The 57,158-nt window shown below is 69.5% G+C and carries 49 protein-coding genes and 1 riboswitch (2 of these 50 cut by a window edge); of the genes, 18 read left to right on the top strand and 31 right to left on the bottom strand.

Annotated elements, in window-relative coordinates:
- From EV685_RS05050 to EV685_RS05020, 7 genes are all read right to left on the bottom strand, one after another.
- Positions 1-1,004: the 5' portion of a hypothetical protein gene (locus tag EV685_RS05050; RefSeq protein ID WP_130480836.1), read on the bottom strand. It extends 337 nt beyond the left edge of the window; 1,004 of the gene's 1,341 nt are visible here — the first part of the coding sequence; the start codon lies at positions 1,002-1,004; its stop codon lies beyond the left edge, outside the window.
- An 18-nt stretch (positions 1,005-1,022) separates the two neighbouring features.
- The gene (locus EV685_RS20560; RefSeq protein ID WP_165396712.1) at positions 1,023-1,772 is read right to left on the bottom strand and encodes a hypothetical protein; all 750 of its coding nucleotides are present in this window, start codon (positions 1,770-1,772) and stop codon (positions 1,023-1,025) included.
- A gap of 26 nt (positions 1,773-1,798) precedes the next feature.
- On the bottom strand, positions 1,799-2,257 hold the full coding sequence (locus tag EV685_RS05040) for a type IV pilin protein (RefSeq protein WP_165396711.1): 459 nt from the start codon (positions 2,255-2,257) through the stop codon (positions 1,799-1,801).
- Between the two features lie 17 nt (positions 2,258-2,274).
- Positions 2,275-2,868, bottom strand: coding sequence for a prepilin-type N-terminal cleavage/methylation domain-containing protein (locus tag EV685_RS05035; RefSeq protein ID WP_130480833.1), 594 nt, complete (start codon positions 2,866-2,868; stop codon positions 2,275-2,277).
- 120 nt (positions 2,869-2,988) lie between these two features.
- Positions 2,989-3,432 (bottom strand): transcriptional regulator NrdR, encoded by a 444-nt coding sequence (gene nrdR, locus EV685_RS05030; protein ID WP_130480832.1) that lies wholly within the window; start codon positions 3,430-3,432, stop codon positions 2,989-2,991.
- Between the two features lie 36 nt (positions 3,433-3,468).
- A complete protein-coding gene (gene glyA / locus EV685_RS05025) occupies positions 3,469-4,719 on the bottom strand; it encodes a serine hydroxymethyltransferase (RefSeq protein ID WP_130480831.1) in 1,251 nt (416 codons plus the stop codon).
- A gap of 101 nt (positions 4,720-4,820) precedes the next feature.
- A riboswitch (ZMP/ZTP riboswitch) is annotated at positions 4,821-4,951 on the bottom strand.
- Between the two features lie 94 nt (positions 4,952-5,045).
- Positions 5,046-6,011, bottom strand: a complete 966-nt coding sequence (locus EV685_RS05020; protein WP_130480830.1) for a transglycosylase SLT domain-containing protein — start codon at positions 6,009-6,011, stop codon at positions 5,046-5,048.
- Between the two features lie 258 nt (positions 6,012-6,269).
- Between EV685_RS05020 and EV685_RS05015 the strand changes: the two genes are divergently transcribed.
- Positions 6,270-7,847, top strand: coding sequence for a UbiD family decarboxylase domain-containing protein (locus tag EV685_RS05015; RefSeq protein WP_130480829.1), 1,578 nt, complete (start codon positions 6,270-6,272; stop codon positions 7,845-7,847).
- A gap of 287 nt (positions 7,848-8,134) precedes the next feature.
- On the opposite strand, the gene EV685_RS05010 is transcribed toward EV685_RS05015, so the two are convergent.
- Positions 8,135-8,932 (bottom strand): YdcF family protein, encoded by a 798-nt coding sequence (locus EV685_RS05010; RefSeq protein WP_130480828.1) that lies wholly within the window; start codon positions 8,930-8,932, stop codon positions 8,135-8,137.
- Between the two features lie 154 nt (positions 8,933-9,086).
- On the opposite strand from EV685_RS05010, the gene msrA reads away from it, so the two are divergent.
- Complete coding sequence (gene msrA / locus EV685_RS05005; protein WP_130480827.1) at positions 9,087-9,668, top strand: peptide-methionine (S)-S-oxide reductase MsrA; 582 nt, start codon at positions 9,087-9,089, stop codon at positions 9,666-9,668.
- A 3-nt stretch (positions 9,669-9,671) separates the two neighbouring features.
- Here msrA and pdxH read toward each other — a convergent pair whose 3' ends face one another.
- Positions 9,672-10,322, bottom strand: coding sequence for a pyridoxamine 5'-phosphate oxidase (gene pdxH / locus EV685_RS05000; protein ID WP_130480826.1), 651 nt, complete (start codon positions 10,320-10,322; stop codon positions 9,672-9,674).
- A gap of 344 nt (positions 10,323-10,666) precedes the next feature.
- Between pdxH and EV685_RS04995 the strand changes: the two genes are divergently transcribed.
- On the top strand, positions 10,667-11,293 hold the full coding sequence (locus tag EV685_RS04995) for a nucleotidyltransferase family protein (protein ID WP_130480825.1): 627 nt from the start codon (positions 10,667-10,669) through the stop codon (positions 11,291-11,293).
- A gap of 19 nt (positions 11,294-11,312) precedes the next feature.
- On the opposite strand, the gene EV685_RS04990 is transcribed toward EV685_RS04995, so the two are convergent.
- Complete coding sequence (locus EV685_RS04990; RefSeq protein WP_242615424.1) at positions 11,313-11,909, bottom strand: gamma-glutamylcyclotransferase; 597 nt, start codon at positions 11,907-11,909, stop codon at positions 11,313-11,315.
- A 176-nt stretch (positions 11,910-12,085) separates the two neighbouring features.
- Here EV685_RS04990 and edd point away from each other — a divergent pair, with 176 nt between their 5' ends.
- Both edd and EV685_RS04980 read left to right on the top strand, forming a co-directional pair.
- Entirely contained in the window at positions 12,086-13,915 is a 1,830-nt protein-coding gene (edd, locus tag EV685_RS04985) for a phosphogluconate dehydratase (protein ID WP_130480824.1), read from the top strand.
- Between the two features lie 99 nt (positions 13,916-14,014).
- A complete protein-coding gene (locus tag EV685_RS04980; protein WP_130480823.1) occupies positions 14,015-14,638 on the top strand; it encodes a bifunctional 4-hydroxy-2-oxoglutarate aldolase/2-dehydro-3-deoxy-phosphogluconate aldolase in 624 nt (207 codons plus the stop codon).
- 77 nt (positions 14,639-14,715) lie between these two features.
- Here the strand turns inward: EV685_RS04980 and msbA are convergent, their stop codons facing one another.
- From msbA to EV685_RS04960, 4 genes are read right to left on the bottom strand one after another with little or no spacing between them, the layout of a single operon-like run.
- Complete coding sequence (gene msbA / locus EV685_RS04975; RefSeq protein WP_130480822.1) at positions 14,716-16,452, bottom strand: lipid A export permease/ATP-binding protein MsbA; 1,737 nt, start codon at positions 16,450-16,452, stop codon at positions 14,716-14,718.
- Positions 16,453-16,505: 53 nt separating this feature from the next.
- Positions 16,506-18,581: a transglutaminase TgpA family protein gene (locus EV685_RS04970; RefSeq protein ID WP_130480821.1), complete on the bottom strand. Its 2,076-nt coding sequence runs from the start codon at positions 18,579-18,581 to the stop codon at positions 16,506-16,508.
- The gene (locus EV685_RS04965) at positions 18,578-19,852 is read right to left on the bottom strand and encodes a DUF58 domain-containing protein (RefSeq protein ID WP_130480820.1); all 1,275 of its coding nucleotides are present in this window, start codon (positions 19,850-19,852) and stop codon (positions 18,578-18,580) included. The genes EV685_RS04970 and EV685_RS04965 overlap by 4 nt, the downstream gene beginning before the upstream one ends.
- Positions 19,852-20,811, bottom strand: coding sequence for an AAA family ATPase (locus EV685_RS04960; RefSeq protein ID WP_130480996.1), 960 nt, complete (start codon positions 20,809-20,811; stop codon positions 19,852-19,854). The genes EV685_RS04965 and EV685_RS04960 overlap by 1 nt, the downstream gene beginning before the upstream one ends.
- Before the next feature lie 123 nt (positions 20,812-20,934).
- On the opposite strand from EV685_RS04960, the gene EV685_RS04955 reads away from it, so the two are divergent.
- On the top strand, positions 20,935-21,870 hold the full coding sequence (locus tag EV685_RS04955) for a histone deacetylase family protein (protein ID WP_130480819.1): 936 nt from the start codon (positions 20,935-20,937) through the stop codon (positions 21,868-21,870).
- On the opposite strand, the gene EV685_RS04950 is transcribed toward EV685_RS04955, so the two are convergent.
- The 10 genes from EV685_RS04950 to EV685_RS04905 all read right to left on the bottom strand — a co-directional run bounded on the left by EV685_RS04950 (position 21,871) and on the right by EV685_RS04905 (position 35,896).
- On the bottom strand, positions 21,871-22,545 hold the full coding sequence (locus tag EV685_RS04950; RefSeq protein WP_130480818.1) for an energy transducer TonB: 675 nt from the start codon (positions 22,543-22,545) through the stop codon (positions 21,871-21,873).
- A 26-nt stretch (positions 22,546-22,571) separates the two neighbouring features.
- A complete protein-coding gene (locus tag EV685_RS04945; RefSeq protein ID WP_242615423.1) occupies positions 22,572-26,462 on the bottom strand; it encodes a pilus assembly protein in 3,891 nt (1,296 codons plus the stop codon).
- A gap of 11 nt (positions 26,463-26,473) precedes the next feature.
- Positions 26,474-27,139 carry a pilus assembly PilX family protein gene (locus tag EV685_RS04940; RefSeq protein WP_130480816.1) on the bottom strand — a complete coding sequence of 222 codons (666 nt, stop codon included), beginning with the start codon at positions 27,137-27,139 and terminating at the stop codon, positions 26,474-26,476.
- A 23-nt stretch (positions 27,140-27,162) separates the two neighbouring features.
- Positions 27,163-28,308 carry a PilW family protein gene (locus tag EV685_RS04935; protein ID WP_130480815.1) on the bottom strand — a complete coding sequence of 382 codons (1,146 nt, stop codon included), beginning with the start codon at positions 28,306-28,308 and terminating at the stop codon, positions 27,163-27,165.
- Positions 28,308-28,751, bottom strand: a complete 444-nt coding sequence (locus EV685_RS04930) for a type IV pilus modification PilV family protein (RefSeq protein WP_130480814.1) — start codon at positions 28,749-28,751, stop codon at positions 28,308-28,310. The genes EV685_RS04935 and EV685_RS04930 overlap by 1 nt, the downstream gene beginning before the upstream one ends.
- Positions 28,752-28,786: 35 nt before the next feature.
- On the bottom strand, positions 28,787-29,413 hold the full coding sequence (locus tag EV685_RS04925; protein ID WP_130480813.1) for a GspH/FimT family pseudopilin: 627 nt from the start codon (positions 29,411-29,413) through the stop codon (positions 28,787-28,789).
- 17 nt (positions 29,414-29,430) lie between these two features.
- Positions 29,431-29,934, bottom strand: a complete 504-nt coding sequence (locus EV685_RS04920; RefSeq protein ID WP_420820803.1) for a type IV pilin protein — start codon at positions 29,932-29,934, stop codon at positions 29,431-29,433.
- A gap of 141 nt (positions 29,935-30,075) precedes the next feature.
- A complete protein-coding gene (locus tag EV685_RS04915; protein ID WP_130480812.1) occupies positions 30,076-33,408 on the bottom strand; it encodes an error-prone DNA polymerase in 3,333 nt (1,110 codons plus the stop codon).
- Between the two features lie 17 nt (positions 33,409-33,425).
- On the bottom strand, positions 33,426-34,985 hold the full coding sequence (locus EV685_RS04910) for a Y-family DNA polymerase (RefSeq protein WP_130480811.1): 1,560 nt from the start codon (positions 34,983-34,985) through the stop codon (positions 33,426-33,428).
- 53 nt (positions 34,986-35,038) lie between these two features.
- Complete coding sequence (locus EV685_RS04905) at positions 35,039-35,896, bottom strand: hypothetical protein (protein ID WP_130480810.1); 858 nt, start codon at positions 35,894-35,896, stop codon at positions 35,039-35,041.
- Positions 35,897-36,135: 239 nt separating this feature from the next.
- Between EV685_RS04905 and EV685_RS04900 the strand changes: the two genes are divergently transcribed.
- From EV685_RS04900 to EV685_RS04890, 3 genes are all read left to right on the top strand, one after another.
- Positions 36,136-37,212, top strand: a complete 1,077-nt coding sequence (locus EV685_RS04900) for a glycosyltransferase family 9 protein (protein ID WP_130480809.1) — start codon at positions 36,136-36,138, stop codon at positions 37,210-37,212.
- Positions 37,213-37,323: 111 nt separating this feature from the next.
- Positions 37,324-38,988, top strand: coding sequence for an energy-dependent translational throttle protein EttA (gene ettA, locus EV685_RS04895; protein WP_130480808.1), 1,665 nt, complete (start codon positions 37,324-37,326; stop codon positions 38,986-38,988).
- A gap of 69 nt (positions 38,989-39,057) precedes the next feature.
- On the top strand, positions 39,058-39,396 hold the full coding sequence (locus EV685_RS04890; protein ID WP_130480807.1) for a P-II family nitrogen regulator: 339 nt from the start codon (positions 39,058-39,060) through the stop codon (positions 39,394-39,396).
- A gap of 99 nt (positions 39,397-39,495) precedes the next feature.
- Here EV685_RS04890 and EV685_RS04885 read toward each other — a convergent pair whose 3' ends face one another.
- The 6 genes from EV685_RS04885 to EV685_RS04860 are packed head-to-tail and all read right to left on the bottom strand — an operon-like array spanning position 39,496 to position 42,927.
- On the bottom strand, positions 39,496-40,083 hold the full coding sequence (locus EV685_RS04885; protein ID WP_130480806.1) for an LOG family protein: 588 nt from the start codon (positions 40,081-40,083) through the stop codon (positions 39,496-39,498).
- Between the two features lie 10 nt (positions 40,084-40,093).
- Positions 40,094-40,474 (bottom strand): diacylglycerol kinase, encoded by a 381-nt coding sequence (locus EV685_RS04880; RefSeq protein WP_130480805.1) that lies wholly within the window; start codon positions 40,472-40,474, stop codon positions 40,094-40,096.
- A gap of 14 nt (positions 40,475-40,488) precedes the next feature.
- Complete coding sequence (locus tag EV685_RS04875) at positions 40,489-41,040, bottom strand: RDD family protein (RefSeq protein ID WP_130480804.1); 552 nt, start codon at positions 41,038-41,040, stop codon at positions 40,489-40,491.
- Positions 41,037-41,792: a DUF3106 domain-containing protein gene (locus tag EV685_RS04870; RefSeq protein WP_165396709.1), complete on the bottom strand. Its 756-nt coding sequence runs from the start codon at positions 41,790-41,792 to the stop codon at positions 41,037-41,039. Before EV685_RS04870 ends, EV685_RS04875 begins: the two co-directional genes overlap by 4 nt.
- Positions 41,793-41,824: 32 nt before the next feature.
- On the bottom strand, positions 41,825-42,364 hold the full coding sequence (locus EV685_RS04865; RefSeq protein ID WP_242615422.1) for a DUF3619 family protein: 540 nt from the start codon (positions 42,362-42,364) through the stop codon (positions 41,825-41,827).
- Positions 42,361-42,927, bottom strand: a complete 567-nt coding sequence (locus EV685_RS04860; protein WP_130480802.1) for an RNA polymerase sigma factor — start codon at positions 42,925-42,927, stop codon at positions 42,361-42,363. The genes EV685_RS04865 and EV685_RS04860 overlap by 4 nt, the downstream gene beginning before the upstream one ends.
- Before the next feature lie 289 nt (positions 42,928-43,216).
- Here EV685_RS04860 and EV685_RS04855 point away from each other — a divergent pair, with 289 nt between their 5' ends.
- From EV685_RS04855 to pbpG, 7 genes are all read left to right on the top strand, one after another.
- Positions 43,217-44,998, top strand: a complete 1,782-nt coding sequence (locus EV685_RS04855) for an acetolactate synthase 3 catalytic subunit (RefSeq protein WP_130480801.1) — start codon at positions 43,217-43,219, stop codon at positions 44,996-44,998.
- Between the two features lie 154 nt (positions 44,999-45,152).
- Positions 45,153-45,644, top strand: a complete 492-nt coding sequence (gene ilvN / locus EV685_RS04850; RefSeq protein WP_130480800.1) for an acetolactate synthase small subunit — start codon at positions 45,153-45,155, stop codon at positions 45,642-45,644.
- A 157-nt stretch (positions 45,645-45,801) separates the two neighbouring features.
- Positions 45,802-46,818: a ketol-acid reductoisomerase gene (ilvC, locus tag EV685_RS04845; protein ID WP_130480799.1), complete on the top strand. Its 1,017-nt coding sequence runs from the start codon at positions 45,802-45,804 to the stop codon at positions 46,816-46,818.
- Between the two features lie 73 nt (positions 46,819-46,891).
- Positions 46,892-47,740 carry a CDP-diacylglycerol--serine O-phosphatidyltransferase gene (gene pssA / locus EV685_RS04840; protein ID WP_130480798.1) on the top strand — a complete coding sequence of 283 codons (849 nt, stop codon included), beginning with the start codon at positions 46,892-46,894 and terminating at the stop codon, positions 47,738-47,740.
- A 264-nt stretch (positions 47,741-48,004) separates the two neighbouring features.
- Entirely contained in the window at positions 48,005-49,711 is a 1,707-nt protein-coding gene (leuA, locus tag EV685_RS04835) for a 2-isopropylmalate synthase (RefSeq protein ID WP_130480993.1), read from the top strand.
- 25 nt (positions 49,712-49,736) lie between these two features.
- On the top strand, positions 49,737-51,278 hold the full coding sequence (locus EV685_RS04830; RefSeq protein ID WP_130480797.1) for a 2-isopropylmalate synthase: 1,542 nt from the start codon (positions 49,737-49,739) through the stop codon (positions 51,276-51,278).
- Positions 51,279-51,574: 296 nt separating this feature from the next.
- The gene (gene pbpG / locus EV685_RS04825; RefSeq protein WP_420820808.1) at positions 51,575-52,558 is read left to right on the top strand and encodes a D-alanyl-D-alanine endopeptidase; all 984 of its coding nucleotides are present in this window, start codon (positions 51,575-51,577) and stop codon (positions 52,556-52,558) included.
- A gap of 39 nt (positions 52,559-52,597) precedes the next feature.
- Here the strand turns inward: pbpG and EV685_RS04820 are convergent, their stop codons facing one another.
- Complete coding sequence (locus tag EV685_RS04820; RefSeq protein ID WP_130480795.1) at positions 52,598-53,368, bottom strand: IclR family transcriptional regulator; 771 nt, start codon at positions 53,366-53,368, stop codon at positions 52,598-52,600.
- Positions 53,369-53,378: 10 nt separating this feature from the next.
- On the opposite strand from EV685_RS04820, the gene EV685_RS04815 reads away from it, so the two are divergent.
- Together EV685_RS04815 and EV685_RS04810 are read left to right on the top strand one after the other, a co-directional pair.
- Complete coding sequence (locus tag EV685_RS04815; protein ID WP_242615421.1) at positions 53,379-54,500, top strand: TIGR03790 family protein; 1,122 nt, start codon at positions 53,379-53,381, stop codon at positions 54,498-54,500.
- 232 nt (positions 54,501-54,732) lie between these two features.
- A protein-coding gene (locus tag EV685_RS04810; RefSeq protein WP_130480794.1) for a 2-oxoglutarate dehydrogenase E1 component crosses the window boundary here: on the top strand, positions 54,733-57,158 show its 5' portion. Its footprint extends 433 nt past the window's final position; 2,426 of the gene's 2,859 nt are visible here — the first part of the coding sequence; its start codon is at positions 54,733-54,735; its stop codon lies beyond the right edge, outside the window.

The raw sequence follows: 57,158 nt of genomic DNA, 5'->3' as shown, positions 1-57,158 counted from the left end.
CCGTCGACCAGGGCCTGCGCCAGTTCGGCCGCGCCGCAACCCCCGTCCGGGCAGGCGACATGGCGCAGGCTGGGCAGGCGCCGCATCAGGCTGGCCGAGGCGCGAAAGTGGCGCCACCAGCGCGGGGCAGGATCCTGCAACCCGGCCTGTGTGTGGCGCACGGCGTCGTCGTGGTGACGGCCGGGCGCTGTGATCACGCGACTGTCCGGCGACAGGTTGACGTTGCCGCCCGCCTCGATCGCCATCGCACCTGATCCAGGTTCGCCTTGCACCACCCGGCTGCCGGGGCCCAGGCTGACCTGGGCCCCGGCCGAAAGTGCGGCGTCGGGCGGGAGCACCAGATCACCGAGCAGGGCCAAGGTCAGGCGCAGGTGCCGACGGGCGTCCGGCGTGACTGCGGCTTCGGCCCACTCTTCCCGGGCCATGCCACAGGCCGATGTCGCATGGCTGCAGCCGGTGACCTTGAGCGTCAAGGTGTTTCGGTGCGGCGGCAGCGTCTCCGCCAAGGGGCCGGGCACCAGCTGCATCAGCCAGGCGGGCCGTGAGCGGGGCGAGTCGGCCGACGCGGAAGGCTCCGGCGGGGCGGCGGCCTGGGTCTCGTTGACCGACCAGTGGCAGGCCCAGCCGCCCGGCGTGTCGTCGTCCTGCGTGCAGGCCACGGCGGCCGCGGCGTGGCGGGGCAGGACGCTGCTGGCGCCACCATCGCGGTCGGGCCAGACCAGCAGACGGTCCCTGGCGCGGCCTTGCGGGTCACCGGGGCGGTTGAGCTGGGCCAGCGTCCAGGCCAGACCGGCTTCGGCGGCCTCGAAGGCGGCTGCACCTTGCGCCAGGCGAGCGACGCTGCGGGTCTGTGCGATCAAGGCCTGATGGCTGTGCAGCAAGTAGAGCAATAAGCCGAGCAGGATCAACAGCAGTACCGGCAGGCTGCCGGCCCCCCGCTGGACCGCCGGCAAGGCGGCGGTCGGATGGGCGTGCCAGGCGGAAGGCGGGCCAGCGTGCGGCATGGTGGCGGTCCGGTGTGCTCAGGGTGGGCAATGGCCACGCAACTCGTCGTTGCGCACGCGGACCTGCCGGCTCAGCTGCCGGGTCCTGGCCGGCTCGGTCGGGTCGGTTGGGTCTTGGCCAGCCAGATCCAGTTGCAGCAGGCGGATCACACGTTGGGGCGGACACTGCGGGTCGCCGCTGGGGCAACGGGTCGTCGGACAGGTGGCCAGCAGGTCGATCACATGGTCGCGGCGCGTGACCCGCCAGCTCGACAGGCGCAGGCGTTGCGGATCGCTCAGTGCCTGCCAGTTGTCGCCGCTGCCGGGGAGCAACTGGGGGCCGGACTGGCGCAGGTCGATCGCGTGGGTCGAACCATTGAGACGAAGCGCGCCGGTCTCGTCGTGATCTCGGGCATGGTCTTCACGCAGGTCGGGGTGGTCGGTGCTGGCGCGGCCGTAGCTCCAGGCGGGCAGGGCAGTGGTCGTGACGGCCTCGGAGGAGGCTGGCGCGGGCGGCAGCAGGGCGGCGTGCGGGTTGGCGGGGCGCGTGGCGTCCGGTTCGTCGTGGGCGGGCCAGGCGTCATCGGCCCGGCCCCAGTGGCCGGATCGGCGCAGCTCGCGCACGGCCAGGTCGGCGACGACGTGCAGGGCCAGCGTCAGCCGCGCATCGGCCAGGCGCTGGCGCTGCTGGTCGAGCTGCGCCAGCAGCAGCGAGGCCGCACCGCCAACGATCAGCAGGCCGACCGCCAGTGCGACCAGCAGTTCGACCAGCGTAAGCCCCCCGGCCATTTGGCGCAGGCGCTGCGAAGGCCGTGTCACCAGCGGCCCCAGCAGCGCCGGTTGTCGCTGGCGTCATTGGCCAATGACCCGTCCGGTCCGGACCGACGGCGCAGCCGGCCCTGGTCGAGTTCAACGGCCAGGTGACGGCAGGCCCGGTCGTCCGCTTGCCGACCCACCGCGATCGCCTCGATGCGGTAGCCGGCTGCGGCGCTGGCGGCATCGGTGCCGACCGCCAGCCGGTAGTGGCCGGCCTCGCTGGTCGATGGCAAGGCCAGGCCGTCGTCGTCCAGCCCGGCGGCGTAGACGGCGGCACGGCTGCGGTGATGCTCCTGGGCTTGCTGCAGGCGCGCCAGTGCCGCCACGCCATCGGCCCGGCGCAGGCGCTGAAGCTGGGACTCGTAGCCCGGCCAGGCCAGGGTGGACAGGATGCCGGCCAGTGCCAGACCCACCATCAGCTCGACCAGGCCCCAGCCCGTCACCGGTGCGGGACACATGGCTGGGGTGCGGCGCGTCAGCATGTCGACAGCCCGCGCCAGCCCGGCAAGGTCGGATCGCTGACCACGCTGCACAGCCGTACACGTCCGAGCAGGTTGACGACATGGCGCAGCGGCTGCAGGCCGGCCGCGCGCAGCTCGATGCTGCCGCTGGGGCTGACGCCCCCTTGGCGCGGATCGGCCCTGAGACTGGTGATGTTGGCCCTCAGGACCAGGTCATCGGCCCGCCAGACTCGCGCCAGCAGCAGGTGGGCACCGTCCGTGCATCGGGGGATCAGCTCGCCTTGGCCATCGGGCTGGCAATCACAAAGGGCGGCATCGCCGTTGTGCATCAAATAGCAGCTGCCTTCGGCGCTGTGGCGGAAGGTCATGCGCAGGCCGGTGTCGCGGGCCACGGCGGTGTGGCGCAGCTCGGCCAGGTCGGCTTGCAACTGCGAGGAAGCGGCCTCGACCCGACGACGCGCCAGGTATTCGGTCCAACCGGGCAACACGGCTGACAGCAGGACGCCGATCAGCACCAGCACGACCAGCGCCTCCAGCAGCGTGTGGCCGTTTCGTGGCGACAGGCCGGGCGGGCAGGTCGGGTGTCGAAAACAGGGCAGGGCGGACATGGCAGGCTGGGCGCTCGGTGGAGAACCGGGCCAGTCTCTGTCTGCCTGCAGCGAACCTGTGTCCCCTGCGCGGGGGAGGGCACACCGGACGTCCCCCCCGTCGGAGGGGCGTCCGGGGGATCAGATTTCCTTGATCAGCTTACTGAACGCGTCGATGTCCTCGAACTCGCGGTAGACCGAGGCGAAGCGCACGTAGGCCACCTTGTCCAGGCGCTTGAGCTCGCGCATCACCAGCTCGCCGATGCGCGCGGTGGTGACCTCGCTGGAGCCGCTGGTGAACAGCTTCTCCTCGATGCGCGAGATCGCCGCATCGATCAGGTCGACGCTCACGTTGCGCTTGCGCAGCGCCAGGCTCATCGACGCGCGCAGCTTCTCTCGGTCGAACTCGCGTCGGTCGCCATTCTTCTTGGCGACGGCCGGCATCGCGAGTTCGGCGCGTTCGTAGGTCGTGAAACGCTTGTCGCAGGCACTGCAGCGGCGGCGTCGCCGCACGGCGTCACCTTCGTCGGACTCGCGGGTCTCGACGACGGTGGTTTCCTCGTGGGCGCAGTAGGGGCAACGCATGCTGGAACTACTCGCGCCGCTGCCGTGCCTGGGGCATCACTTGTAGACCGGGAAATCGCGCGTCAGCTGCGCGACCTCGCCCTTGACGCGCTCAATGACGGCCGCGTCGTTCGGCGCTTCCAGCACGTCGGCGATCAGGTTGGCGACCTGGCGGGCCTGGTCTTCCTTGAAGCCGCGGGTGGTCATGGCCGGCGAGCCGAGGCGGATGCCGCTGGTGACCATCGGCTTTTGCGGGTCGTTGGGGATGCCGTTCTTGTTGCAGGTCATGTGGGCGCGGCCCAGCAGCGCCTCGGCTTCCTTGCCAGTCAGACCCTTCGGACGCAGATCGACCAGCATCACATGGCTCTCGGTACGGCCCGAGACGATGCGCAAGCCGCGCTGGGTCAGCGTCTCGGCCATCACGGCGGCGTTCTTGACGACCTGTTCCTGGTAGACCTTGAACTCCGGCTGCAGGGCTTCCTGGAAGGCCACTGCCTTGCCGGCGATGACGTGCATGAGCGGTCCGCCCTGGATGCCCGGGAAGATCGCGCTGTTGATCTTCTTGGCGATCTCGTCGCCGCGCATCAGGATCAGGCCACCGCGCGGACCGCGCAGGGTCTTGTGGGTGGTGGTCGTGACGACATCGGCGTGCGGCACCGGGTTGGGGTAGACGCCCGCAGCGATCAGGCCGGCGTAGTGGGCCATGTCGACCATGAAGTACGCCCCGACGGCCTTGGCCACGGCAGCAAAGCGCTCGAAGTCGATGCGCAGCGCGAAGGCCGATGCGCCGGCGATGATGAGCTTGGGCTTGTGCTCGTGGGCCAGACGCTCCATCGCGTCGTAGTCGATGTCTTCCTGGGCGTTCAGGCCGTAGCTGACGACCTTGAACCACTTGCCCGACATGTTCAGCGGCATGCCGTGGGTCAGGTGTCCGCCTTCGGCCAGGCTCAGGCCCATGATGGTGTCGCCGGGCTGCAGCAGGCCGAAGAACACGGCCTGGTTGGCCTGCGAGCCGGAGTTGGGCTGGACGTTGGCGTGGTCGGCACCGAACAGCTTCTTGGCGCGGTCGATCGCGAGCTGCTCGACCACGTCGACATGTTCGCAGCCACCGTAGTAGCGGCGACCGGGATAGCCCTCGGCGTACTTGTTGGTCAGCTGCGAACCCTGCGCAGCCATCACGGCCGGCGAGGTGTAGTTCTCGGAGGCGATCAGCTCGATGTGCTCTTCCTGCCGGACGACTTCGGCGTCCATCGCGGCGGTGAGTTCAGGATCGATGGCGGCCAGGGTGTGGGTGGCGCGGTCAAACATGTGGGGCGGTCCGATGTCTAGGGTTGCAGGCCCTCGACCGGCGGCAACGTCCATCGGCTCGACCGATGGCGGTGCATCGGTGTCGACGGAGCTGACGTGGTGGAGGTTGCCCAGGCGCACGGCGGAAACCGGCAGGTCTCAAGAGCTTGAGTCGCTGCGGTCCACGCTCCCTGGTGGTGACCCACCTCGAACCGCGTTGCGCGGCCCTTGAACGCCAGTTGCGTGGCGGGCGGAGTGTAGCGGAAGGAGGCGTTTTCCCGACCCTGCACGGGCCCTGGGCGGGCGCCGCGCGCCGGACGCGAGCTGCGCGTCCGGCGCGGGTGTGGTCACTGGGCCAGGGCCAGCTTCGTGGCGGCGTCGTGGCCGGCGATCTTGGCGGGCTTGGCCGGCTTGCTCGGCGCAGCCGGTTTGACGGCGGCCTTGCCGGCCGGGACGCGGACGTCGGCGGTGGGCGAGGTGGGCGCGGCCGCGTCGACCGTCACGCCGTTCTGGGCGGTCGCCACCGGCGGCACCGGCAGGCGAGCCGTTGGCGGCACCGAGCGGCCTTGCAGCAGCTGCGTCATGAAGCCCTGTTCGGACATCACCTTGAAGGCATAACCGCCGTCATCGGTCAGGTTGGCGGCGCCGACGTAGTGACGCAAGCCCCCTTCGATCGAGCCGGCCGTGGCGATGCAGTCCTTGAGCACCTGCACGCCCACGCGCAGGTTGGTCAGCGGGTCGAATGCAGCGTGGTTGCCGCCGAAGGCCTCGTACTTGTCGTCATGGACGCGGGTCATCACCTGCATCAGGCCCTGAGCGCCCACCGAACTCTGCGCGAAGGGGTTGAAGCTGGACTCGATCGCGACGATGGCCAGGATCAGCGTCGGGTCGACGCCCACGCGCCGTCCCAGGCTCCAGGATTCCTGCACCAGCCGCGCCACCGGTTCCGGGGCGACCCGATAGCGGCGCGACAGCCATTGCGCGACCACCGCCTGCTGACGGCTCAGCTCGGATGGGTCGACCGCCGTGGCGCGGTCGACCGCCGACAGGTCACCCTGGTCGAACAGGTCGCCCGCATCGGTCGTGCGGGACTCCTGGCGTTGCAGCAGCCAGTCGAGCGCCTGCGCTTCAAGGGTGCCGCGGACATCGGCACGACCGCCGACCACAAAGGCCGCGCTGAGCACCGCCAGACCGAGCACGGCCAGGCTGTTGTGACCCACGGCGAGCAAGCCGTGGCCCAGATCGGCCAGAAAAACACGCGTCGATGCCAGGAAGGCGTCGCGCACCTGTGCCCAGGATTGGAATGTGGACATGACACTCCTTTCACTTCTCAGGCGAGGTGTTCAGCGACTCACGGCCGAAGGGCTGGCCGGGCTGACACCTCGATAATCCCGCCGCTTCGGACTGCTGTGGCTGAGCCGGCGATGCGCACAAGGCTCAGCTGCGGAGGGGTCGAATGGCTCGGGTTGATGGATTGGTACAAACCCGAAGCCGGTGGATCGGGGCGGATTCTATGCACCGTCCAAATAACCGGTCAACTATGAGAGCTTGCTCTCTTATCCCGAAATGTGATGAAGTACCCAGACCTGCGCGGCTTTCTCGACCTGCTCAAAAAGCGTGAAAAACTGCTCGAAGTGACGGATTCCGTCTCGACGCACCTGGAAATGACGGCCTTGTCGGACCAGGTCTTGCGTGCCGGCGGACCGGCCCTGCTGTTTCGAACGCCATGTAAGGGTCACAAACGCTTTCAGACCCCTGTGCTGACCAACCTGTTCGGCACGCCCGAGCGGGTGGCGCTCGGCATGGGGGCCGATGACGTCGCTTCACTCAGGGATATCGGCCATTTGCTGGCCAGCCTGAAGGAGCCCGAGCCGCCGCGTGGCCTGAAGGACGCCGGCCGACTGCTCCAGATGGCCAAGACGGTCTGGGACATGAAGCCCGCGCTGGTGCGCAACCCGGTCTGCCAGCAGGTCGTCGTCGAAGGCGATGACGTCGACCTGGGCGATCTCCCGGTCCAGCACTGCTGGCCCGGCGACGTCGCGCCGCTGATCACCTGGGGGCTGGTGATCACGCGCGGGCCGCAGTCGGTGCCTCGCCCGCGGCTGCGCCAGAACCTCGGCATCTACCGCCAGCAGGTGATCGGGCGGCGCGAGGTGATCATGCGCTGGCTGGCCCACCGTGGCGGCGCGCTGGACTTCCGCGACTTCGCCCGTGCCAACCCGGGCCGTCCCTTCCCGATCGCGGTGGCGCTGGGGGCCGATCCGGCGACCACGCTGGGCGCCGTCACCCCCGTGCCCGACAGCCTGTCCGAGTACCAGTTTGCCGGCCTGCTGCGCGGCGCGCGGACCGAACTGGCGGCGTCCTCGGTCGGTGAAGGCGATCTCAAGCTGCAGGTGCCGGCGACCGCCGAGATGGTCCTCGAAGGCCACATCCCGTGTGCCGAGCCGGGCTGGACCGGCCTCAGCGACGCGGGCGTGCCGCTGGCCGAGCGTGGCGGCTACCTGCATGCCCTCGAAGGCCCCTACGGCGACCACACCGGCTACTACAACGAGCAGGACTGGTTCCCCGTCTTCCGCGTCGACCGCCTGACGATGCGCGAGCACGCCATCTACCACTCGACCTACACCGGCAAGCCGCCCGACGAGCCGGCGGTGCTGGGCGTGGCGCTCAACGAGGTCTTCGTGCCGATCCTGCAGAAGCAGTTTCCGGAGATCGTCGACTTCTACCTGCCGCCCGAGGGCTGCAGCTACCGCATGGCCGTCATCAGCATCCGCAAGAGCTACCCCGGCCACGCCAAGCGGCTGATGTTCGGGCTGTGGAGCTTCCTGCGCCAGTTCATGTACACCAAGTTCATCGTCGTGGTCGACGACGACGTCGACGTGCGGTCCTGGCAGGAGGTGATCTGGGCCATCACCACCCGCATGGACCCGGTGCGCGACACCACGTTGGTCGAACACACCCCCATCGACTACCTCGACTTCGCCTCGCCGGTCTCCGGCCTGGGCGGCAAGATGGGCCTGGACGCCACCAACAAGTGGCCCGGCGAGACCCACCGCGAATGGGGCAGGACCATCGAGATGGACCGCGACGTGTCCCTGCGCATGGATGACCTTTGGCAACGTCTGCAGGCCGGTCGCCCGGCACGGTGACGGTTCGATGACCTTGTGTCGGCGCTGTCAATTCAGCGTCATCGATGACGGCGCGGCGGTCGATCAACACGCTTGGGTTGCGACGGCTGGGCGACGGCGCTAAGGTTCACCCGTCTGCCGATGAAGGCAGGCACTACCCTCCACGCAGTCTCTGCGCGGAAGGGACCCCGGACGATGATCCTCCGGAGTCCCGACGGGCGGCCTTGTGCCCCCACCGGCCCGCCGATGAACCCTGGTTCGCGGCGGGCCAACTGCTTTCTGGGGCGACCGTTGTCCCGCCGGCTGCCTCAGGCGCCGACCCACAGGCCCAGCCATTCCCGCAGCAGCAGATGCACATGGCGGGCCGCCGTGGCGCTGGGCAAGAGGTCGAGCACCGCCCGTTCCTCGGCCACGACCGGCCCGACCGGCGCGGGCGTCACCGGCAGGTCCGACGCCGCCTCGCGGAAAGCCCGCAGCGCACGCGGCATGTGCGAGGCGTGGGTCACCAGCACGATCTGACGCACGCCAGCCGCGCGCAGCAGCGCGACGGTCGCAGCGGCGTTCTGGCGGGTGTCGCGCGAGCGGTCCTCGGTCCAGCGCAGGGGCAGCGCGAAGTCCTCGCGGGCGATGCGCGATGCGATCGCCGCCTCGCTCGGGCCGTCGCGCTGGGCCCAGCCGACGCCGCCGCTGTAGGCCAGTGGCCAGCCTGTCTGGCGGTGCAGCCAGACGCCATGGCGCAGCCGTTCGAGCGCGTGTTCGGTCAGGCCGCCGGCGCCGTCCAGGGCCGCCAGGCTGGCGTGCCGGCCACCGCCCAGCACGACGATCGCGATGTCATCGGCCGACCGGGCGCTGGCCTGCAGGCGCTCGCGCGCATCGGCGCCCAGGGCCGGCGGCGGCTGCAGCACCCGGTCCTGCAGCCACAAGGCGGTGACGCCGCAGGCGCTCAGCCACATCAGCGCCAGCGACAGCCACAGCATGGCCAGGCTGCGCCGGGGCCAGCGTCGGCGCAGCAGCAGTGCCGACGCGCCGAACAGGATCGGACTGGTGGGTGGCAAGGCCAGGGCGGTCAGGATGGGCTTGAGGTCTGCGGCGATCAGGTCGAGCATGGGCGGGCAAGGGTCGGGCGGGCTGGGCGAAGATGGCAGCGCTGGCAGGCATCTGCAGAGGCGCGGCTGGAAAGTGTGACGCCCCTGCTTGCAAGGTTTGGCCCCGAACACCGACCCAGTGCCTGCCACCCCCACGAACACATGGAGCTGACCGATGACCGATCCCGCACCCGTTGCCTCGCCCGACGTCGCCGCCGGCACGACCTCCCCGCAGACGATCACGCTCGGCGGTGGCTGCTTCTGGTGCACCGAAGCCGTCTTCCTGCAGGTCCGCGGTGTGCTCGCGGTCGAGAGCGGCTACTGCAACGGCCATGTCCAGCGGCCTGACTATGAGGCGGTCTGCCGGGGCGACACCGGCCATGCCGAGGTGATCCGGCTGCGCTTTGACCCGCAACAGGTCAGCCTGAGCGAACTGCTGCAGGTCTTCTTCGCGGTCCACGACCCGACCACGCCGAACCGGCAGGGCCACGATGTCGGCACGCAGTACCGCTCGGGCATCTACTGGCACACCCCCGACCAGGTCGACGTGGCTCGCGGCGTGATCCGCGAGGCGGCCGAGGCCTGGCAGGCAGACATCGTCACCGAGTTGGTCCCGGAGACCAACTACTGGCCGGCCGAGGACTACCACCAGCGCTACTACGAGCAGCACCCGTTCCAGGGCTACTGCGCCCACGTCATCGCGCCGAAGCTGGCCAAGTTCCGCAAGGTCTTTGCCCGCCTGCAGCGCGAGGAATGACCGTCAGGGCGCCAGGCGCTCTCGCACCCAGTGCCCGGTCGCCTCGGCGGCCGGGTCGTGGCGGTAGACCAGCCGGTCGTGCAGGCGCGACTTGCGGCCCTGCCAGAACTCCCACCGGTCGGGCACCAGCCGGAAGCCGCCCCAGTGCGGCGGACGTGGCGGGTTCAGGCCGTGCTGGACGGCGGCCAGCGCGGCGTCCTTGACCAGCACCGCGCGCGAGGCGATCACCTGGCTCTGCGGCGAGGCCCAGGCGCCCAGCCGCGAATCGAGCGGGCGCGAGGCGTAGTAGGCGTCCGACTCCTCGGCGCTGACCCGTTCGACGCGGCCCTCGATGCGCACCACCCGCTCCAGGTCGACCCAGTGGAACTGCAGCGCTGCAAACGGGTTGCCGGCCAGCTCGCGGCCCTTGCGGCTGTCGTAGTTGGTGTACCAGACGATGCCGCGCTCGTCGCAACCCTTGATCAGCACGATGCGGGTCGACGGCCTGCCATCGGCACCGACCGTGGCCAGCGTCATCGCGTTGGGTTCCGGGATGCCGGCGGCCAAGGCATGTTCGAGCCATTGCTCAAACTGTTGCAGCGGGCGCGACGCGGCGGCCGCCTCGTCGAGTTCGCCCTGTTCGTAGGACTTGCGCAGATCGGCGATGGGCTTCATGCGATCCAGTATAGGAAGCGTTGTTCCGCCATGGCAGGGCCGGGATCGGACCTGCAAACGATGCCGTCGCGGGACCGCCGCAGTCCCGTTGCAGGCTAGGACGCCGGCCCGGCCGTGAACCTGCTTTTGGCCCCTTTGTCCGCCTAGCACTTGCCCCTAAGTGAACACACCACTTCCGACAGATTGGGTACGGCGCGCACAGTGAGAACCCAACGGACATGTTGGCCAGAACCGGTTGCCATATCCGTGGACCACAAGGCAGACATGACCGCACGCATCAGGGAAGACCGCGTGTGCCGGACGTTGCGGCTTGCCCGCGAGGTCTGTCACGGCGTTTCAGCACCATGACCACAGATCGCAACTTACCGACCGTGGTGGTCGTGGCCGCCGGCCGTGGCCAGCGCTTTGACGGCGAGGGCCACAAGCTGGCCCAGCCCTTCGGTGCCAGCACGGTGCTGGAGTCCACCCTCGAATGTGTCGTGGCCAGCGGCCTGCCGATGGTGCTGGTGACAACCGCGCCATTGGTGGCGCAGGCCCAACAGGTCATCGCGGCGCGCGACATCGTGCTGCTGCCGCCCGTCGGCTCCTACACCGGCGAGCCGCTCGGCATGGGCTACACCATCGCCAGTGGCGTGGCTGCGCGCGCGCAGTCGCGTGGCTGGCTGGTCCTGCCCGGAGACATGCCGCTGCTGCGCCCCGCCACGCTGCGCAAGGTGGCTCAAGCGATGAGCCAGTACGCCATCGTCTATCCGCAGCACCGCGGCCGGCGTGGCCATCCGGTGGGCTTCTCGCCTGAGCTTTACACCGAACTGATCAGCCTGACCGGCGACGAGGGCGCGCGTCGTCTGGTGGCCCGCTACCCGGCCCACGGCATCGACGTCGACGACCCCGGCGTGCTGGTCGACATCGACACCCGCAGTGACCTCGAAGCCGCCCGCGCCTTGCAGGGCGAACCGGCGGCCGACGTCTGAGCTGTGCGTCGCCGCGCGCTCAGCGCCCGGCGTCCGCGCGGTGCAGGCCATGCCGCCGCGCCATCGCGACCAGCGCCTGGACCTGCGGGTCATGGATGCCGTGCTGCTGCAGGGCCCGGGCGGTGTCGAGCAAGTAGTCCAGCGTGCTGCCATGGCGGCCGCAGGCATGACGCAGGATGTCGAGCAGTTCGGCCTCGCCCAGTTCGCGGGCATGGCGCTCGCTCTGGCCTGGCAGTGTGAAGCCAAGGGCGCTGACCGGGCCGTTGCCGGTGCGGGCGCGCAGCCAGTGTGGTCGGTAAGGGCTGCCTTCCATCTCGCGTTGCCAGAGGGTCTCGAAGACCGCTTCGGCCTGATCGTCCGGCACGCGCTGGACCACCCCGGTGCAGCAGCCGCCGGGCAGCAGCGCAAACACCAGCCCGGGGCGCTGTGGCGTGCCACGGTCGCGCAAGGAACGCATGCGCAGCGCGCGGTGGTGGCCCCAGACCCTTGCCGGCAAGGCCTGCAAGGGCTCGAAGGCCGGCTTCCAGATCAGCGACCCGTAGGCGTAAACCCAGAAGCCCTGTCCGCTGGCCAGACGCGCCTGGACGTCCCGCCAGACCTGCGCCTGACTGGGCACGGCAAGGGTCGAAAGAAGGTCTCGCGCGCTCACGCCACGAGTGTCGCCGGAGACCTTTCGGACGTCCCTTGATTTGACGATGTAACTTAGTTTCGTTCTAATGGACCAGTCGGTTTCATGCCCGGATCCCCACCGAGCCCGGGTCCCTCCGCCCCGTATCCAGCCGCCAGCCACCGATGAAGTCCACCGTCATTGCGCCCATCAGCGACATCACCGCGCGCATCCGCGAGCGCAGCCGTGTCACCCGCGAGGCCTACCTCGCCCGCACCCGAGCGATCGCCCAGCGCGACCGCGGTGCCGACCGCATGGGCTGCGCCAACGTCGCCCACGCCTTCGCTGCGCTGCCCGGCTCGGACAAGTTCCGCGTCGTGGCCGAGAAGGCGCCCCACATCGGCGTCATCACCGCCTACAACGACATGTTGTCGGCCCATCAGCCCTACGAGGGCTACCCGGCCGTGATCCGCGACGAGGCCCGCCGGCTCGGTGCCACCGTCCAGGTTGCCGGTGGCGTGCCGGCGATGTGCGACGGCGTGACGCAGGGCCTGCCCGGGATGGAGCTGAGTCTGTTCTCGCGCGACACCATCGCCATGGCCACCGCCGTGGGCCTGACCCATGACGTCTTCGATGCCGCCTTGCTGCTGGGTGTGTGCGACAAGATCGTGCCCGGCCTGCTGATCGGCGCGCTGCACTTCGGCCACCTGCCCTGTGTCTTCGTGCCCGCCGGGCCGATGAGCACGGGCCTGTCCAACAGCGACAAGTCCAAGGTCCGCGAACAGTTCGCACAAGGCCTGGTCGGGCGCGACAAGCTGCTCGAAGCCGAGTCGGCCGCCTACCACGGCGCCGGCACCTGCACCTTCTACGGCACCGCCAACAGCAACCAGATGCTGCTGGAGGCCATGGGCCTGCACGTGCCCGGATCGGCCTTTGTGCACCCGCATGCCGAACTGCGCGAACAGCTCACCCGCGAGTCCGTCCGCCAGGTGCTCAAGCTGCGCCGTGGCGAGCGCTACACCCCCATCGGCGAGCTGGTCGACGAGCGCTGCATCGTCAACGCCATGATCGCCCTGCTGGCCACTGGCGGCTCGACCAACCACCTGATCCACTGGGTGGCGGTGGCCCGCTCGGCCGGCATCCTGATCGACTGGACCGACTTCTCCGACCTGTCGGCCCATGTGCCGCTGCTGGCCCGCGTCTACCCCAACGGCAAGGCCGACGTGAACCAGTTCCAGGCCGCAGGTGGCCCCGGTTTCGTGCTGCGCGAGCTGCTCGACAGCGGCTGCCTGCACGGCGACGTCATGACCGTGGCCGACGGTGGCATGGCCGCCTACGGCACCTTGCCGGCACTGGGCGCGGACGGCGCGCTGGCCTGGGCGCCGCTGCCGACCGAATCGGGCGACGAGTCCATCGTGCGCAAGGCCGCCGTGCCGTTCAGCGCCACCGGTGGCCTGAAGCTGCTGCAGGGCAACCTGGGCCGTGGCGTCATGAAGGTCAGCGCGGTGCCGGAAGACCGCCACGTCATCGAGGCCCCGGCCATCGTCTTCGACAGCCAGGACGCCCTGCACGTCGCCTTCAAGAAGGGCGAGCTCGAACGCGACTTCGTCGCCGTCGTGCGCTTCCAGGGTCCCAAGGCCAATGGCATGCCCGAGCTGCACAAGCTCACGCCGCCGTTGGCGGTGCTGCAGGACCGCGGCTTCCGCGTCGCGCTGGTCACCGACGGCCGCATGAGCGGTGCTTCGGGCAAGGTGCCGGCCGCCATCCACGTCAGCCCCGAGGTGCTCGGCGGTGGTCCGCTCGGCAAGGTCCGCACTGGTGACGTGGTGCGGGTCGATGCGGTCAGCGGCACGCTCGACGCCCTCGTTGACGCCGCCACCTGGGCCGCGCGCACGATCGAGACCCGTTCGGACGCGCTGGCCGACGACGCCGGCCACGGCCTCGGCCGCGAGCTGTTCGCCGGCCTGCGCCGCAACGTTGCCACCGCCGAGGAAGGCGCGATCAGCTGGCTCTGATGCCACCCCAAGGCCCGGGCTCAGCCCGGCCCGGCCTAGCCCTGTGTGACCTGACCGCCACGGATCACCGCTTTATCCGACAACACGAGGAACCTGCCCATGAACACGCTCGATCTGGTCCAGCACGGCCCTGTCATTCCCGTCATCGTCATCGACCGCGTCGAGGACGCCGTGCCGCTGGCGCGCGCGCTGGTCGCCGGTGGGGTCAAGGTGCTGGAGGTGACCTTGCGCACCCCCGCCGCACTGGCCTGCATCCGGGCCATGATTGCCGAGGTGCCCGATGCCATCGTGGGCGCCGGCACGGTGCGCTCGATCGCCGACGCACAGGCCGCCAAGGACGCCGGCTGCCAGTTCGCCGTGAGCCCGGGCTACACCCCCGAGATCGGTCGCGCCTGCCTGGACATCGGCCTGCCGCTGCTGCCGGGCGTGTCGACCGCCAGCGAGGTCATGATGGCCAACGCCGACGGCTACCGCTTCCTCAAGCTGTTCCCGGCCACGGCGGTCGGCGGCGTCAACCTGCTCAAGGCCTTTGCCAGCCCCTTCCACGACGTCGTGTTCTGCCCCACCGGCGGCATCACGCTGGAGACCGCGCCGCAGTTCCTGGCGCTGCCCAACGTCAAGGTCTGCGGCGGCTCCTGGCTGACCCCGGCCGACGCGGTCAAGTCCGGTGACTGGGCCCGCATCACCCAACTGGCGGCTGACACCCACAAACTGCGCGCCTGAAGGTCCCTGCGACGATGAATAAGGCCGGCTTGAAGCCGGCCTTTTTCGTTCGAGGATCGCGTGTCAGCGGGATCGCTTCAGGTGATCGCCTGCGCCTTGACCATGTTGGCGTACAGGCCGTTGCTGGCGATCAGGGTGTCGTGGCTGCCGGCCTCCAGCACGCGACCGTCGCCCAGCACGTAGATGCAGTCGGCGTTGCGCACGGTGCTCAGCCGGTGCGCAATCAGGATCAGCGTCTTCTCGCCCTGCAGCTGCTCGATCGACTGCTGCACCGCCCGTTCCGACTCGGAATCGAGCGCCGACGTGGCCTCGTCGAAGACCCAGATCCGCGCGTCCTTGTAGAGCGCCCGGGCGATCGCCAGACGCTGGCGCTGGCCGCCCGACAGCCGGCTGCCATTGCTGCCGATGAGGGTCTCGACGCCCTCGGGCATGCGCTCGACGAAGCCCCACAGGTTGGCCGCCCGAAGGCACTGTTCGATCCGCGCCGGATCCTTGGGCAGGACGTAGGCGACGTTGTCGGCCACCGAGCCGTCGAACAGCACGATGTCCTGCGACACCACCGCGAACTGCCGCCGCAGCGAGGTCTTGCGGATGTCCTGCAGGTCCATGCCGTCGAAGGACACCTGACCCTCGGTCGGCGCGACAAAGCCCAGCAGCGTGTTGATCACCGTCGTCTTGCCCGAGCCAGACGGTCCGACCAGCGCGATGGTCTGGCCGGGTCGGATGTGCAGGTTCAGGCTGGCCAGCGCGGACTGTTCGCTGCCCGGGTAGCGCACCGTCACCTGCGCGAACTTCAGGTCGCCGGCGGGCTGGTCGGGCAAGGTGCGCGTGCCGTGGTCGGGCTCGGGCGGCGTGTCCATCAGGTCGAAGCAGGCCTTCGCGCCGATCAGCCCGCCGATGATGGGTTGTGTCACGTCCGTCAGGTGCTTCATCGGCGAGATCGTCATCAGCATCGCGGTGATGAAGGCGATGAAGTCACCCACCGTCGCCTGGCCCTGGTTGGCCTCGATCAGCGCCAGCGTCAGGATCAGCGCGACGCCGAAGCTGGCGACCGTCTGCGTCAGCGGCGTCATCGTCGCGCCGGCGGCGATGCTCTTGAGCGTCATGCGCCGGTAGTGCTGGGCCTCCTGACGGAAGCGCTTCTGCTCGAACTCGCCCGCGTCGAAGGTGCGCACCACCCGCCACGCCCGGATGATGTCGTCGACGATCCCGATCAGCCGGATCTGGGACTCATAGGCCTGACCGCCCAGCCGCAGCACCCGCTTTTGCACCTTGCGCACGACATAGGCCAGCGCGGGCGCGATGGCGAAGGTGATCAGCGTGAGCTTCCAGTTCAGATAGAACAGATAGCCCAGCATCGCGATCAGCGTCGTGCCGTCGCGCAAGACGGTGATGACCGCACCGGACAGCGAGGCCATGGTCGAGTTCGGATCGTTGATCACCCGCGACGCGGCCACGCCCGGGCTCAGCGAGTTGTACAGGCTCGCGTCCGCCCCCACGACCGCCCGCAACAGGTCGTTGCGCAGCGAGAACACGGCCTTGGATGTCGATGACCCGAACAGGTAGGTCCCGGCAAACGACAGCAGCCCGCGGATCACGAACAGCCCGATCACGATCACCGGCAGCAGCCACACCGGGAACTGGCTGGATCCGCTGAAGCCCTGATCGAGCAGTTGCTTGAGCAAGGCCGGAATCGCCGGCTCGAACGTCGCCGCAATGAAGAAACACGCCACCCCGCCACCGAACTCGGCCTTGTGGGGGGCGATGTAGCCGAGCAGACGGGAGGCGGTCTTCTTGTGGCTGGTCGCGTGCATCGTGTCGTATGGCTCGGGATCGGACTGGCCAGAGGGTCGGCAAGGGGACGGGATTATCGGCGGGTGCCCGTTCGCTTCGGCAGCGACCGCACAGCGTTGCGCAACGGCAGCAACCGGTCTAGCGGCATGGACGACATGCGCCGCCCATACCGCTGCGTCTCCAGCCCCAACAAGGCCAGCGCGGCCGCCTCGTGCGCCGCCGAGCCTCCCGGTGACTGTTGTCCCGCTTCACGCAGGCGCGTCGCGAGTGTTCTGGGGGTGTCATGGGCGGAACTCGGAAACCCGCGCCGCGCCAGATCCTTGCGCAGTGACTGCCAGGCCCGTTGCCAGGGGTCTTGTGGCCGCTGTCGTCGCACCTGCCAGGCCGCCAGGCCCGCGCCGATCGCGGCCAGGGTGGCCAGGGTGATGGCCAGGGCGCGGCCCAGGTCGGACAGGTCGGCGTCGGGCCAGCCGAGTGAGCGCAGCAGGTCGAGCTGGCGCTGGCGGCCGTGGCCGAGCACCCACTGGTTCCAGCGGTGGTCCAGGGCGCCCCAGACCGCGCGCAGGCGTTCGAGCAGGGCCGGGTCGATGTTGGCGAGCGTGCCGGCGACCAGGCCACTCGGGGCGACCAGGCGGCGGCTGCCGTTGATGCGTTCGGGGGCGATGGCCGCTGTCGGATCGACGCGGACCCAGCCGTCGCCCGCGCGCCAGTATTCGGCCCAGGCATGGGCGTCGCTTTGGCGCACCTCCAGCACGCCGTCGATCGGGTTGATGCGACCGCCTTGGTAGCCGGTGACGATGCGGGCGGGCACGCCCAGGCTGCGCATGACGACGACGAAGGCGGTGGCGTAGTGCTCGCAGAAACCGGCGCGGGTGTCGAGCCAGAAGGCGTCGAGCGCTTGTGAGCCCAGCTCGCCGGGGCTCAATGTGTAGGCATAGCCGGCCTGTCGGATGTGGGCGATCAGCGCGACGGCCAGAACATCGGCACGCCGGGCTGGGTTCGGCGCCTGGGCCAGCGCCGGCTGGCGGCCCAGCTCGGCGGCCCAGGCGCGGGTGCGCGGGTGTTGACCGTCCGGCAAGGCGAGCCAGTTCGACAGCGTGCCGGTCAGCAGGTCTTCGGGCAGACCGGGCGAGCGGCCGTCGCGGCGCGCCACGGCACGGACCTGCAGGCGCTCGGTGATCGGCCGGTTGCTGATCCAGCTGCCTTCGGGATGTGGCGACAGCGTCAGGCCGCTTTCGCCGCCGGCGAGCAGCGCGGGCACGCCCTGGGCGCTTTCCAGCAGCGGCAGCGTGGCGATGCGCAGCGGCTCGACGGTCATCTCGTAGGCCGCGTCGTCGGGGCTCGGCGTGGCGGGCTGCTGGCGCGGGTCGAACTCGGGCGGCAGCGCCGCGCCGGCCCGCCAGGGCAACACGGTCCAGCGCGGGCCGTCGGGCTGGCTCAGCACCGGGCCGCGGAAGTAGAGCGCCTGCGGCGGTGGTGGTGCGCCGGTGAACTGGACCCGCAGCGCCAGCCGGTCGTCCAGCGCGAGTTCGGCGACGTCGCCCAGTTGCAGCTCGTTGGACAGCCCGGTCCGCCCGCCGGCATCACCCGGCACGCCCCACAGCGGCGCGATGCGCGGGAAAAACACGAACAAGACCGCGACCAGCGGCGCGCCGATCAGCATCAGCCGGCCGGCCTTGCCGGCGACGCCCGCCAGCGTCGGCCGGCCGACCGGCATGTGGGCCAGCACCAGCGCGGCCAGCAGGCCCCAGACGGCCATCCCCATGGCCAGCGCCACGGCCAGCGACTGCGAGTGCAGGAAGTTCGACAGCACCAGGAAGAAGCCGAGGAAGAACAGCGCCAGCGCATCCCGGCGGGCCCGCAGCTCCAGCGTCTTGAGGGCCGTCAGGACGACCAGCAGCGCCAGGCCGGCGTCCTTCCCGCCGAGGCTGCGCCAGGTCAGGGCGACCGCGCCGACGCTCGCGATCAGCAGCAGCGTCAGCAGCCAGCGCGGCGGCAGGGCGGCACCGCGCCAGGCCAGCCCGGCACGCCACAGCAGTGCCACGGCCGCGCCGGTCGATGACCAGGCGGGCACGTGGCCGGCTAGCGGCGCAAGCGTCCAGGCCAGCACGGCGAGCATGAACAGCGTGTCGCGGCGTTCGCGGGTCATGTTGGCCCCTCGTCCGACGGGTAAGTCGGCCGATCCCCCGAGGGGATGGCGGGCCGGCTTGGGAGCGGCCCGGCGCTCGGCCCGCTTGGTGTCTGCCCCTCGTCCGACGGGTACGTCGGCCGATCCCCCGGGGGGATGGCGGGCCGGTTTGGGAGCGGCCCGGCGCTCGGCCCGTTGGGTGTCTGCCCCTCGTCCGACGGAAAGGCACGCGCCAGTGCGTCCAGGCAGGCCAGGCGATGGCTCGCCCCTTCGCCTTCGGGCAGTTGCTGGTCGGGCAGCATCAGAGCCCAGCGCAGGCCGGCGCGTTCGGCCATCAGCACCCAGGCGCACAGGCGCGACAGGCGGGCCTCGGTGTCGTCGCCAAGGTCAGCGGTCTGACGCCAGTGCAGCACCCGGCCTTGCGGCGGTGGCGGGCGCAGGTCGCGCACCAGCAGCTCGCCGCCATGGTCCAGCAAGCGGGCGGAGCGGCGCCACAGGACCTGGGACGGCCGGTCACCGTCTCGCCAGGGCCGCACGCCATCGGGCTCGGGCAGGTCAGCGGCGACGTGCGGCAAGGGCGTGGGCGGGGCGACATCGTTGGGCAGGTCGGCCGCGCCGTCGAGATCCGCGAAGGCGGGCAGGGCTGGCGGATCGGACTCGGGCGCGGGCCAGGCGAGCAGCTCGCCGTCCGGGCGCCAGAACGACCAGGCGCGCAGCAGGCCGAGCGGGTAGCGGGTCTCGATGCGCAGGCGTGGCCAGGCTTGCGGACCACGCTCGCGCGGCGTCCAGGCCGGCGCGGCGTCGGCCGCTGCGGCGGGACGGCCAGCCAGGGACAAGGGCCCGTCGACGGCCAGCACGTCGGCATCCGGCCAGCTCAGCGCGATGCCATGCCGACCGAGGAAGACGGCCCGCGCCAGCGCACCGCGTGCCTGCGTGTCGACCAGTTGCAGCGGCAGCTCCAGCGCCTCGCCGACATGGCCTTGGCGGACCGTCGGCCCGGTCAGACCGATGCGCAGGCCGCGGAGCGTCGCGTGGGTGGCATGCAGCGCCACCACGCCCGCGCCGGCCAGCAGGAAGGTCAGCAGGTGGCCCAGGTTGAGCTGGTAGTTGATCGAGCCCAGCAGCAGCGCGACCAGCAGCAGGCCGTAGAGCCAACCGGCCGGCGTCGGCAGGATGTAGACGTTGCGCTGCGTCAGCGTGGTGGCGGCGCTGGGAGGGTGGCGGGCCAGCCACCAGCCTTGCCAGCGCCGATGCCAGGCCGCGCGCAGGCATGTCCAGACCTGCCCGCCCATCAGCGCAGCTCCACCGACTCCAGCATGGCGCGGACCTGGGCGGCGCGGCCGCGGCCGGCTCCGGGGCGCGGTTGCAGGCGGTGCGCCAGCACCGGCACGGCGATGGCCTGCAGGTCGTCGGGCAGGACGTGGTCACGGCCGTCCAGCAGGGCGCGGGCACGCGCGGCGCGCAGCCAGGCGAGGCCCGCGCGCGGCGACAGGCCATGCACGAACCAGGCGCCGGAGCGGGTCGCGGCGATCAGGGCCTGCAGGTAGTCCAGCAGGGCCGGCGCGGCGAACACCTGCTGCACGGCGGCTTGCAGGGCCTGCACCTGGGCGCCGTCCAGCACCGGCGCGAGCTGGCGGATGGTGGCGCGGCGGTCGGCGCCGGTCAGCAGCTCGCGCTCGGCAACCGGGTCGGGGTAGCCCAGGTGCAGGCACATCAGGAAGCGGTCGAGCTGGCTCTCGGGCAGCGGGTAGGTGCCGAGCTGCTCGGCGGGGTTCTGGGTGGCGATGACGAAGAAGGGCGCCGGCAGCGGGTGGCTGGCGCCGTCGACGCTGACCTGCTGTTCCTCCATCGCTTCGAGCAGGGCGCTCTGGGTGCGCGGGCCGGCCCGGTTGATCTCGTCGGCCAGCAGCACCTGGGTGAACAGGGGGCCTTGATGGAAGACAAAGCCTTCGCTGGTGCGGTCGAACACACTGGCCCCGATCAGGTCGCTGGGCATCAGGTCGGCGGTGAACTGGACCCGCGCAAACCGCAGCCCCATCGACACCGCCAGCGCATGTGCCAGCGTGGTCTTGCCGACGCCCGGCAGGTCCTCGATCAGCAGGTGCCCACCGGCCAGCAGGCAGGCCAGGCTGTCACGGATCTGGGCCGTCTTGCCCACGACCACCGTGCTAATCTGGTTCGAGAGTCGCTCCAGCAGGAGGCTCGTGTCCGGCGTGGCCGGGTCGGCGATGAACGGTGACGTCAGGTGCATGTGATGCGCTGGCTTCATGATCGACAGACCATACCCGATGCCCGGCGGCCCGATGGCCGCGCAGGACAAGGACACGACCCACATACGAGACGACGCGGGCCAGCCCACCGGCCGCGAGACGACATGAGCACTGCCTTCTACAGCCACCCCGATTGCCGCGGCCACGACATGGGCGCCGGCCACCCCGAATGCCCGCAGCGCCTCGATGCGATCGAGGACCACCTGCTGGCCACCGGTCTGGACATCGCCCTGCAGCGCCCGGATGTGCCGCTGGCGCGCCATGCCGACCTGATGCTGGCGCACACCGAGGGCTACCTGCTGGAGCTCGACGAGTTCCTGCGCCAGGCGGTTGAGACCGGCGAGCACCGCGCGCTCGACCCCGACACCACCGTCTGCCCCGCCACCCGCCAGGCGATGCTGCGGGCGGCCGGTGCGGCGGTCGCGGCGACCGATGCGGTGATCGACGGCACCTACGCCAACGCCTTCTGCGCCATCCGCCCGCCTGGCCACCACGCCACCCGCAGCGAGGCGATGGGCTTCTGCTTCTACAACAACGTGGCGATCGCGGCCCGCCATGCGCTGGACGTGCGCGGCCTGCAGCGTGTCGCGGTCATCGACTTCGACGTGCACCACGGCAACGGCACCGAGGACATCGTCGCCGGCGACGACCGCATCCTGATGGTGAGCTTCTTCCAGGACCAGCTCTACCCCTTCAGCGGCGGCGTGCCGCTGGGCGACAACATGCTCAACCTGCCGATCCCCGCCTACACACGCGGCGGCGAGATCCGTGAGCTGATCGAGGCCAACTGGATCCCCCGGCTCGATGCCTTCAAGCCCGAGATGATCTTCATCTCGGCCGGCTTCGACGCCCACCGGGAAGATGAACTCGGCCAGCTCGGCCTGGTCGAGGCCGACTACGCCTGGATCACCCAGCGCCTGGTCGACGTGGCCGAACGGCACTGCGGCGGACGCATCGTCTCCTGCCTCGAAGGCGGCTACTCGCTCAGCGCGCTGGCGCGCAGCGTGGCCGCGCACCTGCGGGTGCTGGCAGGGGTCTGATCAGCGGCTGGCGGCGGCCGATGCGGGTGCCGATGCCGGTGCCGCAGGGGTCGACGGGCTGACCGGATCGGCGCCGTATTCGACCGCCACCCGCATCCGGCTGCGCACCGCCGCGCCGTTCTTCAGGCCGGGTTCGAAGCGCGCTTGCAGGAAGGCCTGCCGGGCGGCGTCCTCCAGCAGGGGCGGCAGGATCTGGCCGGCGTCCAGCCGGACCCGCCGGACCTGCCCGGCTTCGTCGATGAACAGCGTCATGACCGCCCGGTAGTGGCCCAGGGGCGCGGACTCTGGATAGGGCAGGTCGATCGCGCCCGTCGCGTTCGGCGGGCGGTCGAGCTGGCTGCGCACCAGGAACAGCGCCTCGTCGTCGACCCGGCGGTCGACGGCCACGCCGTCGGCCTGCGAGGCCGCGCCGGCCACCCCCAAGGTGGACGCTGGTCGGTCGAGGCGCTCGCTCGGGTCGTCCGGCCTTGCCGAGGGGGTCGCGGTCGCGGTCGCGGTCGTGACCAGCGGGCCGGTTTCCGGGCCGGTCTCGGTGTGCTCGTCTGTCGCCAGCAGGCGCACCCGGGCGACGAGGCCGACGCCGGGGCCGGTCGCCGCACCGGTCGGCCGGTCCAGTGACCCCGCATCCCAGGGCGCCAGCAGCAGCGCCGCGTGGCCGGCCAGGGCCAGCAACACGGCGGCGCGCCAGCTGGCAGCCGATCTCAGTCGGTCAGCTCGCGCCACGAGGCCCGGCGCACGTTGCTGCCGCCGCCACCCGAACCGCCGGTGCTGCCCTTGAGCACGGTCTTCTGGTCCTGCGTCGTGACGATGGCGCTGACCTTGCCGTTGTTGCTCATGACCCGGTTGAGGCCGACGATCATGGTCGTGAAGGTGTCCACGCCGGTGACCTGACCGGTGTTGATGTCGATCTGGTAGAGGTAGGACGAGCCGCCCTGCGAGCAGGCATCGGCATTGGGCACCGTCGAGGCGAAGGCCAGGATGCCGGCGGCCAGTTGCACGCCGTCGACGTAGACCTTCTCCTTGCTGGCAGCGGTCAGGTCGATGTACCAGCCGTTGCGCGTGCTCCAGTCGAGCGGCGCGACGGTGTCGACCAGGCGGGTGGTGTTGTTGAGGGTCTGCTGCACCAGCGCGGCGCCGGTCGAGCGCAGCACGCCCAGGCCGGTCGCGCCCAGCGTGTCCTTGATGCCATAGATCGACTGCGTGGTGGTGTCGCCGAGGTCGGTGGTGGTCAGCAGCCGGCCGGTGCCCACGCTGATGATGGCGGTGGCCACGCCGTTGATCGACTTCTCGGTCAGCACCGGCTTGGCGGTGATGGGCTGGGCGGTGCCGGTCGACGTCTCGGCGCGGCCCAGCAGCATGGCCTCGCGGCCGGCCGGGGCGATGCGGTCGTCGTGGTCGAAGCGCCAGAGGTTGCCCAGCGTGTCACCGGCATAGAAGCGCAGCGCGGTGTTGTCGGTGTCCGACGCGACCCAGGCGTTGAGCCGGCCCATGTTGCTGGGCGTGGTGGTGTCGCCCGCGCCGGTGCTGATGCTGCGCACCAGCGCACCCGTGATCGCGTTGAGCACGTAGAGCCGCCCGACGCCGTCGCCGCCGCTGACGTTGTTGGTGCCGGAGGTGAACGCGACGATCCAGGTGCCGCTGGCGTCCTTGGTGACCACCGGGTTGCCGTAGGTGTAGCCGAGGTTGGTGTCGGTGTATTCCCACAGCGAGACCGGGTTGTCCGGGTCGGTGACATCGAGCGCGAAGTAACCGCGCCCGCCCGCGCCCAGGCCGGCGACCAGGATGGTGCGCCAGCGCCCCGCCGTGGCGTCGTAGACGTCCGAGACGTTGGGCGTCGCGTCGACGTAGAAGCGGTGGTCGTAGTTCTGGTCGGCCAGGCGCCACATCTGGCCCATCGCCGCGCTCGGCACATAGGCCCACAGCTCCGTGCCGCCCGTGGCATCGCCCCGGCCGGTGCCGACCTTGAAGGCATGCAGCATGCCGTCGTTGCTGGCGGCGTAGACGACCGGTGCGCGGCTGGCCTTGTCGGCCGCGAAGGCCGCGTAACCGGCATCCGCATAGCGGAACGGCGGCTTGCCGACGTAGACCGGCGAGGCGTTGACAAAGTCGCCCAGCAGCGAGGTCAGGCGGGTGCGGAAGACCTGGTCATCGGTGGCGGTCGCGTTCAGGTAGAGCGAGCGGTCGCCGGCCAGGTAGCTCACCAGGTTCTCTGCCGTCACCTTGGCCTGCGCGTTGGTGCTGAGGCCCCCGCACTGCGACAGGTTTTCGGTCGATGCGCCGCGGGTGCAGCGGTTCTCGAACGGCGCCAGCAGGCCGGCGGCCGACAGGTTGGTGGCGTTGAAGTCCGACAGCGCCGTGCCGTTGCGGAACAGCACGCGCCGGGCGGTCGTGCGGGCGTTCAGGCGCTGGCTGGCGCTCCAGATCTCCTGGTTCGGCCCGGTGTCGGGTGCGACCAGCTCGCCGGTGTCGGTGAAGGTGAACTTGAAGGCCCGCAGGTCGCCGGCCCATTCGCCGGTGGTGAAGCTGGGCACGAAGACCCAGTCGTCGCCCAGCACCGGGGTCAGCGTGCTGGCGGCAGCCGCAGCGCCGGACTCGGTGACCCGCTGGATCGAGGCCAGCGTGGTCGTGATCGCGTCATCGAGCTGATCGGGGTTGGACGCCGAGAAGTACTGCCCGCGCCCGTTCACCGCCGCATGCCAGAGGTCGTCGATGTGGGTGGCGTTCTCGCTGCTGCCCACCGTGCCGGACGGCACCGGCCAGTTCTTGGTGCCGTTCTTGATGTCGACGAAGTCGCCGCTGCTCTGGCTCAGGTAGTTGCGGTCGTAGTTGAGCGTGCCCTTCAGCCCCAGGCCGATGGTGAAGGTGCTCATGTGCTGGTGCGTCGCGCTGTCGCTGCTGTTGGTCGGGACGTTGTTTTCCAGCGTGCTGCGCAGGTCGGTGGCCCAGTAGTAGTGCGCCACGTCGGCCAGCGTGTTGCTGTCACCGGCGGTCGTGGTGGTGGTCTCGACGGTGTTGTCGGTGTTGATCGGCGTGTTCGAGACGGTCACGGCCGGGCCGGTGGCGGTGGCCGCGCCTGCGGTGTTGGTCGTGAACGTCGTCGCGCCGATGGTCAGGCCATCGTTGCGCAACTCGTTGATCGTGCGGCAGCGGTCGGAGGTCGTCGCGGTGTTGCTGAGCACCCAGTTGGCCTGAGGACAGGCGGGCGTCGTGGCCGGCGTTGACGTTGATTCGTTGCGGTCGCTGGGTGCTGTGCTGGTCGGGCCGGCCGTGCCGTCGACGATCACGGTGGTGTAGCGGGTGATCGTCGAGTTGGTGGCGGTGGTCGTGCGGGTCCAGTCGATGCTGCACGAGGCCGAGTCGGCATTGGTCCGGGTGACCAGGTATTCGTCGTTGTCGCAGCGGTTGCCATTGATGCGGCGCTGGCCGGTGGCCGAGCTGACGATGTTGCGGCGTCCCGTTGACGTCGCCCGCAAGGGTGTCTCCGTGACCGTGGTGCTGCCGACCTCCTGGGTCCGCACCCGTGTCACGCGGGTCGTGGCGCCGTCCTTCATCGGTCGCAGCGCGGTGCCGTCCTGCTGGCCGACGTTGTTGCCGGCGAGGTCCAGCGGGCCGTAGGTGCTGAACTCGCTGTCGTCGTTCCAGTAGCCGTCGGTCGACAGGACCGAGTAGTTGCGCTGGCAGGAGTACTGCACCGGATCGGGTGAGCCCGAGCGCACCAGCACGCCGCCGTAGTAGCGGCCGACCTTGGACAGCGCCCCGCGCAGCGGCGTGAATCCACCCGTGCCGCTGGTGTAGAGCAGGTTGAAGAAGGCGACCTTCTGGGCCGTGTTGAAGTCGGCCGGCGGCAGGAAGTTGTTGCCGGTGACGCTGGTATCGCTGATCTTGGTGAAGCCCACGCGGTAGCCGTCCGACAGGTCGGCGAAGGCCCGGCCGGCGGCCGTGCGCATCGTCAGCACGCGCTTGCGGTAGTAGGAATACCAGTTGGCATAACGCTGCTGGTCACTGGCGGACAGATCGGCCATGGTCACCCGCGTGAACACCGACGAGGCGGTGGTCGTCGCCGTCTGGCATTCGCTGTAGAAGGTGGTCGAGGTGTCGACCGAGCCGTTGGTGGCATAGCGCCAGGACAGCGCGGGCTGGCTGCCGGTGTAGCGGTAGAAGATGTTGCCCGACGTGGCCAGGTTGACGGTGCCCGAGCCGCTGGCGAAGCCGTCATCGGGGGCGGCGGTGAAGGGCACGTCCGGATAGCTCTCGATCGCGCCGGTGGTGGCGTTGATGCGCACCGGTGGCGCATAGGTCACCGTTGGATCGGGGTTGAAGGCCACGCCGTTGCATTGCGACGACCAGTAGCCGTAGCGGCCCGAGTTGCTCATCTCGTCGGGCATGTACAGCCAGTTCATCGAGCCCGAGTCATCGAGGATGAACATGATGTTGGGCTTGGCCGTCGTCGTCGACGTCGTGCCCAGCGGCACGTTGGCGATGTCGGGCACGGCGGCCTGGGCCAGGTGGCCGGCCAGCGCCAGGCCCAGGGTCAGCGCCGATGCCAGGGCCTGGAGCCGCGTGCGCAGCGGGGAGTTCGGGAGGGTCGACATGGCGGGCCTCATCAGAAGTGCACCAGCGTCTCGGTGACGCTGACCGTGTTGCGGGCCCCGCGGGCCCGCACGATGACGCGGAAATACTGCGACAGCACGATCTGCTGCAGCTTCGGGTCGGTGTAGTTCATCTCGCCCTTCTCGGCGGTCGGGGCGGCGCTGGCGGTGATCGGGCGCGCGCAGGCCACCGAGGGCAGGGTTGGATCGCCAGTGGCGCTGCACACCCGCACGATCAGCCAGCGGGCCTCGACGTCGTTGGGGCCGAGGCTCATCGCCGCAGCCAGCGGCTTGATGCAGCTGGCGTAGCTGTTGGACGGGTGGTCTTCGCAGTCGTTCATGTTCCAGTCGACGACCGCCCGGGTGTTGTCGCCGGTGCGGGTGCCTGTGGCGTCCAGCCCGTTGACCGTCATGGCGCGGTAGCCCTGGGCCTCGATGCTGGCGTTGAGCGTCGTGCCGCCCCGGTTCACGTCCAGCCAGCTGATGGCGCGGCGCGAGGCCTCGTCGGCCGCCAGCAGCGTGTCCTGCTTGAAGCTCAGGTTGCCGAGGATGGTCGCGCCGGTGTCGACCGAGCGGATCAGCGCGACTGCCGCCAGCGACAGCGCCACCAGCGTGATCAGCGAGAAGACCAGCGAGACGCCGCGCTGGGCGCGCCGGTTCGGGTGCAAGGGTCGGGTCATCGCCTGTGTCCTGACGGGTGTGTTCACGATTGCCACAGCAGGTTGCGCAGCGGCACGACCACCTCGAAGACCTTGTAGCGGTAGTGCCGCCAGTCGCTCAGGTGGTCGACCGGCAGGGTCTCGACGGTGCTGCCATCAGGTCGCCAGCTCGGCTGCGTGGTCGTGACCTCGGCCTTTTCGTACTGGGTGCTGCGGGCGACCACCGCCAGCCGCACCGCGATCGCGGCGCCCCAGCCGGCGGGCGTGGTCGGCGCGACGGTGGTCCAGCTGTCGACCACGTCGTCGGGCGTGGCGCTGGTGTCGACGCCGTAGACCGCCTGCAGGTTGACGATCTGCGGGTACAGCACCTCGGCCGCGCTCCAGGCGGCGTTGGACGCGTCGGTGCTGCGCAGCGTCAGCGCGGTGCCGCCGCCAGCGGCGGTGTCGGCGCCGAGCGCGTACTCGCGGTAGATCAGCGTGCCGAGGTTCACGAACTGGTCGCCAACCGTGTAGCCGACGTCGCCAAAGCTCACGCCCGGGCGGATGTTGGCGGTCGCGTCCTGGTTCCAGGCGCCCGATTCGGCATGCTCGATGGTGTCGGCCAGCGCGGCCGGCCTGGTGGTCACCTCGACCACCGAGCACCAGCTGGTGGCGGTGTTGGTCGGGATCAGCGCCAGCAGGTCGCCGGCCTGGGCGGTCTCCGCGCCGAGGTTGACGGTGGCGTCCACGCCCAGCGAGACGTCGCTCTTGCGGTGGACCCGCGACAGCCGCACCGGCAGCGCGTGGAAGGACGTGCCGGGCCGGCCGCTCAGCATCACGAAGACCGAGTCGGGCGAGCCGCGGGTGGCGTCGGTGCCTTGCACGATGCGCACCGGCACCATCGGCTGGCCATGCCAGGGCGGCGTCACGCCGTCGCGGTTGCCGCGCAGCTCGCAGCCCGCGCCGCTGCCGGTGCTGATGCCGTAGCCGGCCATCTGCAGGTCGCGCTGCAGCATCTGCAGCGTCAGCGCGCCGTTGACCTGGGCGTCCGAGCCGCCGGTGGTGCTGCGCTTCTGGCCTTCGAACAGCAGGGCGACCTGGGCGATCACCAGCACGGCCAGCAGGCCGATGACCATGCCGACCATCAGCTCGATCAGCGTCACGCCGCGCGCCGGCCGGTGCGGGCGGGGGAATGGGGTGGCGTGCGGCATCACGGGTTCCGGTTGATCGAGGTGATCGTGGTGTAGCTGTGCTGCGGCTCGTTGGGCACGACCCAGTTCAGCGTGATCTCCACCGTCGCGGTGGCCGCGTCGATGCTCAGCGTCGGCGCAACGTTGCCCGGCAGCGTGTTCTGCACCTTGGCGGTCCAGTTGCGGCAGGGCGCGTGGTTGGAGCAGTCGGTGCTGTAGGCGGCCAGGTTGGCCGAGTCGGCCCACATCGTGCCGACCAGGTCATTGGCCAGGTAGGCCGCATCGGCGCGGAACTTGGCGCCGCTGGTGGCGCGTGTCAGCGAGACCTGCAGGCCCAGCACGCCCAGCGCGCCGAGCATGAAGATCAGCAGCGCGATCAGCGCCTCGATCATCGCGAAGCCGCCGGCCGAACGGCGCGCGGCCATGCGCAGCCGGGGCGCGGGCGATCGGGTGGCGGGTGGCATCGGCCGTCCTGTCGGTGTCATGTCGCCCCTCCTGATCAGCACTTGCGTGGGTCGTTGTTGTCGGTGACGGCCGGGTCGCAGCTGCGCACCGTGCCGCCGGGTGAGACCACGATGTTGAGCGCGCGCGCATCGGCGCCGCTGTTGTGGCCGATGACGATGCAGCGCATGGCCGAGCCACCGTTGTCGACCCGGCCGAAGCCGCCGTAGACCACCTGGGTGTTGCTCGACACCGTGCTGCAGTCGGCCGCGCGCACCGACACCGTCACGTTGCGCGAGCCGTCGCCCTGGGCGAACTTGGCCAGGATGCGCGGGCCGTCGGTCTCGCTGACCGGCTCGTCGCAGTCACCGCCGGGGTTGTCCAGGCTGACGACCCAGGAAGCCGAGGTTGCCGAGTTGGCGCAGCTGCCGTCGAGCAGGCCCGGGTTGCCGCTGACCGTGCTGACCAGCGTGAAGCGCACCGGCAGGTTGCGCCGCACCGCCTCGGCGCGGGCCTTGGCCAGGCCGTTGCTGATCGATTCGGCGGCGTTGCGGATCTCGGTGTTGCGCAACCAGGCGCCGATGCTGGGCATGGTCGCCACCAGCAGGAAGCCGAGGATGGTGAGCGTCACCATCATCTCGATGAGCGAGAAGCCGCGCCGCGCCGGACGGCGGTCTTGACGCATGGCCCTGATCCGGTCGATCAGCATTCGCTGCCCTTGACCAGCCAGCAGTCCTTGCCTGTGACCGTGCTGCCCTTGAACGAGGTGGTCGTGCGCGCATTGGCGTGGTCGACCGTGTAGGCATGGGCGCTGCCCATCTCGGCGGTGTTGGTGGCCGTCAGCGTGTAGCCCTGGCCTGCCACGTTGTTGACGGCTCTCAGCTCGCAGGTGTAGGTGAAGTACTTGGTGCCGGCCGGTGTGGCGGCGATGGCGCCGGCGGCGCAGTCGGTGCCGGTGCCGTAGTTGCGGTTGTCCTGGTAGTACTGCTCCATCTGGACCCGGTAGTTGCTCAGGTAGGTGAAGGCTTCCGGGATGCGCCCGCGCCGCAGGTAGTCGGTGTAGGACGGCAGCGCCACGGCGGCCAGGATGCCGACGATGGCCACCGCGATCATCAGCTCGATCAGCGTGAAGCCGGCTTGCGGGCGACGCCCGGCGGTCAGGGCGGTCCAGGTCGAAGGGCGCGGGGTCATCGGAGGCTTGGTCATGGGGGCGGCGGTCAGGTCAGCGTGAACCCCATGCTAGGCGCTCGCCCGCCGGCTGGGCAGCCGTAACCCAACCGGCCGTCGCCTGGGTTTGACCGTTCATCCGGCGGTTCTTCCGGCGGTTCCTCCGGCCGCTCCGGTCAGTCAGTGGAAATCCCGCGAGTGGGTCTGCAGCCGGCCCAGCCAGGCGCTCATGTCGTGCAGGTCCTGGGCGATCAGGTGGCTGACGCCGTCGCGGCGCTGCCAGGTGCCGCGCACGGCCAGCAGGCGCGCGCCCAGCAGGGCCTGACGGTGGCGCTCGCGCACGTCGCGCCAGACGATCACGTTGACCGGGCCGGTCTCGTCCTCCAGCGTGACGAAGATCGTGCCCTTGGCGGTGGCCGGTTGCTGGCGCGTCACCACCAGGCCGCAGGCCCGCACGGTGCGGCCGTCCGGCACGCGGGCCAGCTCGGCGGCGCTGCGCACCGACTGGCGCTGCAGCCGTTCGCGCAGCAACGCCAGCGGGTGGCGGCGCAGGCTCAGGCCGGTGGCGGCGTAGTCCAGCGTGACGGCCTCGCCCTCGGGGGCCTCGATCAGGCTGAGCTGGGCCTCGCGCACCGGGGCATCGCGCAGCAGGTGGGCGGCCGGTGCGGCGTGCCGCTCGCGCGGGTTCGACAAGGGCGCCGACAAGGGTGCCGACAAGGGCGCGGCAGCCGCCCAGACCTGCTGGCGGCGGTGGCCGGCCAGGGCGAACAGCGCGTCGGCCTCGGCCAGCGTCTGCAGCTCGTGCGGCGCCAGCGCGGCGCGCAGGGCCAGGTCGGGCACGTCGGCGAACGGCGCTTCGGCGCGGGCTTGCAGCAGCCGCTCGGCGCTGGCGCGTGGCAGGCTGCTGACCTGCCGCAGGCCCAGTCGCACGGCCGGTGCGCTGCCCGGGCCGCACGTGTCTTCCAGCGTGCAGTCCCAGTCGCTGCGGCTGACGTCCACCGGCCGCACCTCGATGGCGTGGCGGCGTGCATCCGCCACCAGCTGGGCCGGACCGTAGAAGCCCATCGGCTGCGAGTTCAGCAAGGCGGCCAGGAAGGCGGCCGGTTCGTGGCATTTCAGCCAGGCGCTGAACCACGTGATGATGGCGAAGCCGTAGGCGTGGCTCTCCGGGAAGCCGTATTCGCCGAAGCCCTGGATCTGCTGGAAGATGCCCTCGGCGAAGGCGCGTTCGTAGCCGCGCTCGACCATGCCGTCGACGATGCGGTCGTGGAAATGGTGCACGCCGCCCTTGCGCCGCCAGGCCGCCATGGCGCGGCGCAGGTTGTCGGCCTCGCCGGGCGAGAAGCCCGCCGCGATCATGCAGACCTGCATCACCTGCTCCTGGAAGATCGGCACGCCCAGCGTGCGCTTCAGGGCGGCGTCCAGGGCCGGATAGGGCGACTCGGCCTTCTCGCGGCCCTGCTTGCGGCGCAGGTAGGGGTGGACCATGCCGCCCTGGATCGGGCCGGGCCGCACGATCGCGACCTCGATCACCAGGTCATAGAACTTGTCGGGCTTGAGCCTGGGCAACATGCTCTGCTGGGCCCGGCTCTCGATCTGGAACATGCCGACCGTGTCGGCGCGCTGGATCATCCGGTAGGTAGCGGCGTCGTCGCGCGGGATGTCCTGCAGCGTCCAGCGCGGCGGGCCACCCGGCAGCCCGCGGCCGTGGCGTTCGTCGGCCAGCGCCAGCGCCTTGCGCAGCACGGTCAGCATGCCCAGCGCCAGCACGTCGACCTTGAGCAGGCCGAGCGACTCCAGGTCGTCCTTGTCCCACTGGATGACGCGCCGCCCGGCCATCGCCGCCGGCTCGATCGGCACCAGCCGGGCCAGGCTGCCGCGTGCGATGACGAAGCCGCCGCTGTGCTGCGACAGGTGGCGCGGGAAGCCCATCAGCGTGTGCGCCAGTTCCAGCCACAGCCGCGTCACCGGCGCGTCGGCGTCCAGACCCTGCTCGGCCAGCCGGGCGTCGAGCGACTCGCGGCCGTCGAACCACTGGTGCGATGTCGCCACCGCGTCGATCAGCAGGCCGTCCAGCCCGAGCGCCTTGCCGACCTCGCGCACGGCGCCGCGCACCCGGTAGGTCGCCAGCGCGGCGGCCAGCGCGGTGCGGTGGTGGCCGTACTTGGCGTAGAGGTACTGGATGACCTCCTCGCGCCGCTCGTGTTCGAAGTCGACGTCGATGTCGGGCGGCTCGCCACGTTCGCGGCTGATGAAGCGCTCGAACAGCAGCGTGGTCTGGGTCGGGTCGACCTCGGTGATGCCCAGGCAGTAGCAGACCGCCGAGTTGGCCGCCGAGCCGCGGCCCTGGCAGAGGATGTCGCGGCTGCGGGCGTAGCGCACGACGTCGTGCACGGTCAGGAAGAAGGCCTCGTAGCGCATCTGGGCGACCAGCGCCAGCTCGTGTTCGATCTGCGCCATGACGGTGGCTGGCACGCCGTCCGGGTGGGTCGACGCCGGGTAGCGCTGCCGCGCGCCGGCCAGGGTCTCGTGGCGCAGCCAGCTGGCCGGCGTGTGGCCGCTCGGGATGATCTCGTCGGGGTATTCGTAGGCCAGCTCGGACAGGCTGAAGCGGCAGTCCTGCGCGATCGCCACGCTGCGCGCCAGCCACTCGGGCCGGTGCAGCTGGGCCAGCGTCAGGCGCGCGCGCAGGTGGGCCTCGGCGTTGCGCGCCAGCTCGGCACCGCACTGCTCCAGCGGACGGTTCAGGCGGATGGCGGTCAGCGTGTCCAGCAGCGGCTTGCGCGAGCGCACATGCATCAGCACGGCGCCGCAGGCGACCCGCGCCAGACCGCTGGCGGCGCTGGCCTGCCGGGCGTGTTCGACGGCCAGGCTGTCGTCGGCCTGCATCAGCAGCTCGACCGCCAGCGAGGCCCGCGCCGTGCCGAACACCCCGGCGGCCCAGACGGCCTGCCGCGTCAGCACGTCCGGCCCTTCGTGGCGGCGCGGCAGCACGATGGCGTGCAGGTCCTGCCAGCTCGACGGGTCGGGCTCGGGCGGCTCGGCGGGCTCACCGACCGAGCCGGTGGGGACGGCGATCGGGCCGGGTCCGAAGTCATCGGCATCGAGCCGGTAGGCACCCTTCTCGCAGCGGCTGCGGGCCAGCGTGATCAGCTCGCACAGCCGGCCATAGCCGGCCCGGTTGCGGGCCAGCAACAGCAAGCGGGCGCCGGGGTGGTCGGCGGGATCGGGGCCGGTTGGCTCCAGCGTGAAGACGCTGCCGATCAGCAGCTGCAGCGGCAGCCCCCGCTCGCCTTGCCGGCGCGCTTCCTCATGCGCCCGGACCACGCCGGCGACCGAACATTCGTCGGTGATGGCAAGGGCCTGGTAGCCCAGCCGGGCGGCGCGCTCGACCAGTTCTTCCGGGTGCGAGGCGCCGACGCCGAAGCTGAAGTTGCTGCGGCAGTGCAGCTCGGCGTAGTCGGGCACGGCGCTGAAGCCGGCCTGGCCGATCGCCGATGGCGGTGTGTGCATGGGCGGGTTCACCGTCTTCAGCCAAACAAGCCGTGCAGGAACCAGCGCGCGCCGGGCTCGCGGTAGATCCAGCACAGCCGGCCATCGGCGGCCAGCGCGACGTGGTAGTCGCGCCGCACCAGCGCGCCGTCGTGCCAGCCGGTCTCGATGCGTTCGGCGCGGGTCAGCAGGCGCAGCGGTCGGCCCTGGTGCAGGGGCCGGTCGTGCTGCTCGGCCAACAGTTCGGGCTGGGGCAACAGCCAGGTCGGACGTGGCGGGGCGGGCGTGGGCGGCGTGGCGTGTCCGGCGGTTGCGGCGGTTGCGGCGGGCGGCACATCGGCCTGGTCGGCATCGACCCAGCGGTCGGCCTTCTCCGGCCGGGCGTCGGCCTGCACCTGCAGCCGGCGCACGCGGCCGCGGCCCAGCCGGGCCTGCAGGCGGTCGATCAGGCTGCCGTGGGCGAGCGCCTGGGTGCGCACATCGGGCCACAGCGCGACCGGCTGGCCATGGTCGGCCACGCTGCGCAGCAGACCCAGGCTGATCGCGTCGACCGGCGCGGCCAGTTCGAGCCGCTGCAGGTGCTCGCGCAGCAGCGTGCGCAGGTGCTGCGGATCGCGGCTGGGCCGGGCCAGGTCCAGGTCGAGCGTGAGGTCGGCCAGGTGACGGCGCTGGCTGTATTCGTGGTGCAGGCTCAGGCGCAGGCCTTGGGCGGCCTGCCAGCGCCGGTGCAGCCAGCCACACAGGGCTTGCAGCAGCGGCTCGGCGGCGGCCTCGATCGGCGCGACGCCGTCGGCCCGGCCAGCCAGTTCCAGGCGCAGCGAGAAGGTCTCCGGCGGCTCATGCAGCACGCGCGGGTCGGGCCGGTCGCCCCAGGCGCGGTCGAGCGCGTCCAGCCACGGCCCGGCGCCACGCCGCCGCAGACCGGCACGCGGCAGGCGGCGCAGATCGTCGATGCGGCGCAGGCCCAGCGCGATCAGCATCGCGTCGGTGGCGGGCGTGTGCCACTCGGCCGGCACGCCCTGATCGGCCAGCTGGCCCAGCGGCAAGGGGGCGATCAGCCGGCGCGTGCTGGCCAGCGTGGTGCAGCGCCGCCGGGGCGCGCCGGCCCAGGCGCTGGCCGGCGACTGGGCCAGCAGCCGCGCGGCCAGCGGCGTCGCGGCCAGGCCCCAGCGGCGTTGCGGCAGGCCACAGGCGGCGATCAGCGCATCGGCGCGCCGCAGCAGCGCACGCAGGCCGCCGAACAGGCGCAGGCTGGCGTGCAGATCGACCAGCAGCACGGGCGGGTCGACGACGACGTGCGAGCTGAGCTGGCCCAGCGCCAGCGCCAGCCGGTCGAGCAGCGCGGCCTCGCGCGCCACGTCACGCGCCAGCACCAGCGCGTGCGGCGCCAGGCCTTGCGCGCTGCCCAGCCGCAGGCCGGCGCGCACGCCGAGCGCCTGGGCGGCGGCGTTGGCCTGGTGGACCCGTCGGCCGCGTGCGCCGTCGCTTTCCCAGGTCAGCGCCGGCAGCGTCACCCCGGGTGGCCAGGGGCCGAGTGCATCCAGCGACAGCAGCGGCAGGTGCAGACAGAGCCAGAGGGCGGGCAGCGGGGCGGGCATGGGGGCTTTCGCAGGGGCGGTCGGGGTGCGCGGCGGGCGGGCACCCCGACCGCTCAGCCTTCGGGCAGCAGGTCCGGGGTGCCGCTCAGGCGCTGGCGTGTGCCAGGGCGGATCGGCTGCAAGGCGGGGGGCGCCGCCGGCAGGGCGCGATGCTGCGGCAGCGGCTGGCTCAGCCGGTGAGCCAGTGCAGCGGCGAGCTGCGCGCCGGTGTCGAGCGCCAGCGGCGTCTCCAGCGGCGGGCCGCGGCGCTTGAGGATGCGCAGCCGCAGCCACGTCGGCTGCTCCGGGTCGACGCTGGCGTGCAGCCGCAGCGGCGCGGGCGTGCTGCGGCCGGCGCGGGCGGCCGGGCGCAGCACGAACAGCAGCGCCTCGCTGGCCTGCACCGCCAGGTGCAAGCGGCGCAGCGTCGCGGTGGGCAGGGTGGCGGCGCCTTCGTCGCTCCACCACAGCACGGCGGTGCGGGCGATGCCGCCGAGGGCGGGGGCCGATCCGCCCGGTCCTGTGGAAGCGGCCCGCTCGACGCTCTTGAGCGCCTGCTCGGCCGCCCAGGCCGCATCGGCGTCGCGGGTCGCGTCGATCCACAGGCCTTGCGCCAGATCGAGTCCAAGTGCCTGCAGTGCCGGCCCGTGCGGGCGCAGCGGCGGGGCGATCGCGACCCAGCGCCCGCCGTGGCGTCCGAGCGCAGCCAGCAGCGGGCCGAGCAGACGCCACTCGCCGTGGCCGGGCTGGTCCAGCAACAGCTCGGTCAACGCGCCGACGGGCCAGCCACCACCGGGCAGCTGGGCGTCCAGCGCCTCATGCCCGCTCGGCAGCGTCGCCCGGATGCTGCTGGCGATCTGGTCGGCGGCCCAGACCTGGCCGTCCAGGGCCGGATCGCCCCAGCCGGTCGGCGGCGGGGCGATCGGGGACACCGGTAAGCGGAGGGCCGCGACCGGATCGGTCGGCGGTGGTGGCAGGGGGGTCACGGCGGCTTGGTTGGACGGTCACGTCGGGGGTTTGGGTGGCGAAAGCTGTATGTTCATACAGTCTTTCGGGCGCCGCAAGTCGCGCGGGATCACCGGGCGGCGGACCGTGTCATCCGCCCATGTCAGGGCAACGGCAGAATGTGCGGACTCGTATCCCAAGCGAAGAAACGACCCCGTCCGCCCTCATGGTGCTCACGCCTATCTCCTCCGTTGCTGCGGGGCCACGTCCGGTTGTGGTCCGTTTCCCCGCCCTGGGCGACACCGTCCTGCTGACGACACTGATCCAGGCGCTGTCGCTGCGCCACGGCCAGCCGGTCGACCTGCTGGCGTCCGGGCCGTGGGTGCGACCGCTGCTGCGTGGCAACCCCCATGTCGGCGACATCCACCTGATCTCGAGCCGCCGGGCGCCCTACTGGCTCACGCCCAGCCAGTGGTCGGCGGTGCGCTGGCTGCGCTCGCGCGAGGGCGCACCGATCTACGACTGCGAGCGCGACCCGCACGCCCGCGCGCTGCTGGCCCGCGCCGTGCCCGAAGAGCGCCGCTACCTGCGCGCCTGGGACCACGACCCGGGTCCGCAGCTGCACTGGGTCGAGTGGTGGCTGCAGATCGCCAACCTGAGCCCGCCATTCCTGCACGAGGCGGGCACGGTGCCGCCGCCGGTCGACGCGCCCGCCCTGACCTCGCTCTACCTGCAGCCGGCCGATCGCGAGGATGCCCGGCGCTGGTTGGCCGCGCGCGGCCTGGACGGCCAGCCCTTCGTGCTGATTCAGCCCGGCCACAAGAAGACCCACAAGCGCGGCCGTCTGGCGACCCAGCAGCACGCCAAGCACTGGCCGGCGTCGCACTGGGCGGCCGTCGCGAGGGGAATCGCCGCCGCGTTGCCGCAGGCCCGCGTGCTGGTCTGCGGCACCCGTCAGGAGCAGGGCCTGGTGCAGGAGATCGTCGACGCCGCCGCCGAGCCCCGGGTCGTCAACATCGCCGGTGACCTGCCCATCCCGCGCCTGATGGCGCTGGCCGAGCGGGCCCACAGCATGGTCTCGGTCGACACCGGCCCGGCCCACGTCGCCGCCGCGATGGACTGTCCGCTGGTCGTCCTGTTCAGCGCCTTCGGGGCGACCCGCTGGAAGCCGCGCGCGCCGCACGCCGACGTTGTCGCCGTGGGCGCCCAGGACGATGCGCAGATGCGCCTGGTCGACCTGCCGCCCGAACCGGTGCTGGCGGCCTGGCGGTCGCTGAAGCCCCGCCGGATCGAGGCGCACTGACCGCCCGGCCCGGTCGTCCGGGATAATCACGGGTTTTGCGGCGCGCCCCCGATGTGGCGCCGCGCACCGCACGGAACACCTTCGCACAGCACAAGGCTCAGAACCGCACCCATGGCCCAATACGTATTCACCATGAACCGCGTCGGCAAGATCGTGCCGCCGAAGCGGCAGATCCTGAAGGACGTCTCGCTGTCGTTCTTTCCTGGCGCGAAGATCGGCGTGCTGGGCATCAACGGCTCGGGCAAGTCGACGCTGCTGAAGATCATGGCCGGCATCGACAAGGACATCGAGGGTGAAGCCACCGCGATGCCCGACCTGCGCATCGGCTACCTGCCGCAGGAGCCGCAGCTCGATCCCGATGCCACCGTGCGCGAGGCGGTCGAACAGGGCATCGGTGGCGTGCTGGCCGCCAAGCAGCGGCTCGACGAGGTCTACGCCGCCTATGCCGACGAGAACGCCGACTTCGACGCGCTGGCGGCTGAACAGGCCCAGCTCGAAGCGGTGATCGCCGCCGCCGGGAGCGAGAACACCGAGATGCAGCTCGAGATCGCCGCCGACGCGCTGCGCCTGCCGCCCTGGGACGCCAACATCGGCAAGCTCTCGGGCGGCGAGAAGCGCCGCGTCGCGCTGTGCCGCCTGCTGCTGTCCAAGCCCGACATGCTGCTGCTCGACGAGCCGACCAACCACCTGGACGCCGAATCGGTCGAATGGCTGGAGCAGTTCCTCGGCCGCTTCCCCGGCACCGTCGTGGCCATCACCCACGATCGCTACTTCCTGGACAACGCCGCCGAGTGGATCCTGGAACTGGACCGCGGCCGCGGCATCCCCTACGAGGGCAACTACTCGACCTGGCTGGAGCAGAAGGAAAAGCGCCTCGAACTCGAACAGCGCACCGAGGATGCCCGCACCAAGGCGATGAAGATCGAGCTGGAGTGGGTCCGCAAGAACGCCAAGGGTCGTCAGGCCAAGAGCAAGGCGCGACTGGCCCGCTTCGAGGAACTGAGCGACGTCGAATACCAGAAGCGCAACGAGACCAACGAGATCTTCATCCCGGTGGCCGAGCGCCTGGGCACCGAGGTGATCGAGTTCGAGAACGTCAGCAAGAGCTTTGGCGATCGCGTGCTGATCGACAACCTGAGCTTCAAGGTGCCGATGGGCGCCATCGTCGGCATCATCGGCCCGAACGGCGCCGGCAAGTCGACGCTGTTCCGCATGATCCAGGGCACCGAGACGCCCGACAGCGGCAGCGTCAAGATCGGCAAGACCGTCAAGATGGCCTTCGTCGACCAGAGCCGCGAGTCGCTCGAAGGCGACAAGACGGTCTGGGAAGACCTGTCGGGCGGGCTCGACAACCTGGTGGTCGGCAAGTTCGTCATGCCCAGCCGGGCCTATGTGGGCCGCTTCAACTTCAAGGGCAACGACCAGCAAAAGCTGGTCAAGAACCTGTCGGGCGGTGAACGTGGCCGTCTGCACCTGGCCAAGACCCTGGCCACCGGTGGCAACGTGCTGATGCTTGACGAACCGTCCAACGACCTCGACGTCGAGACGCTGCGCGCGCTGGAAGACGCGCTGCTGGAGTTCGCCGGCTCGGCCATGGTCATCAGCCACGACCGCTGGTTCCTCGACCGCATCTGCACCCACATCCTGGCCTGCGAAGGCGATTCGCAGTGGTTCTTCTACCAAGGCAACTACCAGGAATACGAGGAAGACAAGAAAAAGCGCCTGGGCGAGGAAGGTGCGCGTCCGAAGCGGGTGCGCTACAAGGCCCTCAAGTGAGTCCCTCGTGTCCCGCGCGTGTCGGAATACGGTTAAATTGAATCGCAGCAACGCATCCGGAGCATCGTCATGAAGCAGATCACCGCGGTCATCAAGCCGTTCAAACTCGAGGAAGTCCGCGAGGCGCTGGCCGAGGTCGGCGTGACCGGCCTGACCGTCACCGAGGTCAAGGGCTTTGGCCGCCAGAAGGGCCACACCGAGCTCTACCGCGGCGCCGAGTACGTCGTCGACTTCCTGCCCAAGGTGAAGATCGAGGTGGTCGTGAAGACGTCCGACGTCGACCGTTGCCTGGAGGCCATCGTCAAGGCGGCCAAGACCGGCAAGATCGGCGACGGCAAGATCTTCGTGACGGCGGTCGAGCAGGTGGTGCGCATCCGCACCGGCGAGACCGACGAACAGGCGATCTGACCCAGCGGCTTGGCCGCCGCCCGTCACCGCCCGCCAGAAGCACAAGAAGCACAAAAGCGCCAGTCCACGTGTTGTGGCTGGCGCTTTTTGCTGGGCGACTCAGATGCGTCGGTAGTTGCCGGCTTGTCCGGTGCTGCCCGCGACCAGGCGATCGAGCAGGGCGTCGATCCGGTCCTCGACGACCAGCATCGCGGCCTGCTCGTCGGACACGAAGCCCTCGGCCTGCGTGCGCTGCATGAAGGCCAGCAGCGGCTGCCAGTAGCCAGCCACGTCCAGCAGTGCGACGGGCTTGTCGTGGTAGCCGAGGTGGCGCCAGGTCCAGACCTCGAACAGTTCCTCGAAGGTGCCGATGCCGCCGGGCAGCGCGACGAAGGCGTCCGATTCCTCGGCCATGCGCTGCTTGCGCGCGTGCATGGTGTCGACCACATGCAGTTCCTGCAGGCCACGGTGGCCGACCTCGCGGCGCATCAGCGAGTCGGGGATGACGCCGCAGACGCGACCACCGGCGGCCAGCGCGGCATCGGCCACGACGCCCATCAGACCGACGTTGCCGCCACCGTAGACCAGGCGCCAGCCGCGTGCAGCGATGGCCGTGCCGAGTGCGCGCGCGGCATCGGCATAGGCGTCTTGCGCACCCAGGCGCGAGCCGCAGTAGACGCAGATGCTGAAGGGGCGGGCGGGGCTCATCGGGTGAGCCTCAGGCCGAGAGGTGCTGCCACAGCGCCGCCGCCCAGATGCCGCCGCACAGCAGGAGTGCCAGCATGACGGCGGCACTGCCGAAGTCCTTGGCGAGCTTGGACAGGTCGTGCAACTCGAAGGAGATGCGGTCGATGGCGGCCTCGACGGCCGAGTTCAGCAGCTCGACGATCATCACCAGCAGCACGCTGCCGGCCAGCAGCGCGGTCTCGACCCAGCTGCGGCCGAGCCAGAAGGCGGCGGGGACCAGCAGGATCGCCAGCACGGTCTCCTGCCGGAAGGCGCTCTCGTTGCGATAGGCGGTGCACAGACCGCTCCAGGAGTAGCCCGCGGCATGGATGACGCGGTCGAGGCCTGTGCGGCCCTTGTGAGGATTCGACATGGGGCGCGATTGTGTCAGCGCTTGGCGGGACGGGGCGGGGGCAGGCGCCGGACCAGCCGGGTGCCGCAGATCACGTCGTGCAGGAACTGCCGGCCGGGCAGCAGCCGGCTGAGTCCGGCATAGATCAGCACGCCGGCGAGCAGCGCGCTCCAGAACGCAGCCGAGCCCTGGGTCAGGCCGGCGAGCCAGACCACGCCGAGCGCCGGCAGAAACCACAGCCAGCTGGCCAAGTAGCGCAGTGCGGCTTGTGCCAGTCGCACCGGTGCACCGTCCGCGCGGCGCAGTTGGACCTGCCAGGTCTTCATCGCCAGCGTCTGACCGCCGTGGGTCCAGAAGCCGATGAAGTAGGCCCCCAGCACGATGAACAGGAAGAGCTGGAAGCCGTGCCGTCCTTGCAGCGCGTGGCGCTGGTCGGTGAGGGCGGCATAAGGGATCGACGTGGCCATCAGCACGCCGAACAGCAGCACGCCCTCGTAGAGCATGGCCGCGAGGCGGCGGCGCAGACCGGGCGCGCCGGTCGAGCCGGGCACCTCGAAGGCCCCGGGTGTCTCGACGCGGGCGTTCATGGTTGGCGACTGGCGGCGACGGCCGGTGGCGCAGCCTTGCGGGCCGGCTCGATCGCGGCACCCTGCGGGCCGCGTTGCGGCAGCAGCGTGGTGCTGTCGATGAAGTCGGGCGTCGCGGCGATCTTGGGCAGGCCGGGTTGCTGGTGGCGCGGCGGCAACGCACCTTGCGTGATCGGGCGGGTGCTGGCACCGACGGGTGCCTGCACCGTGCCGGGGCCGACCGGTTGTGGCTTGGCGCTGGGCCGGGGGGCTTGCGCGCCCTTGTCCGCAGCGGCATCAAGCCGGGCGGCGGGCTTGTTCGACGTCGGCGGCGCGGGCCGGGTCTCGGCCTGCTTGAGCAGGGCCTCGCGCTGCTCGGTCGGCAGCGACTGGTAGGCATCCCAGCGGGCCTGGCGCTCGCTGGCCGGCAACTGGCGGACCTGCTCGAACTGCAGCCGCGCGGCGTTGCGCTGGGCAGGCGACATGGCGGCCCACTCGGACATGCGCGAGGTGGTCCGTGCCTGCTGGTCGGCGGTCATGGCAGGGAAGCGCTCGGCAATGTCCCGCCACTTCTGCTTGCGCACGGTGTCGATCGTGCCCCACTGGTCCTTCAAGGGCTGCAGCACCTGCTGTTCCTTCGGACTCAGTTCTGCCCAGGCCGGGTTGCCCAGCACCTGGGCGTGGGCCAGCGCGCTCAAGCTGCCGCCCATCACGAGCGCCAGCAGCCAACGACCGACCGATGCCGGCTTGCGGGACGGGCGCAACGTGTTCATGTCGGCGGGATCGATCCGGGCGGTGCGGCGGTTCATTCGCGCATGTCGTCGGCAGGGCCGAGCGAGGCCGGTTCAGCGTTGGCCTCCAGCGGGTGCTCGGTCTGCGGTTCGAGCAGGAACTCGACAAAGCCCGGGTCCGTGAAGGCGGCCGGCGGCAGGTCGTCGCCCAGCAGGGCACTGTCGATGTCAGCGGTGGTGGCGATCTGTTCGCGGTCACGCCAGTGGCTGATGAACAGCAGACCGGCCAGCAGCAACAGCACCGGCACCAGCGTGCCGAGCGCGGTCAGCCACGGCGAGCGCTGGCCGGGGTTGGCGTCGGGCCAGTGCAGGGCGGCGCTGTTGTTGCCGACGGCGACGATGTCGTCGGCACTGGCTGCGGGTGCTGCCACCAGCCGCCGCGCCGCAGCACGTTCGAGGGCCTGCTGGCGGGCGACGCGCAGCCGCTCGGTCACGTCATGGGACAAGGTCTGTGTGCCCTCGTTCAGGCGAGCGGCAACACGCAGGCCAAAACGGGCCTCGAGCGCTTCGGCTTCGAGGGGGTAGGCGGGTCGTTGGATCGGACCGGTGTTCACAGCGAGATTCCCTTGATCTTCAATGCCTTGGCCAATGCATGAACGGCCCGCGAGCAGTGCGTCTTCACGCTTCCCTCCGAGCAGCCCATGGACGCAGCCGTTTCTGCAACATCCATTTCTTCCCAGTAACGCAGCAGGAAGGCCTCGCGTTGACGCGCGGGAAGCTTCGCGATCTCGTCCTCGATCAGATGGAAGGTCTGGGTCCGCTCGGCAGTGTCTGCCGAGCTTTCGACGCGGTGCGAGCCCGACTGGTCGGCCAGCATCTCGAGGATGTCAAAGTCACCGTCGCTGCCGGCGGGCTCGAAGTCCGAGAACACCGTGAGCACCCCGCGCCGCACCTTCTGGTGGCGGAACCAGTCCATCGTCGCGTTGGACAGGATGCGCTGGAACAACAAGGGCCATTCCGCCGGTGGGCGATCCGCATAACGCTGGGCCAGCCGGATCATGGCGTCCTGCACGATGTCCAGGGCGGCGTCGTCGTCACGCACCGCGTAGACGGTGCGCTTGAAGGCGCGTTTCTCGATGCTCTGGAGGAAGTCGGACAGTTCCTGGTCGGCGGCCAAGGGTTCGGGGCCGGAAGGCCATGTGACATCGCCTGGGATTATGGCACCCGCCTGGGGCGGGGCCGCACCGGAAAGCGGCGCTGGCGGTCTTGCTGCGGCGCGATGTCATAATTCACGGTTCCGCACACGTGCGGACTTGGTCACTTCGCTCGCCCGACCCCGGACGACGCCGATTTCTGACCGCGCAGGCCCTGATTCCGCTCCACGAGAGCGAGCGCCCGTTTTGACGTAGGGCGCGCGAGGAGGGGCACCATTCGATTTTCGTCAGAGAAAACCCGAAAGGTTCGACATGGACATGTCTGCAGCGGAACACAAGCGTGCCGCATCGGCACAAGCCTCCCGCGACTCCTCCTCCACGCCCGAGCTCAATGGCTCGGACATCCTCGTTCGCTGCCTCCAGGCCGAGAACGTCCAGTACATCTGGGGTTACCCGGGTGGCGCGGTCCTCTACATCTACGACGCGCTCTACAAGCAGGAAACCATCCAGCACGTGCTGGTGCGCCATGAGCAGGCTGCCGTGCATGCCGCCGACGGCTATGCGCGCGCCACCGGCGACGTCGGCGTCGCGCTGGTGACCTCGGGTCCGGGCGTCACGAATGCCATCACCGGCATCGCGACCGCATACATGGACTCGATCCCGATGGTGATCATTACCGGTCAGGTCCCTACGCCCGCGATCGGCCTGGATGCCTTCCAGGAATGCGACACCGTCGGCATCACCCGCCCGATCGTCAAGCACAACTTCCTGGTCAAGGATGTGCGCGACCTGGCGCTGACGATCAAGAAGGCCTTCCACATCGCCCGCACCGGCCGCCCTGGCCCGGTCGTGGTCGACATCCCGAAGGACGTCTCGCTGAACAAGACCGCGTTCAGCTACCCCGAGACGATCGAAATGCGCTCGTACAACCCGGTGCGCAAGGGCCATGGCGGACAGATTCGCAAGGCCGTGCAGTTGCTGCTGGGCGCCAAGCGGCCGTACATCTACACCGGTGGCGGCGTGATCCTTGGCAATGCGGCGGCCGAGTTGCGCGAGCTGGCCGACCTGCTCGGCTACCCGGTCACCAACACGTTGATGGGCTTGGGCGCCTTCCCGTCGACCGACCCGCGCTTCCTGGGCATGCTGGGCATGCACGGCACCTACGAAGCCAACATGACGATGCAGCACTGCGACGTGTTGATCGCCATCGGTGCGCGCTTCGATGACCGCGTGATCGGCAACCCGAAGCACTTCGCCTCGGTCGAGCGCAAGATCATCCACATCGACATCGATCCGTCGTCGATCTCCAAGCGCGTCAAGGTCGACATCCCCATCGTCGGCGACGTCAAGGACGTGCTGCAGGAGCTGATCAGTCAGATCCGCGAGACCCAGCAGCGTGCCGAGCCGGCTGCGATCAATGCTTGGTGGTCGCAGATCAACGAGTGGCGCAAGACCGACTGCTTGAACTACAAGAAGTCCGACGAGGTCATCAAGCCGCAGGCCGTGGTCGAGAAGCTGTGGGAGCTGACCCGCGGCTCCGACACCTACATCACCTCGGACGTCGGCCAGCACCAGATGTGGGCGGCGCAGTTCTACCGCTTTGACGAGCCGCGCCGCTGGATCAACTCCGGCGGTCTGGGCACGATGGGTGTGGGCCTGCCCTACGCGATGGGCATCAAGCTCGCCAAGCCGGATGCGGACGTGTTCTGCATCACCGGCGAGGGCTCGATCCAGATGAACATCCAGGAACTGTCGACCTGCCAGCAGTACAACACGCCGGTCAAGGTCATCGCCCTGAACAACCGCTACCTCGGCATGGTGCGGCAGTGGCAGCAGCTGGACTACAGCGGCCGCTACTCGCACAGCTACATGGATGCGCTGCCCGACTTCGTCAAGCTGGCCGAGGCCTACGGCCACATCGGCCTGAAGATCGAGAAGCCGTCCGAGGTCGAGCCGGCCCTCAAAGAGCTGATCCGCCTGAAGGACCGCACCGTCTTCCTCGACGTGCGCACGGACCCGACCGAGAACGTCTGGCCGATGGTCAAGGCCGGCAAGGGCATCAGCGAGATGCTGCTGGGATCCGAAGAGCTCTGACCGGCTTGCCGGCAACGCGATCGCGGCGGCCACCCGCCGTGCGCGACGCGTTGCGGGCGGCCGTCGGATGCACATCCATGAACCGATTCGTTGAAGGGTCGGCGCAAGGCCCGCAGTTACCGCTGCGGACGGAGGCGCAGGCCGGGAGACCGACATGAAACACATCATTGCCCTGCTGCTTGAGAACGAGGCCGGTGCGCTTTCCCGCGTGGTGGGCCTGTTCTCGGCCCGCGGCTACAACATCGAGAGCCTGACGGTCGCGCCGACCGAGGACCCCTCGCTGTCGCGCATGACCATCGTCACGCACGGCTCGGACGAGGTGATCGAGCAGATCACCAAGCACCTGAACCGGCTGATCGAGGTCGTCAAGGTGGTCGATCTGACCGAAGGCCAGTACACCGCCCGCGAACTCATGCTGATCAAGCTGCGCGCGGTCGGCAAGGAGCGCGAGGAGATCAAGCGCATGGCCGACATCTTCCGTGGCCGCATCATCGACGTCACCGACAAGACCTACACGATCGAGCTGACCGGCGACGCCGAGAAGCTCGACGCGTTCATCCAGGCCGTCGACCGCACCGCCATTCTCGAGACCGTGCGAACCGGCTCCAGCGGCATCGGCCGCGGCGAGCGCATCCTTCGCGTCTGAACGGACGATCGCCCGACCCATCCCGACCCGTGACGCAAGGCCATGTGGCCGCGCGTCGCTCCCCCCAGGGGGAAGGGCACTGCGACCGATCGGCCCGGTGCCTGAAACCCGCTCACTTCCCCCCGCTACACGCGAACCGCATTTCCAGGAGAAACCCATGAAGGTCTATTACGACAAGGACGCCGATCTGAGCCTGATCAAGGGCAAGAACGTCACCATCATCGGCTACGGCTCGCAAGGCCATGCCCACGCCCAGAACCTGAACGACTCGGGCGTCAAGGTGACGGTCGGCCTGCGCAAGGGCGGCGCGTCCTGGTCCAAGGCCGAGAAGGCCGGCCTGAAGGTCGCCGAGATCGCCGACGCGGTGAAGGCCGCCGATGTCGTCATGATCCTGCTGCCCGACGAGCAGATCGCCTCGGTCTACAACGCCGAAGTCGGCCCGAACCTGAAGGAAGGCGCATCGCTCGCCTTCGCCCACGGCTTCAACGTGCACTACGGCCAGGTCGTGCCGCGCGAGGACATCGACGTCTGGATGGTGGCCCCGAAGGCTCCCGGCCACACCGTGCGCAACACCTACAGCCAGGGCGGCGGCGTGCCCCACCTGATCGCTGTCCACCAGGACAAGACGGGCAAGGCCCGTGACCTGGCCCTGAGCTACGCCGCAGCCAACGGCGGCGGCAAGGCCGGCATCATCGAGACCAACTTCCGCGAAGAAACCGAGACCGACCTGTTCGGTGAGCAGGCCGTGCTGTGCGGCGGCACCGTCGAGCTGATCAAGGCGGGCTTCGAGACGCTGGTGGAAGCTGGCTACGCGCCCGAGATGGCCTACTTCGAGTGCCTGCACGAGCTCAAGCTGATCGTCGACCTGATCTACGAAGGCGGCATCGCGAACATGAACTACTCGATCTCCAACAACGCGGAATACGGCGAGTACGTCACCGGCCCGCGCGTGGTGACCGAGGACACCAAGAACGCGATGCGTCAGTGCCTGAAGGACATCCAGACCGGCGAATACGCCAAGAGCTTCATCCTGGAGAACCGCGCCGGCGCCCCCACGCTGCTGAGCCGTCGTCGCCTGACCGCCGATCACCAGATCGAGCAGGTGGGCGAGAAGCTGCGCGCGATGATGCCGTGGATCAAGGCCAACAAGCTGGTCGACAAGAGCCGCAACTGATCGGCCCGGACTTCGCTGGAAAGCCGCCTTCGGGCGGCTTTTTCCTTCCACCGTCTGCGCTATGCTTTCCGCGATGATCGATCCAACTCCCGTCGATTCTGTCAATGCCGACGACGACCTTGATGAGGTTGCGCCCGCCCCGCGTCCGCCACGTCGCAAGGGCATCTACGCGCTGCCCAACGCGATCACGCTGTCGGCGCTGTTCGCGAGCTTCTACGCGATCGTGATGGCCATGAACGGTCGCTTCGAGACCGCCTGCATCGCGATCTTCGCGGCGGCCGTGCTCGACAGCCTGGACGGCCGGGTCGCACGCATGACCAACACCCAGAGTGCGTTCGGCGAACAGATGGACAGCCTCGCCGACATGGTCAGCTTCGGTGCCGCGCCGGCGCTGATCGTCTACCAGTGGGCGTTGCACGACATGGGCAAGCCCGGCTGGATTCCGGCCTTTGTCTACATCGCGGGCGCAGCCCTGCGACTGGCGCGCTTCAACGTCAACATTGGCGTGGTCGACAAGCGCTTCTTCCAGGGCCTGCCCAGTCCGGCAGCGGCCGCTTTGGTGATGGGGCTGATCTGGGTGGTCGACGATGCGGGCATCAAGGACGTGGCCCAGGTCAATTGGGTGGTGTGGTCGGCCTTCGTCGTGACGCTCTACGCCGGCTTGTCGATGGTCACGAACGCACCGTTCTACAGCTTCAAGACCTTTGGCGGTCGGCGAACCGTGCCTTTCGTGGTGCTGGTCGGCATCATGCTGGTGATCGCGCTGGTCAGCCTCGATCCGCCGCGCGTTCTGTTCGCGCTGTTCTGCGCCTACGGACTGTCGGGGTACCTCGTCTACGGCTGGCGCAAGTTCAAGGGCAAGCCCGCGAGCGTGATCGCCACGTCGACCGACGAACCCGACGAGATCGGCCTGCACCGCTGAAGCCGCCTGTGCGTTTGCCCCGTGGCGATCGGCCTTCCCGGCCTGTGCTACATTGATTTGGCCATGAGGAACACGACGTCGATCCGCGCCTTTGCGCTGCTACTAGCCACCCAACCACGGGTGCGCTGACCGATCACGTCTTTACCTTCACCGGATCAACGGCCCGTCTTGCGCAACGCAGCGGGCCGTTTTCTTTTGTCCTTCAGGTCCTGACATCCCCGGCGCGGCGTTGCACCCCACCTCTCCAGGAGTCCCCCGATGAGCATGCTCAAGAACCCCGCCGCCAAGTACCGTCCCGCGCCCCAGGTCGACCTGCCGGATCGCTGCTGGCCCTCGCGGGTGATCACCGCCGCGCCGCGCTGGCTCAGCACCGACCTGCGCGATGGCAACCAGGCTCTGATCGAGCCGATGGACGTGGCCCGCAAGCTGCGGATGTTCGAGGCGTTGGTGGCAATCGGCTTCAAGGAGATCGAGGTCGGTTTCCCGTCCGCCTCGCAGGCCGATTTCGACTTCGTGCGCTGCCTGATCGAGGAAGACCGCATCCCCGACGACGTGACGATCCAGGTGCTGACGCCCGCGCGCAGCCACCTGATCGAGCGCACCTTCGAGTCGCTGCAGGGCGCGCGTGCGGCGATCGTGCACCTCTACAACGCGACCGCGCCGGTGATGCGCCAGATCGTGCTCGGTCTGGACGTCGACGGCATCGTCGAGCTGGCCACCACCCACGCCGCCATGTTGCGTGACCTCGCAGCCCGCCAGCCCGCCACGCGCTGGACCTTCCAGTACTCGCCGGAGATGTTCTCCAACACCGAGCTGGAGGTCTCGCGCCGCGTCGTCGATGCGGTGAGCGCCGTCTGGGAGGCCAGTCCGGCGCGACCCTGCATCGTCAACCTGCCGTCGACGGTCGAGAACTGCACGCCCAACGTGTTCGCCGACATGGTCGAGTGGATGGACCGCCACCTCGCTCGCCGCGACGGCATCGTGCTGTGCGTGCATCCGCACAACGACCGTGGCACGGGCACGGCCTCGGCCGAGCTGGCGATCCTGGCCGGCGCCGACCGGGTCGAAGGCTGCCTGTTCGGCAACGGCGAGCGCACCGGCAACCTCGACCTTGTCAACGTCGCGCTCAACCTCTACACCCAGGGCGTCGCGCCGGGGCTGGACTTTTCCGACATCGACGCGATCCGCCGCACGGTCGAGTTCTGCAACCAGATCCCCGTTCACCCGCGCCACCCCTATGTCGGCGAGCTGGTCTACACCTCGTTCTCGGGCTCGCACCAGGACGCCATCAAGAAGGCCTTCGCGGCGCGCCGGGACGGTGAGGTCTGGGACATGCCCTACCTGCCGATCGACCCCAAGGACCTCGGTCGCAGCTACGAGGCGGTGATCCGCGTCAACAGCCAGTCGGGCAAGGGCGGCATCAGCTACCTGCTCGAGACCGAGTACGGCTTGGAGCTGCCGCGCCGCCTGCAGATCGAGTTCAGCCAGCAGGTCCAGGCGGTGATGGACGTGCAGGGCAAGGAACTGGCAGCGGCCGATCTCTGGCGCCTGTTCGACGAGGTCTACGGCCTGGCCGCGGTCGACGTTGCGATGCCGCAGCCGGCCCAGGTCGACGATGCCGGCGATGGCAGCGTGCGGCTGCGCGCCCGCATCGGTGGTGGCCTGGTGGGCAATGGCGAGCCACGTTGGCTGGCTGGCGCCGGCAACGGTCCGGTCGATGCCTTCGTGCAGGCGCTGACCGAGTCTGGCGGCAGGTCCGTGGAAGTGCTCGACTACCATGAACATTCCATCGGCAGCGGGGCGCAGGCGCGTGCCGCCGCCTATGTGGAACTGCGGGTGGGCACGCGTGTGCTGTTCGGCGTCGGCATCGACGCCAACATCGTCAGCGCCTCGATCAAGGCGGTGCTGTCAGGTTGGCAGCGCGCCGTGAACGAAGGCGTCGCCGACGCCGCTGCAACGTCCACCGCCTGATCCGACGACCTCCAGGAGACCCGCCATGAGCGAACAACTCATCATCTTCGACACCACGCTGCGTGACGGCGAACAGTCCCCCGGCGCCTCGATGACGCGCGACGAGAAGCTGCGCATCGCGCGCCAGCTCGAACGCCTGAAGGTCGACGTCATCGAGGCCGGCTTCGCGGCGTCGTCCAATGGCGACTTCGAGGCCGTCAAGGCCATCGCCGATGTCATCAAGGACTCGACCATCTGTTCGCTGGCGCGCGCCAACGACCGCGACATCGCTCGTGCCGCCGAGGCGCTCAAGGGTGCCAACCGGGCCCGCATCCACACCTTCATCGCCACCAGCGAACTCCACATGGAGAAGAAGCTGCGTATGAGCCGCGAGCAGGTGCTCGAACAGGCTCGGCAGGCGGTGCGCTTTGCCCGCAACTTGTGCGCGGACATCGAGTTCTCGCCCGAGGACGGCTACCGCTCGGACCCGGATTTCCTCTGCCGCGTGCTGGAGGCCGTGATCGAGGAGGGCGCGACCACGCTCAACATCCCCGACACGGTCGGCTATGCCATTCCCGAGCTGTACGGCAACTTCATCCGAACCCTGCGCGAGCGTGTGCCCAACTCCGACAAGGCGATCTGGAGCGTGCACTGCCACAACGACCTGGGCATGGCGGTGGCCAACTCCCTGGCCGGCGTCAAGATCGGTGGCGCGCGGCAGATCGAATGCACCATCAACGGCCTGGGCGAACGGGCGGGCAACTGCTCGCTGGAAGAAGTCGTGATGGCGGTGCGCACCCGCCGCGACCACTTCGGCCTGGACGTGCGGGTCGATGCGACCCAGATCGTGCCGGCCTCGCGCATGGTGGCGCAGACCACCGGCTTCGTCGTCCAGCCGAACAAGGCCGTGGTCGGTGCCAACGCGTTTGCACACGCCTCGGGCATCCACCAGGACGGCGTGCTCAAGGCGCGTGACACCTACGAGATCATGCGGGCCGAGGACGTGGGCTGGAGCGCCAACAAGATCGTGCTGGGCAAGCTCTCTGGCCGCAATGCCTTCAAGCAGCGCCTGACGGACCTGGGTGTCGAGCTGGATTCCGAGGCCGAGGTCAACGCCGCTTTCCTGCGCTTCAAGGACCTCGCCGACCGCAAGAGCGAGATCTTCGACGAGGACATCCTGGCGCTGGTCAGCGACGAGGAAAGCGACCAGAAGGTCGAGCACTACCGCCTGCTGGCGTTGTCACAGCATTCCGAGATGGGCGAGCGCCCGCACGCCAGCATCGCCTTCGCAGCCGGGGACGTGGAGCACCACGCCGAGGCCGACGGCAACGGACCGGTCGATGCCAGCATCAAGGCGATCGAGTCGCGACTGTCCACCGGCGCCGAGCTGATGCTCTATTCGGTCAACGCGATCACGTCGGGCAGCACCGAATCCCAGGGCGAGGTGACCGTTCGGCTGCAACTGGGCGGGCGGATCGTCAACGGCGTGGGGGCGGACCCGGACATCGTCGTGGCCTCGGCCAAGGCCTATCTGGCGGCGCTCAACAAGCTGCACAGCAAGGCCGAGCGGGTTGCGGCGCAAGGCTGATCGGCGACCCACCCCGCATCGGGGGGGTCTGTGGAGTACAGGCCGAATTCCTGTTTTCTTCGTGAAATCAAGAGGTTGCCTCGGGTTGGTGATTCCCATAGACTGTGTTCAGTTGTATCTCCGCGACGTGTCTCCGACCAGGGCTGACGAGCCTGGACGGTTCCTGGAAAGGCCCGAATGGCTTGTCTAGGGCATGGGCGGGGACCCGTCCTTCCTTCCCGAGATCGCGCCCCATGTCTGCCCTGAAGCCCTTGCCCCAGCTGTTCCTGTCGCGTGCCATGGGTTTGCGCTGGCAGATGCTGGTCGGACTGGTCGTGGCCTGCCTGCTGGCGGCCGGCACGGCCGATGCGGCACAGCGCAAGTCGCCGCAGCGTCTGAAGTCGGAGGCGCGAGCCAAGTCCGGCAAGGTCATCGCCCAGCGCAAGTTGGTGCGCACGCGCGCTGTTGCCGCCCGTCCCGAGCGCCTGTCGGTTGGCCGCACGGCCGGCCTGCAGCACACCAGTGATCCGCTGGCACTGAAGTCCAACGTGGCCTTCGTGGTTGACCAGGACACGTCCGAGGTGCTGTTCAGCAAGAACTCCGAGGCGGTCCTGCCGATCGCCTCGCTGACCAAGCTGATGACCGCGATGGTGGTGGTCGAGTCCGGGGCGTCGCTGGACGACGAGCTCGAGATCACCACCGCCGACATCGACACCGAGAAGGGCAGTTCCTCGCGCCTGGCCATCGGCACCCGGCTGACCCGCGGCGAGATGCTGCATTTGGCCCTGATGTCCTCCGAGAACCGCGCCGCCAACGCGCTGGGCCGGCACCATCCGGGCGGACTCGCCGAGTTCGTCAAGGCCATGAACTTCAGGGCCGTGAGCCTGGGCATGTCTGACACCCGCTACGTCGAGCCGACAGGGCTGTCCAGCCAGAACCGTTCGAGTGCACCCGATCTGGCTCGCCTGGTCGGTGCCGCCTACGACTACCCGCTGCTGCGCCAGTTTTCGACCACGCCGGATGCCGAGGTCGACATCGGCCGACGCACGGTCCAGTTCAACAACACCAATCGCCTGGTCCGCAATCCGAACTGGGAGATCGGCCTGCAGAAGACCGGCTACATCTCCGAGGCCGGTCGATGCCTGGTGATGCAGGCCCAGATGGCGGGCCGCAAGCTGATCATGGTGTTCCTGGATTCGGCCGGCAAGTATTCCCGCCTGGGTGATGCCGAACGGGTCCGCCAGTGGATCGAGCGTGGCCACGCGGCGGCCACTCAGGCGCCCGCGCTTCCCCTGCGCTGATGCGCTGACCGGGTTCGCCCGGCGCTTGCTGCGGCAGGCTCAGCTGGCCTGATGGCCCAGCGCCTTGGAGATCTGGCTGGCGGTTTCCCTCAGCCGTTCGCTCCATCCTTCTTCCAGCCGGTCTGCCGGTGCCGAGATGGACAGGCCAGCGATCAGCTTGCCCTGGTCGTCGTAGATGCCGGCGGCCATGCAGCGCACGCCAAGCTCCAGCTCTTCGTTGTCGCGGGCCAGCGTGGTCTGGCGCACCTTGGCGAGTTCTCGTTCGAGCTGGGTCAGCTCGGTCAGGCTGTTGCGCGTGTGTCCGGCCAACCCCGTCCGGGCGGCATAGGCGCGCACCCGTTGCGGGTCGTCCTGGGCCAGGAACAACTTGCCCACCGAGGTGAGGTGCAGCGGCGCCCGGCCGCCGACGGCGCGCACCACCTGCATGCCGGAACGCTCGGAATAAGTCCGCTCGATGTAGACGATCTCGTCACCCTGTCGCACCGACAGGTTGACGGGCTGGTGCGTGACCTTGTGCAGCTCGCGCATCGGGGCGAGCGCTGCGTCGCGCACGTCCAGGCGGGCCTTCACCAGGTTTCCGAGTTCCAGCAGACGCATGCCCAGGCGGTAGCTGCCGGCTTCCGGCCGTTCGACGAAGCGTCCGGCGGCGAGGTCGTTGAGGATGCGGTGCGCGGTCGACGGATGCAGGCCGGTATGCTCGCTGACCTGCTTGAGCGAGACCGGATCCCTGTGCGCCGCCAGCACGTCCAGCAGCAGGAAGGTCCGCTCCAGGACCTGAATCGTTGGCGTCTGGCCGTCTTTCTTCGTCATGACTGCCCTCTTGAATCGCAAGACCTATTTTTGCATGGCGAAACGCGCCTTGTCTGCGTTTGCGGCGGTGTTGTGCGGCCTGTGGGTCACGATGCCCGTCTGGGCGCAGGCTTCGGCGCCGGCCTCGGCCGTGGCGGTCAGCCCGGTCGTGCAGGTGCCACGGGTGTTTGGCCGCCTGAATGCCTCGCAGATCGGGCTGGTCATCAATGAGGGCGATCCCTATTCGATCGCGGTCGGCGAGCACTACATCGAACGTCGCCGACTGTCGCCCGAGCAGGTTCTGCGCATCGCCCTGCCGATGCAGGCCCAGCTGTCGGCCAGCGATCTGGCCCGACTGAAGGCTGCCATCGACGCCCATTTCGGACCCCAGATCCAGGCCCTGGCGCTGGCCTGGACTCGGCCCTATGCGGTGGGCTGCCTGTCGATCACCGGGGCGCTGGCCTTCGGGGTTGACGAGGCACTGTGCCGCCACACCTGCGGCCGCGCCAGTGCCTCGACCTACTTCAATTCGCCATCGAGCGAGCCTTTCAAGGACCACGGCTGGCGCCCTTCGATGCTGCTGGCGTCGGCCAGTATCGAGTCGGCACGCCGCCTGATCGACCGCGGCGTGGCGTCCGACGGTCAGCTGGGCCTGCGCGGCAGCCCGCCGGTGCAGGCCTGGTTCCTGTCGACCGCCGATGCGGCGCGCAACGTCCGGGCCGCGCTGTTTCCGCCGACCGGGCCGATCCCGCAATTGGCGCTGCAGATCGAGGCCTGGCCGGGCGACATCCCGAAGGGCGCGCAGCGGGTCTTGGTGGTGCAGACCGGCTTGGCGGTGCTGCCGGCGGGCATCGCGACGCTCGACTGGGTGCCGGGGGCATTGGCCGATCACCTGACCTCCTACGGCGGTCTGCTCGATGCGGTCGACGGCCAGACCCCGGCGACAGCCTGGCTCGAAGCCGGAGCGACGGCCAGCTACGGCACCGTCAGCGAGCCCTGCAACCACCTGCAGAAGTTCCCGCATCCGCAGGTCCTGCTGCTGCACTACCTGCAGGGCGCGACAGCGATCGAGGCCTACTGGAAGAGCGTCGCCTGGCCCCAGCAGGGGGTGTTCGTCGGCGAGCCGCTGGCGGCCCCCTTCGCGCGTCGCTGAGCCGTCCGGATCGCTCTGGCGCAAGACACGAAAGCGTGCGTTTCACGCCCGTGCTTGCAAGTTTCGCGACGGCTTGCGGGTGCTACATTCGCGCCCTGACTTGAGGTCCTTCCCGTCCCCTTCTCTGGCAACAGTCAAGGCGGGTCGCAATCCGCCAACCGGTCAAGCCGTGTCGCGGAAGGTTGTTCAACCCATCGAAGTCCTGGGCACCAGGGCGAGAGGTGAGCGAAAGATGATGCAGCAATACAGGTCGAACTCCTACCTGTTCGGAGGCAACGCACCGTACGTCGAAGAGATGTACGAGGCCTACCTCGACAACCCCGGCTCCGTGCCGGACAACTGGCGCGACTATTTCGACGCGCTCCAGCATGTGCCCGCCACCGACGGCTCCGACAGCCGCGATGTGGCCCACGCACCGGTCGTCGAATCGTTCGCCCAGCGCGCCAAGGCCAACGCCTTCGCCCTGAAGGCCAGCGCATCCGACCTCGCCGTCGCCCGCAAGCAGGTCCACGTCCAGTCCCTGATCGCCGCCTACCGCTTCCTCGGTTCGCGCTGGGCCGACCTCGACCCGCTCAAGCGCACCGAGCGCCCCAAGATTCCCGAGCTGGAGCCGGCGTTCTACGACCTGAGCGAGTCCGACATGGACATCACGTTCAGCGCCGCGAACACCTACTTCAGCAAGGCCGAGAACATGACCCTGCGCGACATCGTGCAGGCCTTGCGTGACACGTATTGCGGCTCGGTCGGTGCGGAGTACATGCACATCACCGACCCGACCGAGAAGCGCTGGTGGCAGGAGCGCCTGGAGGCGAGCCGCAGCAAGCCGTCCTACACGGCCGAAGAGAAGAAGCACATCCTTGAGCGCTTGACCGCCGCCGAAGGCCTCGAGCGCTACCTGCACACCAAGTACGTCGGCCAGAAGCGCTTCTCGCTCGAAGGCGGCGAAAGCTTCATCGCCTCGATGGACGAGGTCGTGCAGCGCGCCGGCAGCCACGGCGTGCAGGAGATGGTCATCGGCATGGCCCACCGCGGCCGCCTGAATGTGCTCGTCAACACCCTGGGCAAGATGCCCAAGGACCTGTTCGCCGAGTTCGACCACACCGCGCCGGAACACCTGCCCTCGGGCGACGTGAAGTACCACCAGGGCTTCTCGAGCGACATCTCGACCGCTGGCGGTCCGGTCCACCTGAGCCTCGCCTTCAACCCGTCGCACCTCGAGATCGTCAACCCGGTCGTCGAAGGTTCGGTCAAGGCCCGCATGGACCGTCGCGGCGACAAGACCGGCGACCAGGTCCTGCCGGTGCTGGTCCACGGTGACGCAGCCTTCGCCGGCCAGGGCGTCGTCATGGAGACGCTGGCGCTGGCGCAGACGCGCGGCTATTACACCGGCGGCACGCTGCACATCGTCATCAACAACCAGATCGGCTTCACGACCAGCGACCCGCGTGACAGCCGCTCGACGCTGTACTGCTCGGACGTCGTCAAGATGATCGAGGCGCCGGTGCTGCACGTGAACGGCGACGATCCCGAAGCCGTGGTGTTCTGCACCCAGCTGGCGATGGACTACCGCCAGCAGTTCAAGAAGGACGTCGTCGTCGACATCATCTGCTTCCGCAAGCTGGGCCACAACGAGCAGGACACGCCCAGCCTGACGCAGCCGCTGATGTACAAGAAGATCGCCCAGCACCCGGGCACCCGCCGCCTCTACGGCGACAAGCTGGTGGCGCAGGGCGTGCTGCCGGCCGATGGTCCGGACCAGATGGTCAAGGACTTCCGCGCCGCCATGGATGCGGGCAAGCACACGGTCGATCCGGTGCTGACCAATTTCAAGAGCAAGTACGCGGTCGACTGGGCGCCCTTCCTGGGCAAGAAGTGGACCGACAGCGCCGACACGGCCCTGCCGATGGTCGAGGTCAAGCGACTGGCCGAGCGCATCACGACCGTGCCCAGCAACTTCAAGGTCCACCCGCTGGTCGAGAAGGTTCTGGCCGACCGCGCCGCGATGGGCCGTGGCGAGATCAACGTCGACTGGGGCATGGGCGAGCACATGGCCTACGCCTCGCTGGTGGCCAGCGGCTATGCCGTGCGCCTGTCGGGCGAGGACTGCGGCCGCGGCACCTTCGTGCACCGCCACGCCGTCCTGCATGACCAGAACCGCGAGAAGTGGGACATCGGCACCTACGTGCCGCTGCAGAACGTGGCTGAGAACCAGGCCCCGTTCGTGGTCATCGACTCGATCCTGTCGGAAGAGGCCGTGCTCGGCTTCGAATACGGCTACGCCAGTGCCGACCCGAACACGCTGACCATCTGGGAAGGCCAGTTCGGCGACTTCGTCAACGGCGCGCAGGTCGTGATTGACCAGTTCATCGCCTCGGGCGAGGTCAAGTGGGGCCGCGTCAATGGCCTGGTGCTGATGCTGCCGCACGGTTATGAAGGCCAGGGCCCCGAGCACAGCTCGGCGCGTCTGGAGCGCTTCATGCAGTTGGCCGCCGACACCAACATGCAGATCGTTCAGCCGACCACCGCCAGCCAGATCTTCCACCTGCTGCGCCGCCAGATGGTGCGCCCGCTGCGCAAGCCGCTGGTCATCATGACGCCCAAGTCGCTGCTGCGGAACAAGGACGCGACCTCGCCGCTGACCGAGTTCAGCAAGGGCGA

This window comes from Sphaerotilus mobilis, assembly GCF_004216565.1.
Lineage (GTDB): Bacteria > Pseudomonadota > Gammaproteobacteria > Burkholderiales > Burkholderiaceae_C > Sphaerotilus > Sphaerotilus mobilis.
This window is presented reverse-complemented; position numbering and strand designations above follow the sequence as displayed.

Bases quoted from the DNA above. Each gene is read 5' to 3' on its own strand.
- EV685_RS20560 (WP_165396712.1), bottom strand. From the start codon at position 1,772: ATGGCCGGGGGGCTTACGCTGGTCGAACTGCTGGTCGCACTGGCGGTC.
- EV685_RS05040 (WP_165396711.1), bottom strand. From the start codon at position 2,257: ATGTGTCCCGCACCGGTGACGGGCTGGGGCCTGGTCGAGCTGATGGTG.
- EV685_RS05035 (WP_130480833.1), bottom strand. From the start codon at position 2,868: ATGTCCGCCCTGCCCTGTTTTCGACACCCGACCTGCCCGCCCGGCCTG.
- nrdR (WP_130480832.1), bottom strand. From the start codon at position 3,432: ATGCGTTGCCCCTACTGCGCCCACGAGGAAACCACCGTCGTCGAGACC.
- glyA (WP_130480831.1), bottom strand. From the start codon at position 4,719: ATGTTTGACCGCGCCACCCACACCCTGGCCGCCATCGATCCTGAACTC.
- EV685_RS05020 (WP_130480830.1), bottom strand. From the start codon at position 6,011: ATGTCCACATTCCAATCCTGGGCACAGGTGCGCGACGCCTTCCTGGCA.
- EV685_RS05015 (WP_130480829.1), top strand. From the start codon at position 6,270: ATGAAGTACCCAGACCTGCGCGGCTTTCTCGACCTGCTCAAAAAGCGT.
- EV685_RS05010 (WP_130480828.1), bottom strand. From the start codon at position 8,932: ATGCTCGACCTGATCGCCGCAGACCTCAAGCCCATCCTGACCGCCCTG.
- msrA (WP_130480827.1), top strand. From the start codon at position 9,087: ATGACCGATCCCGCACCCGTTGCCTCGCCCGACGTCGCCGCCGGCACG.
- pdxH (WP_130480826.1), bottom strand. From the start codon at position 10,322: ATGAAGCCCATCGCCGATCTGCGCAAGTCCTACGAACAGGGCGAACTC.
- EV685_RS04995 (WP_130480825.1), top strand. From the start codon at position 10,667: ATGACCACAGATCGCAACTTACCGACCGTGGTGGTCGTGGCCGCCGGC.
- edd (WP_130480824.1), top strand. From the start codon at position 12,086: ATGAAGTCCACCGTCATTGCGCCCATCAGCGACATCACCGCGCGCATC.
- EV685_RS04980 (WP_130480823.1), top strand. From the start codon at position 14,015: ATGAACACGCTCGATCTGGTCCAGCACGGCCCTGTCATTCCCGTCATC.
- msbA (WP_130480822.1), bottom strand. From the start codon at position 16,452: ATGCACGCGACCAGCCACAAGAAGACCGCCTCCCGTCTGCTCGGCTAC.
- EV685_RS04970 (WP_130480821.1), bottom strand. From the start codon at position 18,581: ATGACCCGCGAACGCCGCGACACGCTGTTCATGCTCGCCGTGCTGGCC.
- EV685_RS04965 (WP_130480820.1), bottom strand. From the start codon at position 19,852: ATGGGCGGGCAGGTCTGGACATGCCTGCGCGCGGCCTGGCATCGGCGC.
- EV685_RS04960 (WP_130480996.1), bottom strand. From the start codon at position 20,811: ATGCACCTGACGTCACCGTTCATCGCCGACCCGGCCACGCCGGACACG.
- EV685_RS04955 (WP_130480819.1), top strand. From the start codon at position 20,935: ATGAGCACTGCCTTCTACAGCCACCCCGATTGCCGCGGCCACGACATG.
- EV685_RS04945 (WP_242615423.1), bottom strand. From the start codon at position 26,462: ATGTCGACCCTCCCGAACTCCCCGCTGCGCACGCGGCTCCAGGCCCTG.
- EV685_RS04940 (WP_130480816.1), bottom strand. From the start codon at position 27,139: ATGACCCGACCCTTGCACCCGAACCGGCGCGCCCAGCGCGGCGTCTCG.
- EV685_RS04935 (WP_130480815.1), bottom strand. From the start codon at position 28,308: ATGCCGCACGCCACCCCATTCCCCCGCCCGCACCGGCCGGCGCGCGGC.
- EV685_RS04930 (WP_130480814.1), bottom strand. From the start codon at position 28,751: ATGCCACCCGCCACCCGATCGCCCGCGCCCCGGCTGCGCATGGCCGCG.
- EV685_RS04925 (WP_130480813.1), bottom strand. From the start codon at position 29,413: ATGCGTCAAGACCGCCGTCCGGCGCGGCGCGGCTTCTCGCTCATCGAG.
- EV685_RS04920 (WP_420820803.1), bottom strand. From the start codon at position 29,934: ATGACCAAGCCTCCGATGACCCCGCGCCCTTCGACCTGGACCGCCCTG.
- EV685_RS04915 (WP_130480812.1), bottom strand. From the start codon at position 33,408: ATGCACACACCGCCATCGGCGATCGGCCAGGCCGGCTTCAGCGCCGTG.
- EV685_RS04910 (WP_130480811.1), bottom strand. From the start codon at position 34,985: ATGCCCGCCCCGCTGCCCGCCCTCTGGCTCTGTCTGCACCTGCCGCTG.
- EV685_RS04900 (WP_130480809.1), top strand. From the start codon at position 36,136: ATGGTGCTCACGCCTATCTCCTCCGTTGCTGCGGGGCCACGTCCGGTT.
- ettA (WP_130480808.1), top strand. From the start codon at position 37,324: ATGGCCCAATACGTATTCACCATGAACCGCGTCGGCAAGATCGTGCCG.
- EV685_RS04890 (WP_130480807.1), top strand. From the start codon at position 39,058: ATGAAGCAGATCACCGCGGTCATCAAGCCGTTCAAACTCGAGGAAGTC.
- EV685_RS04885 (WP_130480806.1), bottom strand. From the start codon at position 40,083: ATGAGCCCCGCCCGCCCCTTCAGCATCTGCGTCTACTGCGGCTCGCGC.
- EV685_RS04880 (WP_130480805.1), bottom strand. From the start codon at position 40,474: ATGTCGAATCCTCACAAGGGCCGCACAGGCCTCGACCGCGTCATCCAT.
- EV685_RS04875 (WP_130480804.1), bottom strand. From the start codon at position 41,040: ATGAACGCCCGCGTCGAGACACCCGGGGCCTTCGAGGTGCCCGGCTCG.
- EV685_RS04870 (WP_165396709.1), bottom strand. From the start codon at position 41,792: ATGAACACGTTGCGCCCGTCCCGCAAGCCGGCATCGGTCGGTCGTTGG.
- EV685_RS04855 (WP_130480801.1), top strand. From the start codon at position 43,217: ATGGACATGTCTGCAGCGGAACACAAGCGTGCCGCATCGGCACAAGCC.
- ilvN (WP_130480800.1), top strand. From the start codon at position 45,153: ATGAAACACATCATTGCCCTGCTGCTTGAGAACGAGGCCGGTGCGCTT.
- ilvC (WP_130480799.1), top strand. From the start codon at position 45,802: ATGAAGGTCTATTACGACAAGGACGCCGATCTGAGCCTGATCAAGGGC.
- pssA (WP_130480798.1), top strand. From the start codon at position 46,892: ATGATCGATCCAACTCCCGTCGATTCTGTCAATGCCGACGACGACCTT.
- leuA (WP_130480993.1), top strand. From the start codon at position 48,005: ATGCTCAAGAACCCCGCCGCCAAGTACCGTCCCGCGCCCCAGGTCGAC.
- EV685_RS04830 (WP_130480797.1), top strand. From the start codon at position 49,737: ATGAGCGAACAACTCATCATCTTCGACACCACGCTGCGTGACGGCGAA.
- pbpG (WP_420820808.1), top strand. From the start codon at position 51,575: ATGCTGGTCGGACTGGTCGTGGCCTGCCTGCTGGCGGCCGGCACGGCC.
- EV685_RS04820 (WP_130480795.1), bottom strand. From the start codon at position 53,368: ATGACGAAGAAAGACGGCCAGACGCCAACGATTCAGGTCCTGGAGCGG.